This window comes from Roseibium porphyridii (assembly GCF_026191725.2).
Taxonomy (GTDB): Bacteria; Pseudomonadota; Alphaproteobacteria; order Rhizobiales; family Stappiaceae; genus Roseibium; species Roseibium porphyridii.
Genome location: NZ_CP120863.1, coordinates 5,048,065 through 5,105,735, shown reverse-complemented (window position 1 = coordinate 5,105,735; position 57,671 = coordinate 5,048,065). Strand labels below are relative to the sequence as shown.

The following is a 57,671-nucleotide window of genomic DNA, read 5'->3' as shown; positions in this document are numbered from 1 at the left end:
TCGGCAAGATCAATGTCGCCAAATGCCCGGTTGAGCGCAGCCAGAACGCGCGGACGGGCCGCTCTAAGATGCGTCGATAACCAGGCGCTCGGCATTCTGGAAGTCTGCCCCTTCGAAATAGGCTACAGGTCGGATCTCGACGCGGCCGTTGTCAAAAGGCAGTTCTTTCACGGCCTCGATTGCGTCTTCCAGGTTGGCCGTGTCAATCAGATAGAAACCCATGAACTGCTCTTTGGTTTCTGCAAATGGCCCGTCGGTGACGACAAAGTCGCTGCTGTCCCTATTGACCGTGACAGCCGTTCCAGTCGACATCAGCTTGGTCGCCGCAGCAAAGGTCCGGTCGGACTTGGTGCGTTCGTGAAACGCCCCATGCTTCTTCAGGATTTCCTGATGCTCTTCCGGTGAAAGCGCGTCGTAGAAATCTTCACTGCCGTAAATCAAAACGGAAAAGAGCATTGCTGAGTTCCTCCGGTTCCCTAGGTTCGATCAAGGGACGTTTGTGCCTCAGCTTATCCGACAGGATGGGTCAAGAAAATCTCCGGAACGGTGATTTGTTGCAGGGCTTGTTTCATCCTGTCTATCAACACGGCACGAGCAATGGTCGTCTCGAAATGTCGATGAGAAGTTTTTCCTATCCCAGCCACCCGTCACGCTTCAGGATCTGATGTGTGTCATCAAGGGTTTTTGAGGCGGTCTCGATCAGGAAGTCGGCTTCTTCGTGGCTAAGCACGAGTGGCGGCGAGATGATCATGCTGTCACGGACAGCGCGCATGACCATGCCGTTCTGGAACGAGGCATCGCGGCAAATGGTGCCAACGGTTCCAACATCCTTGAACGGTTTGTGAGGGGCGTCTTTGTTTGGAACAAGCTCCAGAGCTCCCATGAGCCCGGTCATGCGGGCTTCACCGACAAGAGGGTGTTCACCCAGTTTTCGCCAGCGTTCCTGCAGATAGGGGCCGATGTCGTCTCTAACTCTTTCAACGAGGCCTTCGCGTTCAATGATTTCAAGATTGGCCAGCGCAGCAGCTGCGCAAACGGGATGCCCGGAATAGGTATAACCGTGGTTGAAGTCTTCACCCGCGTTCATCAGCCCTTCCGCAACGCGATCAGACACCAGGACGCCACCCATTGGCAGATAGCCCGAGGTCAGGCCTTTGGCGATTGGCATCAAGTCGGGTTCCATGCCGTAATAAGATGATCCGAACCAATCACCGAGACGACCGAAACCGCAGATGACTTCGTCGGACACAAAGAGAATGTCTCGTTCGGCGAGTATACGGCGGATTTCAGGCCAATAGGTCTCAGGTGGAATGATGACGCCACCGGCCCCCTGGATCGGCTCGGCAATAAAGGCGGCCACCTTGTCTTCGCCGATTTCGTCAATCGTCTGCTCAAGCTTGCGGGCGGCGGCAATGCCGAAATCGTCCGGGCTCATGTCGTGGCCTTCGCCAAACCAATAAGGCTGGTCTATATGATGAACACCCTGAACCGGCAGGTCACCCTGCTTGTGCATCGCCTTCATGCCACCGAGGCTGGTGCCGGCGAGTGTTGACCCATGATAGCCGTTCCAGCGGCCGATGATCACCTTCTTGTCCGGCTTTCCCTTCATGTCCCAATAGGTTCGCACCATGCGAAAAACCGTGTCGTTCGCTTCAGACCCGGAGGAACAATAAAACACCGTGTTGATATGCTCTGGCGCGAGCTTGGCCAGTTTTTCAGACAGGGCAATCGCCGGCGGGTGGGTGGTCTTGAAAAACGTGTTGTAATAGGCAAGTTCGTTCATCTGCTTGAAGACCGCATCGGCGATTTCTCGCCGTCCATGGCCAACTTGCACGCACCAGAGACCGGCCATTCCGTCAAGGATCTTCTTGCCGTCAGAATCCGTCAGCCACACGCCATCGGCATGCGTGATGATGCGGCTGCCTTCTTCGTTGAGGCTCTTCATATCCGAAAAGGGATGCCAGTGATGGGCAGCATCAAGCTCCTGCAGAACCTTGGTCGGATAGATGTTGGAATGGGCCGTCATGGCGTGAACTCCAATGGAATGAAATTGGCGGGATCGAGGAGGTCAAACATTGAGCAGGAGATATTCCCGCTCCCATGCACTGATCACTGACATGAAGGTTTCGAATTCCTCATATTTGATCGCCCTGTATGTCGCGACGAACTGCTCGCCAAAGACCTCGACCATCTCCTCGGACTTTTCAAACTTGGCCACGGCCTCCGGCAAGCCGCGCGGCAGCGACCTTGCTCGCTCGGAGCAATCGTCCGATTTGGGGGCGTCAGGCTTAAGCTCGTTGATGATGCCGAGATAGCCACAGGCAAGACTGGCGGCTATGGAAAGATAAGGGTTCGCATCGGAGCCGGGGATCCTGTTTTCAAGCCGCCTTGCATCAGCGCTGGAATAGGGAACCCGCAGCCCGACTGTGCGGTTGTCGTAGCCCCAATAGACGTTGACCGGAGAGGTCGAGGTCTTGGAGAACCGCCGGTAGGAATTGACGAAGGGCGCCATTATACAGGCGACCTTGGGCAGATATTTCTGGTGACCTGCAATGAAAGACAGGAAAGCCGGTGTCTCTTCACCATTGTCCCCGGCAAAGATGTTCTGGCCTGTCTGGCTGTCGAGCACGGATTGGTGAATATGCATGGCCGATCCGGGCTGGTTCGACATGGGCTTGGACATGAAGGTGGCGTACATGTCATGCCGCAGCGCCGCTTCACGGATCGTGCGTTTGAAAAGGAACACCTGGTCGGCCAGCACGAGCGGATGGCCGTGGCGCAGGTTGATCTCCATCTGCGCTGCGCCTTCTTCGTGGATCAGAGTGTCGATCTCAAGGCCCTGTTTTTCGGACAGGTCGTAAATGTCGTCGATCAGATCGTCGAATTCATTCAGGGCGGAAATGGAATAGGACTGCCGCCCCACCTCAGGACGGCCGGAGCGCCCGCGTGGCGGCTCAAGAGGGTAGTCCGGATCAGTGTTCGGGCGAACCAGGTAGAATTCGATCTCCGGCGCGATGACAGGGTTCCAGCCTTTGTCCTGATAAAGCTTGAGGATGCGTTTCAAGACGTTGCGTGGCGCGGTTTCAACGGGCGCACCGTCTCGGGTATAGGCATCGTGGATCAGTTGAGCGGTCGGGTCGGCCTCCCAAGGAACCGTGGTCAGTGTGCTGTAGTCGGGACGAAAATAGAGATCGCCATCGGTCGGGTTATGTTGAAACCTGTCGTCGTCTTCCGGGTAGTCGCCGGAAATGGTTTGCGCGAAGATTGAGGCAGGCATGGTCATGACCGAACCGGAGAAGAACTTCTCGGTCGGCATCATCTTGCCACGTGCCACACCGGCAATATCGGGAACCACACATTCGATATCCTGGATATTGCGGGCATGCAGCCAGTCGCGCGCTGCGTCGACATCCGGGACACCCCGAAGACTGTCGACGGGATTGGCGGATTGGCTGCCTGGATTGTCTGCGCTCACGTGAAGCTCCAATGGTCTAATGCGGTTTCGCGGCAGACTGGGCGGGGTGACCTGGTTGACCGGCCCGGAGCCGACCGCCGAATTCACGTTTGGAAAGGTCATCGCCTGCGCGAACGTTTAATTTGTGATCACAAAATGGCATGGCCTGACGGAAGGATCAACAGGCTCATGCGTCCGTAAGAATTTCCTTGCCCAGCAACCCCATGCCGTCGCTGATGTCGGCCGTCACTGCCGACCGCAGGGCAGGCCCGTTTTTCTGTTCGATTGCACGAATGGCCTCCTTGTGTCGATCTTCCAGGTTCGCCGTGCCGACGCGCCCATAGACCGTACGCATGAATGGCGCGAATTGCAGCCAAAGGCTGTCGATCAACGGCAAGAGCACCTTTGACAGCGACGCTCTATAGATCCGGAAATGAAAGGCATGGTTAAGCCTCATGTAGGCTTCGGCATCGCCGCCGATCAGATGGCGGTCAATCTCGTCATCGATTGAGATCAACGCCTTAACGTCCAGCGTCCTGAGATGAGGCAACGCAAGCTCCGCAAGTTCCGGTTCAAGCAACAAACGCGCTTTTAGAAGTTCGTCGAAACGATCTGGCGTCATGTCGGGCACCTGCACACGGCCATTGGGTTTGACTTCCAGCGCATTTTCCGCTGCCAGCCTTTGCAGGACTTCGCGCACAGGCATCGGGCTGACGTCAAGCTCTGTGGCGAGCCCGCGAATCGTTACCGCCTTCCCAGGAATGAAGCGGCCGGTCAAAAGACCGTTGCGCACCGAGTGATCGACCTGTTCACGCGTAGCGCCCCGTTTGCTTGGAACGGGACTTCCGTCCCTTTTCTCAATGCCTGATGGCCATGCAGTTTGCCGGACGGACAAGGATGGTCTCCAATCAGCCAAATGAAATCGCTGCTCGATCTGCCTTGACAGGGTTTTCCGAAAGTGATCACATTTTTGAAAAGGACGCAAACAAAAGCTGTCGGTATGGTCATGACGTGGAGTGACCTCGCGGTGACAAGGCAAGGGGCGTAACAGAGCACTCAATGAACGAGCTTCCCCATCAGATCCTGGAACACCCTGCGGAGCATGGATGGAAGGCCGGATTTGAAGCCTTCCTGGCTGCCCACCCGGATCTGGATACGCTTGAAGTCATCCTTCCCGATACCAACGGGGTCCTGCGTGGCAAGTGGCTGCCGGGCTCAGCCCTGCCGAAAGTATTCGAAGGCGGCGTTGCCTTCCCCTATTCACTGTTTGGTCTTGATGTCTGGGGCCGGGAAGTTGAAGCAACCGGCATGCATCTGGAAACGGGCGACAAGGATGGCGTCTGTTGGCCCATCCCCGAAACCCTCAAGCTGGTTCCCTGGGCGGACCGCAAAACAGCACAGGTTCTGCTGTCGATGTATGACCGCGACGGCGAGCCGTTTCTCGCAGACCCGCGTCATGTACTGGAGAACATGGTCGCACGCCTGAAATCCGAGTACGGCGTTTCGGCAACCTGTGCCTTTGAACTGGAGTTCTATCTTTTCCAGGAGAGTGACGGCGATTGGACCGAACAGCCCAAACCGTTGTTTTCAACGCACCTTGGTCCAGCTCGCCAGAACATGTATGCCTTGTCCGATCTTGAAGCGCTGCTGCCGGTTGTCGACGATTTGCGCAAGGCCTGTGAAGCGCAAGGCATACCGGCTGATGCCGCGGTTTCTGAAGCAGCGCCCGGGCAGTTTGAATTGAACCTGCACCATCGCCGCGACCCCCTACTTGCTGCCGATGATGTTGTACTCCTGCGCCGCCTTGTGGCCGGTGTTGCCAGAAAACACGAACTCAAAGCTTCATTTATGGCCAAGCCGTTTGTGGAATGGCCAGGCAACGGAATGCATGTGCACGTCTCCATGGAGGATGAGAATGGCAACCTGTTCGCCGACCCGGAAACGGGTGGCGAGCGACTTGGATATGCCATCAACGGGCTGCTGAAAACCATGCCTGAGGCACTGTTACTGTTTATCTCGACCTTCAACGGCTTCCGGCGCATGCAACCGGGATCGTACGCACCGGCGTCGATCTGCTGGGGCTATGACAATCGCTCGGTTGCCTTGCGTGTTCCAGCTTCCAGTCCTGAAGCCGCGCGCGTTGAGCACCGGATCGCTGGAGCTGACGCCAATCCGTATCTTGTACTGACGGGCATTCTTGCCGGGATGATGGAAGGGCTGACCTTGCAAAAGGATCCGCCGGCACCTGTCACCGGCAATGCCTATGAAAAGCGGAAGAAACGGCTGACACCGTGGATGGATGAAGCCATCGATGCGTTTGAAGCGTCCAAGCTTATGAAAAAAGCTGTCGGCAAGGAAATGCACAAGGTGCTGACGGAGATCAAAAGAGAGGAATTGAACGAATTCGGGCGAGAGATCTCGTCGCTGGAGCGCCAGACCTATTTGTGAGTTGACGCTGCACAAAATCGGCGCTGGACAAAATCCGGTGCCATCGCCAATCTGCAGGACAGACAAGATGCAAAAAGCGCGAATGTCCGTTTTTAATCAGGGACTAGGCCCCAACCGGGCCAACACAAACTCTGAGGGGAGTTTTCAGATGACGTTAAGAACCATGTTGACCGGTGTTGCTGTTCTCAGCCTGATGAGCGGCGCTGCACTGGCGCAGGACCGGACTGTGAATGTCTACAACTGGTCGGACTATATCGATGAGTCGGTCCTTGAGGATTTCACCAAGGAAACCGGTATCAAGGTCGTTTATGATGTCTTTGACAGCAACGAGGTGCTGGAAACCAAATTGCTGGCAGGCGGAACAGGATATGATGTGGTGGTTCCGACAGGGACTTTCCTGGCGCGCCAGATCCAGGCAGGTGTCTTTTCCGAACTTGAAAAGGACAAACTGCCCAACCTTTCCAACATGTGGAAAGATATTGAAGACCGCGTTGAGAAATACGACCCGGGCAATGCCTACTCCATCAACTACATGTGGGGCTCAACTGGCATTGGTTATAATGTCGACAAGGTAAAGGCGGCCCTGGGTGAGGACGCGCCAGTGGACAGCTGGGACCTTGTCTTCAAGCCGGAAAACATCGAAAAGCTGAAGGAATGCGGTGTCCACATGCTGGATGCTCCCGCGGAGATGATCCCGGCTGCACTCAACTATCTGGGCCTTGATCCGGACAGCAAGGATCCGTCGGAAATTGAGAAGGCAGGCGAACTTCTGAAATCGGTCCGCCCGTCTATTCAGAAGTTCCATTCGTCGGAGTACATCAATGCGCTTGCCAATGGCGATATCTGCGTGGCGATCGGCTGGTCGGGCGATGTGCTGCAGGCCCGTGACCGTGCAGCGGAAGTCGACAATGGCGTGACCATTGAATACGCCATTCCGAAAGAAGGCGCACAGATGTGGTTCGATCAGATGGCTATCCCTGCGGATGCGCCCAACAAGGCTGAAGCACACGAGTTTTTGGACTTCATCATGCGTCCGGATGTCATGGCCAAGGCGTCCAATGTTGTCTATTACGCCAACGGCAACAAGGCGTCTCAGGAATTTTTGAACGAAGACGTTATCGGCGATGCGGCGATTTACCCAGACGAAGCAACGGTTCAGAACCTCTTCACCACGACGCCTTATCCGCCGAAGGTGCAGAGGATTGTGACGCGCACCTGGACTGGCGTCAAAAGCGGCCAGTAACTGAAAAGACCGCCGGTTCTGGAAAGACCCGGCGGTTTTTGGTTTGGTGTGCTGAGGGGCCTCACGTTTTCCGGAAGAACCGGAAGCAAGGGTTCGCACGTTGCATGGATCGGCCTCGTGCGTTCGTGAGGACGCGTTAGGAAGCCGGTCAATCATCCGGTGGGGGATATTGTGGCAAAAAAATCAGTAGGGCCGGTGCGCAGGGAGTTCATGCCCTGGGAAAACCCCGATCATCCTCCCTTCATCGAATTTCGCAATGTTACCAAGAAGTTCGGTGACTTCACGGCTGTGAAGAACCTCTCTCTGAAGATCTACGAGAAAGAGTTTTTCGCGCTGCTGGGAGGTTCCGGCTGTGGCAAGACCACCTTGATGCGCATGCTTGCCGGATTTGAAACGCCAACCTCCGGTCAGATTTTTCTCGACGGACAGGACCTTGCAGGCATTCCACCTTATCGCCGTCCATCCAACATGATGTTCCAGTCCTATGCGCTTTTCCCGCATATGAGCGTGGAAAAGAACATCGCCTTCGGTTTGAAACAGGACAAGATGCCTGCCTCGGAAGTGGAGGCCCGGGTGTCGGAAATGCTGAAGCTGACCAAGCTGGAGCAATTTGCCAAGCGCAAGCCACATCAGCTTTCCGGCGGCCAGCGCCAAAGGGTGGCGCTGGCGAGATCCTTGGCAAAACGGCCAAAGGTCCTGCTGCTCGACGAGCCACTCGGTGCGCTTGACCGCAAGCTGCGTGAAGAAACGCAGTTCGAACTAATGAACCTGCAGGAAGAACTGAAAATGACCTTCCTGATCGTTACGCACGATCAGGAAGAAGCCATGACCGTTGCTGACCGGATTGCGGTGATGGACAAGGGCGAATTGATTCAGGTCGCAACGCCTGCAGAAATCTATGAAGCACCCAATTGCAAATTCGTTGCCGACTTCATCGGTGATGTGAACCTGATCGAGGCGAAGGTGACGGAGAAGACCGACACGCTCACCCGCATGACATCGGTTGTCGACAGTTTTGCCATCGAATGCGATCAGGCGACGGATGCCGGTGTTGGTGAAACCGTCTGGTATGCCATTCGACCGGAAAAGGTCCGTATCGCCGAAGGCAATGCCGAACCCGGCGGTGTCAATCAGATCGGAGGCGTGGTTTGGGACATCGCGTATCTGGGGGACGTCTCTATCATTCATGCCAAGGTGGGTGAAGACGATCACGATACGCTTCGATCAACCTTCGCAAATGTCTCACGCATCGTGGAAAAACCGATCACCTGGGATGACAACGTGGTGCTGACGTTCGACAGGGACGCCGGTGTGATACTGAGAGGATAGGGGGATGGCGGAAGAACACGTCGCACCCCCGGTCAGGCGGGGTCTGGGAGGCTGGCTACTGATTGCCATGCCCTACATATGGCTGCTGATCTTTTTCCTTGCGCCGTTCCTGATTGTCTTCAAGATTTCCTTGTCGCAAGTGGCGATTGCCATTCCGCCTTACGTTCCGACTTTCGACCTTTCGGAAGGCTGGCAGGCCTTTACAGACGGACTGGGCGAGCTGTCCCTGGAAAACTATGTCTGGCTCACCGAGGATGCGCTTTACTGGAAGTCCTATCTTTCCTCCGTCACCATTGCCGCGGTCTCGACCTTCCTGACGCTGTTGATTGGTTACCCGATTGCCTATGGCATGGCACGCGCACCGCAATCCTTGCGCCCGACGCTGCTAATGCTTGTCATTCTGCCGTTCTGGACAAGTTTTCTGATCCGTGTCTATGCCTGGATCGGCATCCTGAAGAACGAAGGTTTGCTCAATCAGTTGCTGCTGTCACTCGGTCTGATCAATGAACCGCTGGTGATCCTCAACACCAACATCGCAGTTTATATCGGCATTGTGTATTCCTACCTGCCGTTCCTGGTGCTGCCGCTTTATGCCAGCCTTGAACGTCTGGACGGCAGTCTTCTGGAAGCGGCTGAGGATCTTGGCTGTCCGCCGTGGAAGGCATTCTGGAAGATAACAGTGCCGCTTTCACTGCCTGGCATCATCGCAGGCTGCTTCCTGGTGTTCATTCCAGCCGTGGGCGAGTTTGTTATCCCGGATCTTCTGGGGGGCTCCAACACGCTGATGATCGGAAAGACGCTCTGGGTTGAATTTTTCAACAATCGGGATTGGCCTGTTTCCTCTGCTGTTGCCGTTATCTTGTTGCTGATCCTGGTGATCCCGATCGTTCTCTTCCAAAACCAGCAGCAAAAAATGTCGGAGAAAGAAGGATGACGCGCGGTCCGACCTGGTTCAACGTCACGTCTTTGGTCGTCGGGTTTTCCTTCCTTTACCTGCCGATTGTGCTTCTGGTGATCTATTCCTTCAATGACAGTCGATTGGTGACAGTCTGGGGCGGATTCTCAACGAGGTGGTACGCTTCTTTGTTGGAAAACGACCAGCTGCTTGATGCGGCCTGGGTGACACTGCGTGTTGCTTTCACGTCGGCCTGTATCGCAACGGTATTGGGCACTCTGGCTGCGCTGGTGCTTGTCCGGTCAGGCCGCTTTGTCGGGCGCTCGCTCTTTTCCGGGATGATTTTCGCACCTCTGGTGATGCCTGAAGTTATTCTGGGGCTTTCCCTGTTGCTGCTGTTTGTTTCGATGGATCAGGCGCGCGGTTTCTGGACCGTGATGCTGGCGCATACGACCTTTGCCATGTGTTATGTCGCGGTGGTCGTTCAGTCGCGCCTGGTGGGTTTTGACAAGTCCATGGAAGAAGCGGCCGAAGACCTCGGGTGTCCACCTGTCAAAACCTTCTTCCTGATTACACTGCCGATCATCCTGCCAGGTGTTATCGCCGGCTGGATGCTGGCCTTCACCTTGTCATTGGATGATCTCGTCATCGCAAGCTTCACCACGGGACCCGGCGCAACCACATTGCCGATGAAGATCTATTCCCAGGTTCGCCTGGGCGTGACGCCTGAGATCAATGCTGTCTGTACGTTGCTTGTCGGTCTGGTCACCATCGGCGTGATTGCAGCGTCAATCGTTACCAAGCGCCAGCAGGTGCAGCGGGAACGTGACGAACGTGCTGCGTTTGGAGCAGATAGCTGATCTTTGTTGTTCAGGCCCTGGGGGGCTTGAACAGATAGATCACCAACCAGACCGGCACCACAATGAATGCTCCGAGGATCATGTTCGGGACGGCCCAATCCCAGAATTCCAGCAGGTAGATCCAGAGCTGCATCGGACTGAGGCCAACAGAGCCCAAAATGTCCACGGCCGTAATGTTGACAAAAGACAGTCCCGCCCCGACGAGCAGGGAAATGACAGCGATTTTGAAGACTGTCGACAGGAACTGATACACAGCTATCGTTTTCTTTCAGAGTAAGTTTTGCTGGCGCTGTGCAGGAAACCACCCCAGCCCCTTGCATCGGCACTTCAGAATTCTTTGCTTTAACAATTTACATACCATAAACAACTTGGCAGAAAATCGGGAAGACACGCCGCAAACCGCTCGATTGAAGGCTTGGTAAACGCGCCAAATCGATTAAGTGACAGTGCATTCATGTTTTTCGCTGCAATGCGGCAAAGACATCTTGACCACGGAGAACCAAGCAGCGAATGTGCCGCTCACGCACCATGCGGTCTTTATTGGGAGTGAAAGATGAACAAAATTTATCCGGACGCAAAGGCGGCGCTTGAAGGCCTGACCTTTGACGGCATGACTGTGATGGCCGGTGGGTTCGGCCTGTGCGGCATTCCGGAAAACTTGATTGTGGCGCTACGGGACTCCGGCGCAAAAGACATCACCGCTATTTCCAACAATGCCGGCGTCGACGATTTCGGTCTGGGGCTGTTGCTGCAGACCCGCCAGATCAAGAAGATGGTGTCGTCTTATGTCGGTGAAAACGCGACATTCGAAAAACAGTACCTGAATGGCGAGCTGGAACTGGAATTCAACCCGCAGGGCACGCTGGCCGAACGCATTCGCGCTGGCGGTGCCGGTATTCCGGGTTTCTATACCAAGACCGGTGTCGGCACGCTGATTGCTGAAGGCAAGGAACTGAAGGATTTCAACGGCGAAACCTATGTATTGGAAACAGGGCTTGTCTCCGATGTATCGCTTGTGAAGGCATGGAAAGCCGACAAGGAGGGCAACCTCGTCTACCGCAAGACCGCGCGGAACTTCAATCCAATGATGGCAACTGCCGGCAAGATGTGTGTGGTCGAAGTGGAAGAACTGGTTGAAGTGGGCGAACTGGACCCGGACAACATCCACACTGCTGGCATCTTTGTTGACCGCATCATTGTGGGCAATCATGAAAAACGTATCGAAAAGCGCACGACGCGCGCAGCCTAAAGGAGACACATCATGGCTTGGACACGTGATGATATGGCACAGCGCGCTGCGCAAGAGCTTGAAGACGGTTTCTATGTAAACCTCGGTATCGGCATACCGACACTGGTTTCGAACTACATTCCCGAAGGTGTTCATGTGACCCTTCAGTCGGAAAACGGCATGCTCGGCATGGGCCCGTTCCCGACGGAAGATGAAGTTGACGCCGACCTGATCAATGCAGGCAAGCAGACCATTACCGAACTGCCGCAGACGAGTTATTTTTCCTCAGCCGACAGCTTCGGCATGATCCGGGGTGGTCACATTGATCTGTCGATCCTCGGTGCGATGGAAGTGGCTGAAACCGGTGATCTCGCCAACTGGATGATCCCGGGTAAGATGGTGAAGGGCATGGGCGGTGCCATGGATCTGGTTGCCGGTGTCAAACGGGTTGTCGTGATCATGGACCATACGTCAAAAGCGGGTGACCCAAAGCTCTTGAAAGAGTGTTCGCTGCCCCTGACAGGAGTTCACTGCGTCGACAGGATTATCACCAATCTCGGCGTTTTCGATGTCGTAGAAGGTGGTTTGAAAGTTGTCGAGCTTGCACCTGACGTGACACTCGACGAGGTCAAGGAGAAAACCTTGGCGACACTGGTTTAGTCGCTGTAAATCCGGTTTTTCAAAACATCGTCTGAATGAAAAGCGCCCGCAAATCGCGGGCGCTTTTTTGTGCATTGCGACGGAGACAACCCGGCCTCGTGAAAGCGCACACGAAACTTAGGGCAACAGAGCCTGCGAAGTTGAACAAGCGGTCGCGTTTTTTCAGTTACAGCGCACCCGCATCGTGGTCATTGGGCCGCGGTGCTTTCCTGTCGTTCGGCAAGCGGGCGGATCGCCGGAAAATCCTGATCGGTTAAAGTTTCTTTTGTCAGGAGCAGGTTGGCACCTTCATCAAGTTCCGTCCGGTGTGAAGTGAGCAGTTCCTTGGCGCGGGCAAAAGCCGTTTCGACACGGGTTTTGATTGCCAGGTCGATCTCGCGCTGTGTCTCGTTCGAAACTTCAACGACATCTCCGGCTGGCTGACCAAGGAAATTCTGCCGTTGAGCGGAATAGACACGGTTGCCGAGATCGCCCTCCATGCCGTAGCGCATGACCATGTCCCGGGCGATTTCCGTTACTTTCTGCAGGTCGTCCGAAGCACCGGTCGATATTTCGCCAAAGACGATTTCTTCTGCGGCCCGACCGCCCATCAGGACGGCCATCCGGTGTTCTAGGTCCTGGCTCGACAGAAGAAACCGGTCCTCGGTTGGCCGTTGCATCGTGTATCCCAACGCACCGACGCCACGGGGTATGATCGAGATTTTATGAACCGGATCGCACCCTTCAAGATTGGCTGCCACCAGCGCGTGACCCATCTCGTGAAAGGCGACCGTATTGCGCTCCTTGTCGGAAAGAATGCGGCTGCGTTTCTCAAGGCCCGCAACCACACGTTCCACGGCTTCATTGAAATCCTGAAGGGTAACAGCATCTGCCTTGCGCCGCGTTGCCAGAAGGGCGGCCTCGTTGACGAGAGTGGCGAGATCCGCTCCTGAAAAACCTGCGGTGAGCTGAGCAATCTGATCGAGATCGGTGTCCTCGGCCAGGATGATTTTCTTCACATGGACGTCCAGGATTGCCCGGCGACCAGGCTTGTCCGGGCGGTCGACCAGAACCTGTCTGTCGAAACGACCTGCACGCAAAAGGGCGGGATCCAGAATCTCGGGCCGGTTGGTCGCAGCCAGCAGAATGATGCCGCTGGAAGGATCAAAGCCATCAAGTTCCGTCAGGAGCTGATTGAGCGTCTGTTCCTTCTCATCGTTTGTACCCATCGCGCCGCTGGAGCGCGCACGGCCAAGGGCGTCCAGTTCATCGATAAAGATGATGGCAGGGGCGGCCTTGCGAGCTTGCTCAAACAGGTCGCGCACGCGGGCTGCCCCGACGCCGACGAACATTTCGACAAATTCCGAGCCGGAAATGGAAAAGAAAGGCACGCCGGCTTCGCCTGCGACTGCTCTTGCAAGCAGGGTCTTACCGGTGCCGGGAGGGCCGACCAACAAAATGCCCTTTGGTACATGAGCGCCCAAGCGACCATAGTCTTTCGGGTCTTTTAGAAAGTCGACAACTTCCTTCAGCTCCTGTTTGGCTTCGTCGACACCGGCCACGTTGGTGAAGCGGACATTGACGTCTGTTTCCACATAAACCTTGGCCTTGGACTTGCCGACGGTCATCATGCCGCCGATACCCTGTTTTTCCGCAAAGCGCCGGATGAAGAACATCCAGAGCCCGAAGAGCAGCAACACGGGCAGGACCCACGAAAGGATGTCTTTCAAAAACGTGCTTTGGACAACACCCTCGAATTTGACGTCGTATTTTGTCAGCTCTTCAGCGAGTGGAATGTCGACGCGGGTGGTGACAAAATACTGCCTCCCATCCTTCAGCGGTTCCTTGAACTTGCCCTGGATCGTGTTTTCCTTAACGGAAATCTCTTCGATTTTCTTGTCTTTGAGATACTGCTCGAACTGGCTGTAGGGAATAGGTTCGACATTCTTGTATGTCGTCCACCAGCTCTGAAACAGGAGCACCAGCATCATCGCCGCAAAGGCGTACCAAAGATTGATCTGGTGTTTCTTTTCCATGGAAGAACGTCCTGAGAATGCGCAGAAAGAATGGTGCCATTGGGACGACAAGACCACGTGCTGTCAAGGTTGCATCATCGACGAACCCGAAGGCTGTTGTCAGGTCGCGGGACCGACCTGGCGAGTGGACAGTTTTGTCCGGAACGATGATGCGCTGGAGCGAGCGAGGTAAATGACAGGGATCAGCCCGACAAGCACGATCGCCAGCGATGGCAAGGCCGCTTCTTCAAACGCTTCTCTTGACGCTGCTTCGAACACGGTTGTCGCAAGTGTTTCGAAATTGAAGGGCCGCAGAAGGATGGTGGCTGGAAGTTCCTTCATGCAATCAACGAAACTGAGGAGTGCCGCGGATAGCAGCACCGGCTTCAGGATCGGAAGGTGTACTTGTGTCAGAGTTTGGCCGCTGTTTCTTCCAAGCGTTCTGGATGCCATGTCCAGATGAGGCGTAATTCTGCCGAAGCCACCCTCTACCTGTCCATAGGAGACGGCCAGAAACCGGACAACATAGGCATAGACGAGACCTGTACCGCTTCCGAGCAGCAACAGACCAGTGTTGATGTTGAACCAGCTTTCCATTCTCGCATCGAGGAAATTGTCGAAATTGGCGAGTGGAATGAGAATGCCGATTGCCAGCACCGTTCCGGGGATCGCGTATCCGATTGAGGCAAGACGAACGGCAGTCTTCAAAGGACCCTTTGAGTTGAGGCGCAGGGCATAGGCAAGAGACACGGAGATAACGACAGTGAGCAGCGCCGCAACAGCTGCGAGGCTGAAACTGTTCCAGACCGTTTGAAGAAAGCCATCGGAGAAGAGGTCGTCGAGGCGTCGGCTTGCACGGTCGGCTAGAAGAAGACCCGGGACGATGAAGCCGACGATGATCGGTGTCAGGCAAAGCAAAAGCGCAAGTGCTGCCTGCCAGGCATTGAGGTTGAAACGGGTAGGAGGCCGTTGCTTGGAACCACCACCACTGTCAAAACGCTGCTTGCGGCGGCCGAACCGTTCCAGCCACAACAGCAGGAACACCATCAGGAGCATCGCCAATGCCAGTTGAGCCGCACCGCCCAGGCTCGATCTGTTGAGCCAGGTGTCGTAAACCGAAAAGGTCAACGTTTTGACGCCGAAGAATGTCACCGCGCCAATGTCGTTCAGGCACTCCATAAGCGCCAGGGAGACGCCAATGGCGATGGCCGGACGCGCCAGCGGCAGCGCAATGCGGAAAAACAATCCATAAGGTGAAGCACCCAGGGTACGCGAAACATCCAATGTGGACGCTGACTGGATCAGAAAGCTCGCGCGGGTGGTGAGATAGACATAGGGGTAGAGCACAGCGCCCATAACGAAAATCGCGCCACCTAGGGATCGGATTTCAGGAAACCAGTAATCTCTGGACGTTTTGAAACCGAAAACATCGCGGATCAGGCTTTGAACTGGCCCTGTATAGTCGAGGATTTCCACATAGGCGAAGGCGACAATATAGGTGGGAACGGCAAGTGGTACCAGAAGCGCCCAATCTAGGATCCTGCGCCCCGGAAAATTGCACATCGTGACGAGCCACGCAGTCAGGACGCCGGTAACGCCGGTGGTCAAGCCGACACCGAGCATCAAGAGCAATGTGGTTTGCGTTGCCCCTGGCAGAACAGTGCGCAAAAGGTGAACCCAGACCTCTGTTGCCGGCGTGAAGGCGATGACAACAATGGCACCAAGCGGCAACAGCACCAGAGACGCAATCAATAGTGCGGCGACTTGCCAGAAACGGTCTACAAACGTGAGGGAGGGCGTGCGCAGCAAAGCGGGTCTTCTAGTTGATAATGCTTCGCAAAAGCTCTAGCGGCAAAATGACAAAAATGCAAAAAACGCCGCTGGAAAGCGGCGCTTGATGTTGATGCCAATATGTCGGAATCAGGACGCTGGACCGTCGTCAAATCCGACCTTGTCGACAAGCTCACTGGCGGTCTTGCGGTTTTTGGCCACATCGTCGAGCGAGAGCGCATCGGGCTTCAGTTCACCCCAGCTCTTGACCCGCTCGGAAACCTCGACACCCGGGGTCACCGGATATTCGAAATTGGACTCGGCATAGATCTTCTGCGCGTTTTCCGACGTCAGGAACTCGATCAGCTTAACAGCGTTGTCCTTGTTTGGCGCATGTTTGGCCAGAACGACGCCGGCAAGGTTTACATGGCTACCGCGATCGTCGGTGTTCGGGAAAAGAATGCGGACGCTTTCCGCCCATTCCTTTTGCTCCGGCTCTTTGTCATTGGTCTCCATTTTGCCCATGTAGTAGGTGTTGCCAATGGAGATGTCGCATTCGCCAGCAAAGATGGCTTTCACCTGCGCGCGGTCGTTGCCGGCTGGCTTGCGAGCAAGGTTGTCGCGAACACCTGCCAACCACTCTTCGGTTTTTTCTTCGCCGTGGTGTGCGACCATCGATGCGATCAAGCCGATTGTGTAGACATGCTGACCGGAACGGGTGCAGAGTTTACCCTTCCATTTCGGATCAGACAGCTCTTCGTATGTGATGCTGTCCTGGTTGACGCGATCCTTGGACGCGTAAATGATCCGCGCACGGTTGGTCAAACCAATCCAGTGACCTTCCGGATCACGGTATTGGGCTGGAATGTTCTCATTCACAACATCGGAAGCAACTGGCTGAGTGACACCAAGCTGTTTAGCGCCGTCCAGGCGACCGATATCAACGGTCAGAAGAACGTCTGCCGGTGAGTTGGCACCTTCGGCGGCCATACGCTCGCCAAGGCCTTTGGAAGCAAAGACCACATTGGTTTTGACACCGGTTTCAGCCGTAAATGCATCCAGCAGCGGTTGGATCAGGAACGGTTGACGGTAAGAATAGATATTCACTTCACCATCGGCAAAGGCCGGAGCTGCGGCAAAGGTTGCTGTGGTCATTGCGAACGCACCTGTAAGGGCGCGAAGAGTGGAGCGCATGAAACTCTCCCAGTTTCTGGTTGGTTGTTCCGTTTCGACAAGTCCTGCTCATCGAGTGCCCGGAATATGTCGCGATACCGTACTCAAGTCAATAAGTTCAGTAAAATCAATAGTTTAGAATGATTCAAAACTAACTGGAGTTTTTGTCTCCACTATTTGACCAAAAACGAGAACAAAAACAGGAGTTTAAAACTCGACTTTTATTGTAACTGAGTGGTGTCCGTGGCATGTGAGAGTGTTCACGAAAACGTGAGCATGGTGTGCGGCAATTCGTTTCAGCAGCGGTAGAGAGCGACCGAAGGCTTGTCTTGCCATGTTTCCAGCAACGTCAGAATGTGTGTTGGCCCTGCACAGGCCAAGTACTCGGCTGCTTTCGCGACAACCGGCAAGTGCGTCGTCGCTACGGCGCGCACAAGCTTCGGAGCACAACTACCTGGTTCTCAAACTCAGGCACAATTTGCAGCTCAAGTCCTGTCGCAGACGCTATTCCGACAGGACCCGTTGCGTCGGGAAAATGATTTCCACCAATGTACCCTGGTCAGGTGTGGAATCGATATGGAAGCTTGCACGGTTGGCCTCGACCAGCGCCTTGGTCAGAGGAAGACCCAGTCCTGTGCCGCCACCGCGGCTGGCTGTGTGCAGTTGCCGGAAGGGTTCAAGCGCCGCAGCAAGCTGCTTTGCCGTCATGCCCGTACCGGTGTCGCGTACACGCAAGGCAACTTCACCATTGCTTTCTAGCGCCGTCGACAAAATGACCTGTCCGCTGGACTTGTTGTACTTGATGGCATTCGACAGCAAGTTGAGAACGATCTGCCGCAGGGAGCGCGGATCGGCAACGACCTCTGGAACCGAGTCCGGTAGGCTTGCCCTTATGATAACCTTCTCCCGGTTGGCCTGTGGCTGCATCAGCGCCACGCACTCATTGACCACATCGTTTGTCGAAACGGCCGTGAACTTCAAATCCAGCTTGCCCGCCTCGATCTTGGAAAGATCCAGCAGATCGTTGATCAGGCTCATGATGTGAGAACCGGATGTTCGAATGTCCTTCAGGTAGTCCTTGTAGCGGTCGTTTCCGATAGCGCCGAAACGCTCTTCCATCATCACTTCGGAAAACCCGATGATCGCGTTCAGGGGCGTCCGTATTTCATGGCTGATCTTTGCCAGAAAGTCGGACTTGGCAGAGCTTGCGTCTTCGGCCTGTCGCTTGGCCTGCGTCAGCTCTTCTTCAGCCGTTTTCCATTGGGTTATGTCGCGGAGTACCGCACAATACTTTGCTTCATCCTGACCGTTCGTGATGCGGCCCATGGTCATGAAGAGCGGGATCAGACCTCCGCTGGGCACTTTGCCAAGCACTTCACGGCCGTCATTGAGAATGCTGGCAACACCGTTTCGCGACAGCCCGTCCAGATAGTCCGCGGCCGCCCGATGGCTTTCCGGTGCCAGAAACTCGGTAAAGGGAGCACCAATCATGTCTGCGCGGTTTGCGCTGAAAAGCGCCTCAGCTGAACCATTGACCTTGAGGATAGTCCCGTGCTGATCAAGCACAAGCACGCCGTCGGTTGCCGTTTCCAGGATGGTATCCATCTCGGCAATCTGGTTCCGGGCCGTGTCGAGTTCGCCGCGCACTTCGGCAAAGAAGTTGGGTGATGTCGGTGCCGCGGCAGGCAGTGTTGCCTTCATTGGACGTTCGGTAATCGAGATCATCAGACCATAGCTTCCGTTCCAGGGAACAGAATGCATGTGAGCATCGACATTCAGAACGCCGCCATCGGCAAGACGAAGCTTCATTGCCTCATCGACTTCGCCGTCCATGCCCTCCGCATCCGGCAGTTCTTCGGTGTCGTCAATGAAAAGCGCTTCCAGACCGCCGGCTTCCGACAGAGCTGCAGTCGTCTTGTAGCCGATCATGGTCAGAAGAGCCTTGTTGGCATAAAGCACCTCGCGCTCATGCACGATAGAAATGCCGATTGGCAATCGGTCCAGGAGACTGGGATCGATTGGTCCGGCTTCAGGCAGGTCGGGCGGCAGCTCTTCTTCAGGCTCTTCAACGGGATCCGGCTCGTCAAAGTCTCCGAGGTCGCCTTCAAGCCGCGCACCGAGTGCTTCCGCGATCTTGCGGAATGCCTGGCGTTCAGGACGCGAAAGACCAGATGTGTCAACCGGCACCACGCGAGGTTTCACGGTTGCGAGCGGAATGACTTCACCGGTTTTTTCCGGCTTCGGCTCCGGTTCGTCATCGCCGTCGGCCTCAGCTGCCTTGTCTTCCTGCTCGAACGCCGCCGTTTCTTCAAAGAAATCCTGCTCGTCGGTGTCGCTTTGCTCAGCGTCGTCTTCGGCAGCGATTTCCAACGCATCGGTGTCGTCGCTCAGCGCGTCTCCGTTATCGTTGTCTTGCTCCCGGCTCGTCTCTTGCTGCTCGCCGGGCGTCTTGGCGTCCGCGTCGCCATCGTCAAAAAGGTCGGCCGTTGATTTTTCGTTGGCTTTGTAGGTTTTTGCCAACGATTTTACAGCGCTTTCGATTTCGGCCGGTTTGAGGGCCGCAGGTCCGGAAATGCCAACCGGCTCTTCGTCCAGAACTTCGGTGCCAGCCTCGCTCCGGCTTTCTTCGTTTTCTATCTTTTGTTCCGGAGATGCTTCGTCATTGGTCTGAGCGTCCAACTCGGCGGTGTCACCGTCATCTTCATCAATGGCATCGGTTGCGGTTGAGAGACTGTCCTCAGCTGATTGATCATCAGGCACTTCCGCCTCTGCGTTGTCGTCATCGTCGTCGAGAGGGGCATCAAAGTCGGTTGTGTCACTGATGTCGTCTTCAGTGTCGGAAGAGGACGCAGCGCCTTCCAAATTTGCGTCCTCAACCAAACCGGCGTCAGTCGCGTCCGCCTCAGTTCCTTGCGCGTCGCCCTCATCCAATGCCGCGGCCACCTGCTGCAACTCCTCAGTCAGGGAGAGCGGGGTGTCGGTCATTTCATCTGAATTGTCAGGCTCCGGTGGAGTTGTCGGCTCTTCAGCCGTTTCCTTGTGAGACTTGCCGGTAAATTTTGCCAGCGAACCAACAAGCGCAGCCGCGCTCGCACCAAGAAAAGTTTTGCCGGCAAAGGTATCGGGCTGCGCCGGTTTCAAATCCTGCAGGTCGTCAGGTTCAGATTTCGACGCCGTGTCCTCTGCAGCAGTACCTTCTTCCACGGTATCCAGATCTTCGCTGTCCTGTCCGCGAGTATCTGGGTTCTCGTCAACTTGTGGATCTGTGTGAGCTTCCAGTTCCACTTCTTCACTTGAAGGTGGAAAGTCGCCGGTTTCTTCCGGAATGTCTCCACCGACAATTTCAGTGCTGTCGTCAGAAACCTCTGCATATGTGTCCGCAATGGTTTCTTCATTTGATGCAGAGATCGCATCTTGACTGCTGTCTGCCGCGTCCTCGACGAATTCATCCGTGTCGGCGACGTCGGCAGCTGTCTCATCTTCGAAGTCGCTTGCATCGCCTGCAAGTAAGGCTCCGGCTGCGGCAACAACCAAACCGTTCTGGTCTTGAACCGCGTCGGCTGACCGGCAAACACCAAACCCGCGATAACCCTCAAACTTCCGATTTCTGTCAAAAGCGGGCAGGGCGGCCATGTCAACGGGAACGCGCAATGCCGCTCCGGTCACAGGCCAGTCGACGGTTTTCCCGCTCCAGGTGTCGCGTCGGTCGAGGGCTCTCGAAATCTGACCACGTGGGTCAAGATCGAATGCGCCGGCGACTTCAGCCCACGTTTTGCCGACAATGTCTGTCGCGCCCGGACCCAAGACGTCGGCAAACTCATCGGAGAGGAATGTAAAGCGCTGCTCGATGTCCATCTTCCAGGCAAAGCGTACCGGTCGCCGGAGCGGCTGAAACACAAATTCCCCGGAGTCCTCAGAGCTGTCCTCAATGTCTTCATGCTCAGGTTCTGCGGTAGCCGCGATAGTATCGCTACCGGGGCCGTCATCTTCCGCGTGATCAGCCCCGCTCGCACTTTCGGTTGCCTCGGCTGGTGGCTCGCCAGGTTCGGCCATTGCGATAGCATCGTCAGCGGGTGTTTCCAGCTCGAAATCGGCGCTATCTGCGTTCGTGTCGACTTCTTCAGCGTCGGCCCTCACCCATGCAGATGCGTTGTTTTCAGCCTCTGTGTTGTGATTATCGTCAGTATCTGAATCCGGTAGCGTGTTTTCGCTTTCCTGGTCAGCTTGAGAAGGCTCTTCATCATCGATGGCCAAATCGTCATCGGTTTGCGGCGTTGACGCCGAACTCGCGGCAAGCGCAGCTGCGCCAGCTCCTGCAGCCAAGAGCGCTCCCCCAGAAACGGTCTCAAGTTCAGGCTCATCGACCTCTGATCCGTCATCGATCAGCGGCGTATCTCCGAGGACGATCAGTTTCTGACCGGTGTCCAGATCGAGAGCGGCACCTTCATGCAGTCCGTCATTCATCTTCAATGGTCCGAAAACCGCATTTTGGCCGTCCGGTAAGTCGGGGTTTTCCGGGGTGCCTTCCAGCGTGCCAATGCGGTGTTCGATCTGGTCACCGGACATTACGAATGCGGTTGTTGAACTTGACGCGATCATCTGGGCAAACGTGTCAACGGGATCCTTTGTCGTGATAAGGCCCTTGTCGCCACAAACGATCAGGGCTGCAGTCTCACCGGTGTCGAGCTCCAGCTTCTTGCACTGGCAGGTCAACAGCATGACCCTCAGCCCGCGGTAGAACCGAAGCCGGTCGATGCTGAACTTGTCCGTTGCACCGCTTTCAGCGATGCGCGCGATGTGAGGGCGTGCCGGTGAACGCTCAAGGGATGCAAGTCCTCTCAAGTCGCTGATTGAGTGCGCGGAGAAAAACGACGCACCTGCCGCGTTGGCCCAAAGAATGCGCGCGCCGTCCGACGACCAAAGCCAGGCAGCTTTTTTGTCGGCGACGAGCTGGACCAGATCATCCTTGGCTGTCAGTTCCAGGAATGATTGGGTCGTACCGTCCATGGCTCAGCTCCAAACTGGTCTGCAACACCGGGTGACAGGGCACGCGGCTGCCGGATTTGCCGCAAGTGGTAAACACTCCGTTAATACAAGCAATCGCCTACGCCGTCCATGTAAAGCAATGTTGTTAAAGGGCTTACATGAAGGCGTGGTTAACCCGAAATGCTGCTCGTTTGCCCGATTGCCATCGCCATGTTACGAACTTTTGGTAAGCAACGTCTTCAACGAGCCCGACCCGAATTTTCTTCCGTCGACCTGAGGAGTGCAAACATGAGCACAGACAAGACCGGTTTCGAAGTCCCCGAACAGATGCGCGATTTTGCCGAAAAGAGCGTTGATCAAGCTCGCAAGGCATTTGATGACTTCATGGGCGCTACCCAAAAAGCCGTCGTCAATGTGGAAGACAGTGCAAACGCGATGCAGGCAGGCGCTGCTGACGTGAACAAGAAGGCGCTGACCTACGCCGAGGAACATGTCACTGCGGCCTTCAAATTCGCACAGGATCTGGTCAAAGCCGACAATGTCGAAGACATGATGAAGTTGCAGCAGGATTATCTGCGCAATCAGATGGAAACACTTGGCGAGCAGACCCGCGAATTCTCCAACAGTGCCACCAAGGCCGTTCAGGACGCCACCAAGGCAGCACAGAAAAAATAGCAACGGCACTTAACTGACTGACTGGCGCGCTTTGGAGTGCCATGCGCGCCAGACCACAAGAATGGGCTTGTTGAGCCTGACATGATGCCTTCTCATGCCCGTGACCTGCATTTTGTCGTTCGATGACGGATTCCAATTTCGGAAACACGCACCACCTTGGCGCTGTTTTCTCCCAGTCAAAACTGGCGGAAGCTGTAAATTCGTCGAAAAACCTTGCGGAAATTCGTTGTGCAGTGCAAAAAAATGTTGCAATGCAACAAGACCTGCACTATGTAGTGTTTGCGGATGACGACAAGGTCCGCCGACAAATGGATCGGCGGAGAGAATTTGCACCAATGATCGCATCCGGACTCTAGGAGATGAGATCATGACTGAGACGACTACAGCTAAAGCTGCTCCGAAATCACGTGCCGCCAAGGCCAAAGCTGCACCGGCTGCCGGCGTTGCTTTCCCGGATTTCGAAGCTTTCGCAATGCCTAACATGGAAGTTCCGGCTGCGTTCCGTGAAGCCACTGAAAAGGGCATCGAAAACGCACGTGAAGCATATGCAAAAGTGAAAACTGCTGCAGAAGACGCAACTGACCTGATGGAAGACACATTCGAAACGTCTCGCCAGGGTGTTGTGGAATTCAATCACAAAGCCGTCGACGCTGCTAAAGCCAACGCTGATGCTGCTTTCACTTTCGTGAAAGACATCATGTCCGCGAAAACCGTTGCTGAGGCTATCGAGCTTCAGTCTTCTTTCGCACGCCAGCAGTTCGATGCAATGAGCGCGCAGACCAAGGAAATGCAGGATCTTGCCACCAAACTCGGCACTGACGTTTCTGCTCCGGTCAAGGAAGCTTTTGAAAAATCCTTCAAGGAATTGAAGGTCAACTAATCCAAGTTGATACTGCGGTCAGACCGCGGAGAACCGACATGTGCCCGGGGCTTTGCCTCGGGCATTTGCTTTTCAACAGGCAGGTTTTTTCATCAAAATTCGCGCTTGCCGGAGAAGAGAAACGGCGTTAGAAGACGCCTTGCAAATGGCGGTTCGGACGAGTATTGTCCGCCCCACTTTGACGACCTTATGCAGACGTAGCTCAGTTGGTTAGAGCGTCGGATTGTGGCTCCGAAGGTCGGTGGTTCGAATCCACTCGTCTGTACCATCTTCAATAAAACGCCTTACAAAATGCCGAGTCGATGCAAATAGCTTCGATTGCATGACCACCCTGAGTACAACTTGTTACAGTTTGCTCCAGCGTTGGCATAAGTGTGCGACGTGACGAGTTTATAACCAAATGGAATTGCTCTTCAAATCGCGAGTAGTTTCATGTCAAAAAGCACCGCAATAATTGTGTCTATTGGCCTTCTGGCTCAATCGCTATCGTTTGCACCCTCCGGTTTTGCCGCCTCGGGTGAAAGCGCAGCACTGCGAGACATCAGTAAAATTCAAGTTGATGAACGGCGACTAACAGAGGCTGTCGCGTCAAGAACGTTGACTTGGCTGACGGGAAACTCGGCGAACAACGACTATATATCGGTCGGCCGATTGGCCAATTTTTTCGGGTTCGTCGGGCTAAGGGTTGCGAGTCGGCACAGTCTCAAGCGAAGCCGGATCGCCCAAGAAACATTGTCCGTATTGAACGAGCGGCAGCGCGCTGCAATGGTGTCGCTGGTACACGACCAGATGGACGCGTTGAAAGAAGCGCAACAAGCGCGCCATGAGATGAACCGTGCCTTGGAGGGACTGCTCGCATTTGAACCGGTTACCAAGGAGCGCTTCATTGAACTCGGGCGCGATTACGGGTCACACGAAGCAGAACTTGGACGTGTGCTTGCGCAAACGTTTGGAGACATTGCCCAAACACTTTCGACCGACCAGAAGCAGGCACTGACAGCCATTCGCGTGGCACACGTATCAGGAGAAGCTCAGCAGGGCAGCGGCGCAGGCAGCCTGAGATTGAAGAAACTTTCAAAGGCGGACAAAAAGGAGCTGGTGAATGTTTCAGCCAGATTCTTGAGTTGGACGACTGGATCCCAGGAATTCAACGATTTTGAAGTCGTCGGCAAACCAAGTCAGCATTTTGGTTTTGTGGCATTGCGAATAGATTCCAACCATGGCGTGAAGCGAGGGGCCGTTGCCAAGCAGGTGATGGAAATGCTCACCCCCTCCCAGATCGATCGGCTGCGGGACGCTGCCCAGCATAATGCTCGTGAATTTCCTGAATTCCTGACCGTAAGAGCTCAGCTTATGCGAGTTCTTGAAACTTCCTTGTCCGGTCAACGTATCGACACGGCCCGTGTTGCGCACCTTGGGGCTGAAATTGGGGAGATCGAGGCGAGTATGACCTGGTCTCAAGCCATGGCGATGTTGGATGTCAGAAACGGTCTGTCGGAGACCCAGTCCGCAGAGTTGCTGGCAATGAGGGCGAAATATACCGCTCAAACCGACGCCGTTAGCATTGAAGATCCGGTCGAGAGGGGAAGGCAGCTTTTTGCGCAATGTGCACTTTGCCACAAATCCAGCAATCAACAGTCAGTCGGCCCTTCTCTCGATGATGTTGTTGGCAAGCCGATCGCGAGTGACCCCGCCTTCGATCGCTATTCACCAGCACTGCTCAAATACGCCAAGGCCGAGGGCACATGGAGCGAGGAGCAACTGGATGAATTTCTCCGGTCTCCAAAAAACCTGGTTCCAGGAACAGTCATGGGTTTTGACGGCTACAAAATGACCGAAGACCGGGCGGCATTGATCGCTTATTTGAAATCGCGAAAATGAGTTTTTTCGAGAACCTGGTTTTTTGTCGGGTGCTCGAAGAAAATGAAAATTTCTCTCCTGAGCGCACAAGGCATCCGCCTGCCTTTAAGCGGCAAGGTCTGTCATCTCTCTTCGTTTCGTGAGAGCGCACTTTCAAGAATGTTCTGATCCTTGAGCGGATAGCCAGAGCTGTCGGTGTTTGCGCCTTTTCATTGCCAAACACAAAGGACCAAGGCAATGTCTTGAGCGAATGAGGAGATCACCTTCGGCGTAAGCAGGTTGTGCAGTCTTGGCACCGAAAAGCCTTTGTCGCCTTTGGATGTTTGGCGAGAAATGACCCAGTGCTGACACCAGAGAAAATCCAACTCGTCCAGAACAGTTTTGTGCTTGTCGCCCCGATTGCCGACGAGGCCGCTGAAATCTTTTACAATCATCTGTTCGAGATCGCTCCGGAACTTCGTTCAATGTTTCCGCAAGACATGTCCGGACAAAAAGAAAAGCTGATGCAAACTCTTAGCGTCGCCGTGAACAACCTGCATCGATTGGAAGCGGTCCTGCCAACGCTAAAGGATCTGGGACAAAAACACGTCTCCTATGGTGTCAAAGACAAGCACTACGACACTGTCGGAGAGGCCTTGCTTCATACGCTCAAGATAGGTTTGGGAGACGCCTTCACTCCGGAGCTGAAAGAAGCCTGGACCGATACCTTTGCAGCTGTCGCGGCCACATGAAAGACGCCGCGGCAAATGTGTCTGATGCAGACTAAGCGAACGGCCACCTGTGGGGCGCAACGCGCCGTATTTTGTGAAACAATCAAGGATAGCCACAGCTAGCTGTCCCGACTTGGGCAATTGCTGTTGCCTGACGTTCGGGACTCAGGCGTGATATTGCCCTTACTGCGTCAGGAACGGCTGCATGAGCCGGTGCGCACAAACTGGCAATGGGAAACAGTCAATGTATTACGATAGGCCCAGCCTCGGGCAGCGCCTGGCCCGTCTGCCCGGGCAGCTTCTACTCGCATTGATCAACGCAACGGCACTTCTGGTTATCGTCGCCTGCGTGCTGGCAATCGTCGTGTTGAACCGTGTGGACAACGCCGGATCTAAAATAGCTGGAAATCTGACCGACGCAGCGCTCGCCCGACTTCAGGTGTCACCGGAAGAGTTCAAAACGAAACTGGTCGCTTTGGACAGCAAGATCGAACAGATCTCCAATCAACTTGCCAATCCGGATGAACAGGATCATTGGGAGGTTGCACAGCAACTCAAGGAACTTAATCGCAACCTCGCAGATGTGAAAACTGCCGCGCAAGGTCTCAGCGAAGCTGGACCGCAAGTGACGAATGCCATTTTCAAGCAGGCCGGAACAACTCTGACCGATGCTCTTTTCGCACTAAGAGGGTGTGCAAACGATCCTGAGCAGGTGACGCCTGGCAGCTGACATTGGATTGGAGTTCGCTGAAAGGAACTTCAGTCGAATATGTCTCTAGCTATGAATGACATCAGACCATTCGGGGTGTTTTTGCGATTGCGCCTTCACATAAGGGCAGAGCGGTATGATCTTCACCTGCTTCCTGCGCGCATCCTCGATCAAACGCTCGACAAGTGCCATTCCAACACCAAAGCCTCTCATAGTGTCTGGGACGGCCGTGTGATCGGCGATAATGAGGCTCTCATTGACAATCGAAAATGTAAGTTCGGCGGGCTCATCAATGCTATCGACCTTTGCCGCATATCGCCCCTTGGTGCCGTCTGTCGACAGCGTGATGATAGGTGATTGTGTCTCTGACATCTGGCAATCCTGGATTTGGCAAGCTTTAGAAGTGCTACGACAAACGGAAAACAGCGGACCAGTTTGAGCAGGTGTCAGCCAGGTCCTGCTTTTTCAAAGCGATGGGAAAGGAGTGACGCGGCTCGGCGGCCGCGCCCTCCAGGGTTAGGTTGACAGATCGAACAGCAAGAACTCGGTGTTTTGCGAGGCGGCGAGCGACACTTCACCTGCTTCCAGCAGACCGAGCCCGTCGCCGGCCGAAAGTTTCTGCCCACCAACGCTAAGCGCACCCTTGATGACCTGCAGCCAGACCTTTCGTCCCGGCCGGATGTCAAATGCAACGCTCTTGTCTGCTGTCAGCAGCGAGGCATAAAGGTCCACATCCTGGTGGATCACCACCGAGCCCGAGCGGCCGTTCCGGGACCCAATCAGCCGAAGATTGTCCCGCCTTTCGGCATCGGGGAAGGTCTTCTGCTCATAGCCGGGCGTCAGGCCGTCTTTCTCGGGAACAATCCAGATCTGAAGGAAATGGACCGGTTCCTTGTCAGAGTGGTTGTATTCACTGTGGCGCACTCCGGTCCCGGCGCTCATACGCTGAAGGTCTCCCTGCCGTATGACCGAGCCGGTTCCAAGCGAATCCTTGTGCTCCAAAGCGCCGGATACGACGTAGGAGATTATCTCCATATTCTCGTGCGGGTGTGCCGGAAAGCCTGCACTCGGAGCAACCTTGTCTTCGTTGATCACCCGCAACGAGCCAAAACCAATGTGTTTCGGGTCGTAGTAGGAGCCAAAGGAGAATGTGTGCTTGCTTTTCAGCCAGCCGAAATCGGCGTTTCCGCGTTCGGCGGATGGTCGAAGTAGTTGGTTCATATCTCGATCCTTTCCCAGTTCCTGGCACCGGGTTGCTTTGCTGGTGCGTCGTTGGGCTAAAGATCGTTGTTAGTTAATATTTTACAATCATGCCAAAAATTGACAATTAGTCATCAATTAATGAACAATACCTATTGAACTGCTTTGGGTAGATCGGCACGCAATCGATTGCGCTCGGCAATTTCCTTTGAGCGGGTGCCATCCACGATAAGTTCGTGGCCTCTCGGGTCGAAGGCCACCTTGAACGTAAAAGCTGCCGGACATGGCCCATTGTCACCCAGCAACTCATGGTGTTCGACCGCTTCGGTCCAATCCGGCTGATGGTTTTCCGGCACCCACCATAAGGCATAAGCCGGATAGTCTTCGGCGTCCTTCACGAACAAATGGCCTAGACGAAGGATTTCCGCATGGGGGCCGCGATAGACAGCAGCAAGCGCACTTTCCAGATCCTGCCAAAGGGAGATGGTGGATGGAGCCCAACCATCTCCGTTGTCGACCCAGTATTTGGGAAACACCTGCTCACCCCAACTCTGCGTCCCCGGTTCGTCTTCGTATCCCGAGCGGGCAATGAAACCCTCCGCGCGTTCCATTGCAGCCCAGACAGCTGGTTCGTTGGCAAAAAAGGCATCATTGGAAGGGTCGTCCGCCCGCGTGCGAAACTGGGCGAATGTATAGAGCGCGAGCCAGTGGCCGAACATGTCTCCTCCTCGTCCGGTCAATTCCCTTGGAACACTGTCCGCATTCGTGTTCGACTTCAAGGCCGAGCGTTGCTCATAAGCCGGATTGAACGGTTATTTGGCTGGAAAAATCACTCAGCCTGGTCTAATCGCAGGTGTCACGCCCGGCGCGGGAACCCAGACACCCGCGACATGAACAACAAGGACGCCGGTTTGGAAGATCTCAGCCTATTATCAATTGGCCTGTTGGCTCTTGCACTCCTGGCCACAGGCGTGGTTGCCGGCATCATTGCCGGGCTCCTTGGGGTTGGCGGCGGGATCGTGATTGTTCCTGTTCTTTATTACATGTTCACGGCCCTCGAAATCGATCCTTCCGTGCTGATGCATGTTGCAGTCGGTACGTCTTTGGCAACCATCCTGGCAACCGGCACATCCTCGGCGCGCGCGCATTTCAAGCGTGGCAGTGTCGACATGGACCTCCTGAAACGGTGGTGGTGGGCCATTGCAATCGGTGTGTTCGCCGGAGCCTCGCTTGCGGGCAACATTTCCGGTGGAGCGCTGACACTCGTCTTTGGCATCGTCGCCCTGGCGGTATCAGCCAACATGATGTTTCGAAAGGACGGTTCCCATCTGGCCGACAAACTCCCCGGTTCGCCCCTCAAGGAGGTGCTCGGTTTCCTGATCGGTGGAATATCAGTCATGATGGGCATTGGCGGCGGCACGCTTGGAGTGCCAACCCTGACGCTGTTCAATTATCCGATCCGAAAAGCCGTAGGAACGGCAGCTGCAATTGGCTTGATCATCGCCGTGCCTGGAACATTGCTATCGATCTGGTTTGGATGGGGTGTTGAGGGACGTCCTCCGTTTTCCCTTGGCTATGTCAACTTGGTGGGCTTCCTGTTGATCATTCCGGCATCCACACTTGCCGCCCCGCTTGGTGCGAAAATCGCCCATGCGATCGATCCCTCCAAGCTGAAGCTGGTATTTGCGCTCTTTCTAGGGTTCACCGGACTTCGGATGATCTATGGAGTTCTGGTTTAAATCGGCGAGCAGATTTCGTGATGGTTGGATCAAAAGGATTCATTGGTCCTCAGTTCGATTATGGGCAATAGTCTCCCATCCTCGGGCGGCACGGTCCGCCTCTCAGTTCTTGGACAGCAATGCTGGAAAAAAATGTAACCCTCAGTCTCAAAGGCTGCATTCAGGGCGCTTTGCTCTGCATTCCGGTGTTCCCCGGCATTATCGCATTGAGCGCCGTTTTCGGCACGGTTGCGGCCCAAAAGGGACTGACCTTTCTGGAAACACTGATGATCAATTCGCTCGTCTTTGCGGGTGCCAGCCAGTTCGTTGCAATGGAGGTCTACAACGAGCCACTGACCTGGGGATTGCTGATTGCAATGGTCGGCGTTACCGGGGCCGTCAACATGCGCATGCTGTTGATCGGGGCAAGCCTCAGGCCCTGGCTCGGGCAGGTGCCGGGTTATCAGACTTACCCCGCTCTGTTCTTCCTGACGGATCTGAACTGGCTGCTGGCCATTTCCGAATATGAGAAGGGAACGCGCGACTGGGGTGTGTATCTCGGGAGCGGTCTGACTGTCTGGGCTGTCTGGTCTCTCTCGGTAATTCCAGGCTATTTCGCCGGAAGCCTGATCACGGACCCCAAGGCATTCGGTCTCGACGTCATCCTGCCCGCCTTCTTTGCCGCGTTGCTTGTGCCGCTCTGGAAGGGAAAGCGCCAGACGGTCAGCTGGCTCATTGCAGGCGGCGTCGCCTGGCTGACATGGATTGCTGTTGGCGGTTACTGGAGCATCTTCACCGGGGCGGTCGCAGGCGCTATTGCGGGAGCTTACCTGGATGAGTGAGGCAATCGCAGCAAGTGGCATTCTGCCATCGGACTGGATGTTCGTTTTTGCCGTGATCGGGATGGTGGCAGTCACCTATTCCCTTCGCGCCGGCGGGTATTGGCTTATGGGCCGTTTGTCGATCACACCGCGAGTTCGGCGCGGTCTGGAAGCGCTTCCAGGCGCAATTATCGTGTCGACGATCTTTCCGATCGTGCTGAAGGGCGGGATCGCCGTCGGCCTCTGTCTTGTTGTGGCCATCGCCGCACAAGTGAAGCTCAAAAAGGAATATGCAGCCGTTTTCTGCGCAGCTTTGGTCGCAGCTGGTCTGAGAGCTGTTGGCGTCTAGGTTGTCCTGAGAATTGCCTCAGCGCGCTCCGCAGTCTCCTGACGGCTGCCTCCGGCATTCACCTTCTTCCAATCCAATTGGCCCAGTTCATATCCCAGCTGGCTCTCGATCACATCTGTCGTCGCATCGGATGCATCATCCAGTCGCCTGGTGACACGTTCTTTCAATGTCGCTTCCGGTGCAATCAACCAAAGGCCCTGAAATTTCGCCTCCACGCGATCAGCAATGCCTTCAATGCGTCGGCGCTCGTTTTCAGAGGCAAAGACCGCGTCAAATATGGCCGAATGACCGGCGGCCAGCACGCACTGAATAGTGTCGTCCAGAACGTGATAGACCTTGTTAGAGGCGTCTCGTGTGTAGGCCTCCGGCGGGGCTTTCTCGGTTTCTGGAATGTTCAGGATTTTCTTTCGCATGACGTCCGTCCTAAGAACACGTGCCCCAGGCGCGCGGCCAATGGTTGGCGCAAGAGCATAAGCCAAAGTGGTTTTGCCAGTGCCCGAGAGGCCACCCACAGCCACAAGGCGGGTCATGGCCGGTGACAGAAACTCCAGCGAATACCGGAAATATTTCCTGGCTTGTTCTTGCTGGCTTTGCCGCAGGTTTGGATCCGACTGCGCAAGTGCGGCACTGGCTGCGATTTTCGAACGAATGGCCGCGCGCATCATCATGAAGAAGGGCAAGGCGGCGAGACCTTCGGGATGATCGTCCAATCGGCTCTTGTCGAGATATCTGTTGAAGACGCGATTGGCTGCAATGGGTTGCCCGCGCTCCCAGAGGTCCATCAGCAGAAATGCAAGGTCGTAAAGAATGTCGCCGGTTGCGATGGCGTCGGAGAATTCTACCGCATCGAACAGCACCGGCTTCTGATCGATCAGGACGATATTGCGCAAGTGCGCATCGCCGTGACACCGGCGGATGAGGCCCTGGTCGCCGCGGTGAAGGATCAGGTCCCGCAGCGAGGAGAGGACCGTTCGAGAGGTCTCCGTCAGATGACGAACATCCTCTGCAGGAAACAGATCAGGATGCTCATGGAAGGCAGCATCATTCTGTTCGACATAGCTGGCAAGTCCCTCAAAAAAGCCGTCACCGTCACGAACCGGGGCTTCGTTATGTGCAGCAAGCATCATATCGGCAAGGTCTTCGCACAACGCGTCGCCGAATGCTGCCTTGTCCGCTTGCACGTCCAGCTCGTTCCGGCGTTCAAAACGGTTCATCTGAACCGCCCAGTCGATGGGAGTACCATCGCCGCCGAACGAAAGTGTGCCATCCGCGCATTCCGTGATGGCAAGCGCCTGCAAATAGACTTGTGGAGCATTTGGTTTGTTGAAAGTGATTTCAGCTTTGCAGGCCTCTTCTCTAAGGGCCAGTGTCGAATAATCCAGGAACGGAAATTTGACGTCGCGCTTCACCTTGTAGGCTTTGCTGCCGACAAGAAAAATGACGTTGGCATGAGTATCGATCCGCTTCACATCCGGACGCTCCGGATCGTCAGACTTCAAACCCATGAGAAACTCAAAGACTTTGTCCTGGGTTTGCGAATGGACCATGTCGTCTCCTTTATCTCGCCTGCCGATAGACCTTGCCCCAGGTCTGTACTGCTGCGTTTGATCCTTCTCAATGTGAGGTGACAGCGATGTGTCACAAATAATCTGGATTGTCAGTAATGGAGGCTCTCATGAGCGAATATCCTGCTTTGAAGAAGATCAGGCTTAACCTGGCCAGGACCAAAGAGTTTCCGCAAGGTTCCGCACGCCATGGCTACGAGTTCACTGCACCTTTGGATGATACTGGACATATCGACGCTGCCTTGTGGAAGAAAGAGCGCGATCATTGCCGTGTGCGTCGATTCTGGGGCGACGAACAAGAGGATATCGGACACCTGATTCACCGGCCTGGCGGATCATGGGCTTTTCATTATGACATTGATGGAGACGACGATGATGAGGCGGGCTACCGTTTCGGGGCTCATGCATTCAACCCTGGCGAATATGTCTCCATCAAGGACGAAGACGGTGAGCTTCACACGTTCCAGGTGGTAACGGTTCTCTCGATCTGAGATCTGCGACATATTCGTTAGACAGAGGCGCCGGTTTGCCGGCGCTTTTTTTGGTGCGTGGCGGAGAGCCTGCATGGCGGCAATAAGGGGAGCTTCACGAAAAGGTCAATCCAATTAGGAATGATCTCATTGCCAATTAATCTGATTTCAGCGTCTAACGGCTCGATCTTTGTTACGCTATAGAATGAACAGCGATTGCTTTGAACTGGGAGCCGAAAGACATGAGCCAGATGACCGGTGGAGAACTTTTGGTCGGCGCGTTGGAGCGACACGGGGCCGACCGGGTGTTCTGCGTCCCCGGTGAGAGCTATCTGGCAGTTCTCGATGCTCTTTTCGACGCATCGATACCGGTCACCGTTTGCCGTCAGGAGGGCGGTGCCGCCATGATGGCAGACGCGCATGCGAAGCTGACGGGCAAGCCTGGGATATGCATGGTGACCCGGGGACCGGGCGCGACGAATGCCTCAGCGGGTGTACACATTGCCGCGCAGGATTCCACGCCGATGATTCTGTTCATCGGTCAGATCGAACGCGGTATGCGCGAGCGCGAAGCTTTCCAGGAGGTCGACTACAGGCAGATGTTTGGCGGTATTGCCAAATGGGTTGCCGAGATTGACCATGCTGACCGGGTGCCAGAATTCATCTCGCGTGCCTATCACGTGGCGACATCGGGCCGTCCGGGGCCGGTCGTGCTTGCGCTTCCTGAAGACATGCTGGTTGAAACCGCCAACGTCACTCAGCCAGCGGCCTGGACCCAGACCGAGACCTACCCGGGTCTCACGCAGATGGCAGATCTTCAAAAACGTCTTTGGGCAGCCGAGCGGCCGATTGCCATTCTTGGCGGCAGTCGCTGGTCAGAAGACGCCGTCGCTGCCTTTACGCGCTTTGCGGAGCGCTTTGCTCTTCCGGTCGCCTGTTCCTTCCGCCGACAGATGCTGTTCGACAATCTTCACGACAATTACGCGGGGGACGTCGGGATCGGTATCAATCCGAAACTGTTGGCGCGCATCAAGGGCTCCGATCTCATACTGCTTGTCGGCGGCCGGCTTTCCGAAATGCCGAGCCAATCCTATTCGTTGCTTAATATCCCGTCTCCGGCGCAACAGCTGGTTCACATACATCCCGATGCCGAAGAGCTTGGGCGAGTTTACGTTCCTTCGCTTGCAATCCACGCAAGCCCAACCGCCTTTGCCAAGGCGCTGGAGGCAGTGCAGCCTCCCAATGAGTTGAGAAATTCCGGCCAGAGCGAAACCGCGCATCAGGACTATCTCGATTGGTCAGGGGCACGACCGAAAACGCCGGGTGAACTTCAGATGGCCGGGGTCATGGACTGGTTGGAAGCAAATCTTGCCGAAGACACCATTTGCACCAACGGTGCCGGCAACTATGCAACCTGGCTACACCGCTTCCATCGATTTCGTCGGTTTGGAACACAGGCTGCTCCAACTTCCGGTTCCATGGGATACGGCCTTCCGGCGGCGGTTGCCTCGAAGCTTGCCTATCCTGAGCGGGAAGTGATCTGTTTTGCGGGCGACGGATGTCTGCAGATGACCATGCAGGAGTTTGGCACGGCCTGTCAGGAGAGCGCCAACATCATTGTGCTCGTCATCGATAACGGCATGTATGGCACTATTCGCATGCACCAGGAACGCACCTATCCTGGCCGCCCTTCGGCGACAAACCTGGTCAATCCGGATTTTGCTGTCTTGGCCAGAAGCTACGGCGCTTTTGGTGAGACGGTAAAAACCACGGCAGAATTCGGTCCGGCCTTTGAGCGCGCACGAGCCTCTGGCAAACCGGCAATCTTGCACCTCAAACTGGATCCGGAAGCGATCACTCCTGCAGCCAGCCTCAGCCAGATTCGAACAGCTGCCTTGGACAAACACTAGTCAGCGCAAGCCTTTAAAGGCCGCGCAGTGCGTCAGGTCTGCTCCGGTTCGGTCTTCAGCTTTTTTTCATCCACGCTGAGTGAGACGACGACACCAACCGCCGCGACCACGAGGCCGAACCAAAAGGCTGTGTGCAGCCCTTCGGCAAAACTGTCGCGAACAGCGGCAGTGACGGTCACTGCATCTTTACTGCTTAATCTATCGATGATCGCAGCGACCGCTGGATCCTTCAGCGTTCCTGCCGCTAGCGTGTGTATGTCCTGAGATCCAAGCTTTATCGTTGCGGCCGCCAGGGCATTTTCAACCACTCTGGTTGCGGAGAGGAACATCATCGACGTTGCAAATGCGATACCGATAGCGCCCAACCCCAAATGGAACATGAAGGACAGTCCGCCGGCCAGGCCAGCTCCCTTTGCCCCAACCGCATTGACGGCTGCCGTTCCAGCTGGACCGAAGACCAGTCCGCCCCCCAATCCGACCAGAACCATGATTGGGACCAGGGCCAGGTAGCCCCAGGAGGTTTGCAGGAAGAGCATTCCGACGCAGCCTGCCATCAGGAAGGCGTGGCCGAGCGACATCAGTTTTCGGGGTCCAACGGAATTGTAGTAGTTCCCGACGGCAAGGTTCATTGACGCGACGACGACAGCCAGGGGCAACATGCCCATCGCGCTCCAGAAGATTGACCAGCCGAGAACCTTTTGCATGTATTGAGGCAGATAAAGCAGGCAAAGAAAAAGGACGATTGCAGGCAGGCCGTTCAAGGCAAGTGTGCGGACAAATTGGTGATTGCGCATCATGGACACCGGGATCATCGGATCCCGCACAGCCTTCTCGATAAAGGGAAACAGAACGAATAGGACACAGGCGATTGCAAACAGCGAAAGCGTGACCCAGTCGGTCCAACCGTTATCTGCACCAACGTCCAACCCGAAAAGCAGACAGAAAACGCCGCCCGCAAGGACAGCCATTCCTGCAAGGTCCACCGCCTCGTCGGTATTGTGTTCCTTTTCCCTTTCAATGAAACGCGCAATCAAGACCATGGCGATCAGCGCAAAAACCAAATTGAAAACGAAGAAACCGCGCCAATCGCCAAATTCGGCCAACGTGCCTGCGATGAAGGGCGCTAGAACGTTGCCGCCGGCAACCGTGCCCATCAGGATTCCCATCGCCTGAGCCCGTTCGTCTTCTTCGACTGACGTTGCCGCTAGCGCAAGAATGCAGGGCCAGACGAGCGCCGACCCTATTCCTTGTAGGGCTCTGGCGACGATTAGGGCCGTCACGTTGGGTGCCAGGATGCAGGCAAGCGAAGCAAACAGGAAAATGGCGAGTCCGATAAGCACAAATCTGCGATGACCGAGCATGTCACCCAGCCTGCCGCCTGCCACCAAACCCATTGAAAGCGTGAGTGCGTAGGCGTTGAGCACCCATTGAGTGGTGGTGATGTCGACCGAGTATTCCTGCTCGATTGGCGTCACAAGCAGCATAGCACCGGTAAAGTCGGTCCCGATCAGGAAAGAGGGGATAGAAACAGCTGCAAGAATTCGTTTCGCCTTTCCATCCATTTGCCTTCCCCCAACGCGTTTGACATCACGTTAGGTTAAAAGCGGAAAGAGCGAAATGCTGAAAAATGCCAAAGGCGTATGCGCTCTGAAAGATGGATCTAGTCTGGAACGTCGGCCACCGGCAGCGTCACCAGGGCTATGCCTGGATCGTCCGGTGACGTTCCAACGGTGAAGCCGAGGGCATGGCACATGGAGATCATCGAGGTGTTTTCCTTCAGAACCTCACCCTTGATAGTGGTGATACCGTCGACCTTGGCATAGCGGATGATCAGCTGCATCAGGGCCCATCCAAGACCGACACCCTTAAGGTCGGATCGCACCATGACGGCGTATTCTCCGGTTTGATGGTCCGGGTCGGCATGAAGGCGCACGACGCCGAGCAAACGGCCATCTTCCGGGTCTATCGCGGCAAAAGCGATCGCGCGGGCATAGTCAAGCTGTGTCAGTCTTGCCAGAAACCTGTGAGAGAAATCGCGCACCGGTGCAAAGAACCGCAGCCTCAGATCCTCAGGGGTAATGGCCTGGAAAAACGACTTGAACAAGTCTTCATCTTCTGGCCTGACAGGTCGTATGAAGACGTCCTGACCGTCCTTCAAGGAGATCGTCTGTTCCCATTCCTTTGGATAAGGGGTGATCGCCAGACGAGATTTACCGGTCCGGCCAGGGCGATTTTCGGGGTGACAAAGGGTCATGCGCGCGTCCAGGGCGATGAGGCCGGACGGCAATGCGACAATCGGATTGATATCCAGTTCCTGAATTTCCGGAATGTCGATTGTAATTTGCGAGAGTTTTACTAGTGCTTCGGCCAGAGCGGGGGTGTCGAGAGGAGGACGGGCAGGGCCGCCTTCGAGCAATCTTGCAATCCGTGTGCGTTTGATTTGAGCCTGAGCAAGGTGAAGATCGAGCGGTGGCAACTCCAGCGCAATGTCGACGCTTTCCTCTATCGAGGTTCCCCCATGCCCGAACACCAGGACAGGGCCGAATTCATGTGTTTCGGCAAGCCCCATATAAAGTTCGAGCCCGTGCCTGTCTTCCAGCATCGGATGAACGGAAACACCTGCAATTCTCGCGTCCGGGAAAGCGTTCCGCGTGTTGTTGATCAGTTCTTCAGCCGCTTGTCTTACCGCTTTCGGGCTTTCCAGTCCGAGCCTGACACCATCAATGTTGGATTTGAACGGCAGATCAGGCGAAATCAGTTTGGCCACGCAGTGTTTTGCTGTTTCGAAAAATGACCTGGAGAGTTCCCCGGCTTCGTCCGCGGTAGCCGCCATTTCCGTGGCCATGATTGGAAGGTCATAGCACTCGAGCACCTGACAGACTTCTTTTGGTGTAAGCCAGGTGCGATCTGTTTTCAGGGCAGCTTCAACAATACCACGGGCTTTGCTGGTATCCGGGGTGAAGCTACTGGGCAGGCTTGGGGGAGCTGCCATCAGAAATTCCCGGGCCTGTGCGTCATGTGCCAGATGCATCAGACTGCGGGCGGCTTCGGCCGGGCTGGCATAATTCGGGATTTTTGCATCGGAAAGATGCGCTCGCAGTGCACCGTCACCGCCGATCAGACCTGCCACCAAAGCCTTGCGTCGACCGGTTCGTTTTCGGTCCAGGGTTGCGGCATCGGTTATGGCCTTGGCAATTTCCGGCAGCGACTGGAATGCACTTGCGGATTGCAGCACAAGCGCACCGTCGACCTGGGTGTCTTTCAGCACGGTGGCAATCGCGCGCGTGATGTCGTCTGGCGTCATGTTCTCGCGCAGCACCAGAGTTCCATTCGCCGCCGGGGTTTTCTCAAGGTCGTCATACGTGCGGCTTAAGCCTTCGAGACTTTCCCGGGTCTCCGTTCCAAGCTCAGCAAATCTAGCGCCAAGATCCATCAACCTGTCGACGGCCAGACTGGCGAGGCTGCGGCCATTTGCAAGAACAGCCAGTCGGTCACAGCGCGGCACCCGAATTTGTGAAAGTGTCTCCAGGGCCTCGAACATTTCATCGAGATCATGCACGCGCAGCAGGCCGGTTCTGCGAAACGCCGTCTCATAGACAAGGTCTGTTCGGGCAAGACGTCCGGCATGGGTGCGACCGGTTCCGCCGGTGTCATGGCTCTTGCCCGATCTGAGCACGATCACCGGTTTGCTGCGGGCAGCCGCCCGTGCGGCAGATATGAATTTCCGTGGAACCGCTATGCCTTCCAGGTGCAACACGATCGACCGCGTTCGATAGTCCTGTGCAAAATAGTCGATCAGGTCGCCGACATCGACGTCGACACGCTGGCCAAGCGAGACAATGGATGAAAAGCCGGTGTTGTGATTTTTGGCCCAGGAAAGCGTTGCATTCAGCACAGCCCCGGAGCGGGAGAAAAATGCGACATCACCCTTGTTGGGCGTTTCAGCGCTCAAAAGCGCATTCAGTTTGCTCGCCGGAACGGCAATGCCCAGGCTTCCGGGGCCGATAATGCGCAAATTGGTTTTTCTGGCGGCTTCCCTGCATTCCTGAATGAGCGCTTCGGGCCAGCTTTCATAGCCTGGAGAAGGTATTAGGACCGCTCGAGTGCCGCCGTCGGCGAGCTTCGCAATCGTCGCGGGCAAAGACTCGGCCTTTGCGAGATAGATCACCAGATCCGGCATGCGCTCCAGGTCGTCAAGCAGTGCAACGCGCTGGCCTCCGAAGGCAACGTCTTGCTCGATACCGACCAGCGTGACCCTGTGAGCGGCCTCGATATCATGCAGACATGCGATCAGCTTTTCGGTAAGCACGCCTGGATGCCGACAAGGCCCGAGAACGGCGATTGATGTCGGAGCGAAAAAGCCTTCAAGATTTCGAATGGTCACCTGCGCGGTCCCTTCATCGACCGTAAGACGATGCAATGCGCAACAATCAACAGACTTCGATTAAACACTTAAGACAAAAATACCCGCGGGCCAGTTTTGATAGGCTCCGCGGGTATCTTGCATCATTTGTGGCTCCTAGTGTGCCATCAGGACCGGTACCGTCATGGATTCCAGAATTTCCCTGGTGGCGCCGCCAAACAGGAATTCGCGCATCCGGCTGTGTCCATACCCGCCCATGACGACAAGGTCGTTGCCGCTTTCCGAGACATGATTGAGCACCGTGTCCGCAATGCCGGTTTGAGGATTTGTAATCACCTTGATGGTGACCTTCATGTTATGGCGCGCCAGATAATTGGCAACATCAGCACCCGGCTGTCCGTTCGCCGCGGTAGATGATTTCTCGATGACCAGGAGCGTGATTTCATCGGCTTTTTCCAGGACAGGAAGGGCTGAATGGATGGCTCTGGTTGCAGTGGAACTGCCGTCCCACCCGACAAGCACGTTTTTCGGCTGAAAGCTGGTGCTGCCGATATAGGGCACGAGCAGAACCGGCACGCCGCTCTCAAAAAGCACGGTTTCGATAAGGAGCTCGCGCATCGGTTCAGGTTTGTCTGGATTGGCCTGTCCGATCACCACCATGTCGGTTGGTCGGCAATGCACAAGGACATTTTCCAGAGGTCCGCCGGTCAGAATTTCCGAAACCCGGCTTTCGTTGTTGACGCCGGCAAGACGGGCCAGCTCGTCAAATTCTTTCTTGGCCTCGTTGGCCGCGGCAATGGCTTGATCGTGCGCGGCCTGAAGATAGTCGACCGGCATTGGGGCTGCAGCGAAGGCCGGTACAACCGGCTCGAAGGAAACCGCAAGTCCGGTGACATGGGCATCGTGATTTCGGCCAAATTCGAGGGCGTATTTGGCAGCAGGCTGATCACCTGCCAGATCCAGTATCGTCAATATGTCTTTGATAGGCATCTTATCCCTCCTAAGGGCACGGTTCCGCTGGTCGAACCTGTCTGACTGATGTTGTAAAGGACAGCCTGAACGTGCGTCCTTGACGCGTATCAAACTTTTACGTCAGCTGAAACGCCCTGTTGGCGCAGACCGAAAAAATCCGTAAAAATAGGAGCATGTCAAAACGCTTGTTCTATCTGGCCCTGCCGCCACTTCTGCTCGTTGCGATCGCATTCGTTCTGGTTCAACTGGTTCAGGAACTGGATGAAGCGAGTGTGGACCGTAAGGCCGCCGAGCGTTTGACGCTCTATCGACAGACAATCTTGGGTGAGTACCAGAAATACCGGTATCTTCCCTATATGATTGCGCGCGACCCGCGGGCGACATCGGCACTTGGTCTCGGTCAGCCCGTGGACAGTGCCAACCGCTTTCTTCAGGAGATGGCTGAAAATTCCGGCGCGGAACTTCTCTACGTGATGAATGGCGACGGAACCACCCTTGCAGCCAGCAACTGGCAAGAGCCCTTGTCCCTTGTAGGTCGGAACTATGGGTTCCGGCCATATTTCAAATCGGCGATCCAGGGTGAAGAGGGACGGTTTTTCGCGATCGGAGCAACATCGGACGAGCCAGGTCTCTTTCTGGCACGACCAACACCGGTGGCCGGCTCTCCAATTGGAGTGGCTGTGGTCAAGGTGGACATGGGGCCGCTGGAAGATGCGTGGGCGGAAGGTGGTGAAACGGTTTTCGCGTCAGACGCCAATGGTGTGATTTTCCTGTCCAGTCACGCGGATTGGCGTTACCGCACGATCGAACCGCTGACCAAGGACGTGCGCGAAACAATTGACCTGACACGTCAATATGCAAGCAGAAGCCTGGAACCTGTCAGTGATCAGGCTGTGAGGGCACGTGAGCTTGTCACGATAGACGGCAAGGCCTTCCGGCACAATGCAGCCGATGTGGGTCTACTTGGCTGGACACTTCATTTTCTGGTGCCTGTTGAAGAAACCCGCAAAAGCATCCTTCCGATCTGGGCATCGGCCATCACCCTATGCCTGGTCTACGCGGTCATTGTCCTTGTGCTCAGAGGGCGAAGGTTGCGCAAGACGTCTGTCTTGTTGCGTCAGGAATCCGCGGACCTGAAAGAACTCAACACACGGCTTGTCGGCGAAATACAGGAACGAGGACGCATTGAGCGAGAGCTGCTTGAGGCACAAAGAGGGCTTGCCCGTTCAAACAGGCTTGCTGCTGTCGGCGAAATGTCGGCAGCCGTTGTGCACGAACTGAGCCAGCCGCTTGCAGCGCTGCGCATGTTCGTCGCCGGAACGCGAAAGTTTCTGGAAAAGGGCGACACGCAGACAGCTGCCGAGAACCTGGTGGAGATCGATTCTCTGCAACTGCGAATGGCCAATCTGACACAGGAGCTGAAGCGGTTTTCGCGTCCCGGAGAAAGCCGGATCGAGCGGATCGATCTGAGAGAAAGCATAAGAACTGCGGAAAAAATCGCGCGCCCGCGTTTTGAGGAGACTGGGGTATCGCTTGTTTTGGATCTTCCCGAAACACCGCTGGAAGTGGAAACAGCGCCGCTGCGTATAGAACAGATCCTTGTCAATCTTCTGCGGAACGGAGCCGATGCAACAGCGTCCGAACAGGCCGGCCGGGTTGAGCTGAAAGCCGCACTCGCCGACGGAGATGTTCGGCTTCAGATCGCCGACAATGGACCGGGCGTTCCGGAAGATCTGAGAGAGCGCATATTCGATCCGTTCTTCTCCACCAAAACGAGTTCCGGTGGCATGGGGCTGGGACTTGCGATCTCCATGCGGTTGGCTGAGGATCTTGGCGGCAGCTTGTCAGTCCGGGCGAACACCCCTAAAGGGGCTGTCTTCGAACTTGAGCTGCCGGCGTTCTCGGCAGTCTCAGATAGCAGCAGAGCAAAAGCCGAGCCGGAATCTGAAGCCGCTGAATGACAGACAAAACCGACAATACGCCCGTCCTGGTGGTTGATGACGATCCGTCAATGCGCGCAGCCCTTCGTCAATGGATCTGCCTCGCAGGATTTGACACCACGGAAGTGGCAACAGCAGACCAGGCTATGGCGAAACTGTCGCCAGAGTTCGGGGGCTGTGTTGTTTCCGATGTCATGCTGGAAGGCGAAGACGGTGTTTCTCTTCTCAGGCGCATTGGCGAGCAGGACGCAGAACTGCCTGTGGTGCTGATCACCGGACATGGCGACGTTCCCATGGCCGTGGAGGCGATGCGTGCGGGTGCGTATGACTTCGTCGAAAAACCCTTCGATCCCGATCATATCGCCGAAGTTGTCCGCAGGGCCTGTGATAAACGATCTCTGGTATTGGAAAACCGGCAGCTGAAAGCGCAACTCGCCGAAAGTGTCGGCTTGGAAAGTCGCCTGATCGGCAACAGCCCCGCGATACAGACACTGCGTCAGCAGATCCTTCATTTCGCGCGCACGGATGCGGCTGTCTTGATCACGGGAGAGACAGGAACGGGCAAAGAAGTCATTGCCCAGGCGCTGCATGATTTCAGTCCGCGCAAGGACGGGCCTTTTATGGCAATCAATGCCGCGGCGCTGCCGGAGGCCATGGTTGAGGCTGAGCTTTTCGGCCACGAGGCCGGCGCCTTCACCGGGGCCGACAAGCGACGGATTGGCCGAATAGAATCCGCAGGTGGTGGAGTTCTGTTTCTCGACGAGATTGTTTCCATGCCGCTTGCATTGCAGCCCAAGCTGCTTCGCGTTTTGCAGGAAAAACAGGTGGACCGGATCGGCGGTACGCGTCCGGTGGAGGTTGATATACGACTGATCAGTGCCGCAAATCTGGACCCGAAGGAGGCCGTCGCCGAAGGCCGTCTCCGCGAGGATCTTCTGTTTCGTCTGAACACCATTGAACTGAAAGTGCCGCCACTGCGTGAACGTGGACGCGACAGCCTGCTGCTTTTTGACACCTTCCTGAACCGTTTCGCCCTTCAATACGGCCTTGATGTTCCGCTCACCTCTGCCCGTGACGAAGCTTTTTTGCAGACTTATTCCTGGCCCGGCAACGTGCGTGAGTTGCGCAATGCCGCAGAACGCTTCGTTCTAAATGCCGGGGTTGGTCCGCAGCCCCTGGAAGCGCTGGTAACAGGCCACCGCGAGGGAACCGTTCCTTCAGAGGAAGGTGGTCTGAAGGAACTGATGGACACCTATGAGCGCAGCCTGATTGAAAGTGCCCTGCGACGCCACGGCGGTCGGATTGCCGATGTCATGCAGGAACTCAACCTGCCGCGTCGAACATTGAACGAAAAGATGACGCGTCACGGGCTCACAAGGGATCAGGCGGGACCTGTCGAACCTGTCGTCAATTGATGATCGGCGGAAATCCGCCGATGCACGAGCGCTCTCGGCAAGATCTTGCCTAGGTGCGTTGCAGCAAGCCGCACAGCGTGCCACTAAAATAGCAAAAAACCTTGAATGAGCTGTTGTCAATCCAAGCTGGCACGGGTCATGCTTTACGACAAGCGACTTGGCACGGGTCTGTACCGCGAATTGGGTTCAGGCTGAGCAGCCAAGGAGTGAGCAGGGCCGCAAACGAACACGCGGCTCATTGATCTGGGAGGATTGCATGCTCTTTTCACTCAAGTCCGCAACTGCTGTGTCCGCAGTTGCGCTCTCTGTAATGTTCGCGACAGAAACTTTCGCCGCCGACGTCACCTGGAATGTCTCGCTGTGGGGCAAGCGCCGCGCGTTTACCGAGCACGTTGAGAAGCTGGCGCAGGAAGTTGCTGCCAAGACCGACGGCAAGTTTGAAATCGTTCTGCACTATGGTGGCGCGCTTTCCAAGTCTCGTGAAAATCTTGACGGTATCTCATTCGGTGCATTCGAGATGGCGCAGTTCTGTGCGTCCTATCATGCCGACAAAAACCCGACCCTGACGGTTCTTGAGCTGCCTTTCCTGGGTGTTTCCGATCTGGAAACGGAAGTGAAGGTGTCCAAGGCGCTCTATGATCATCCGGCCGTCCAAAAAGACCTCGGCCGCTGGAACGCCAAACTGCTGATGCCTTCCCCGATGCCGCAATATAACTTTGCCGGCAAGGGCGACGTCCCGGGCTCGATTTCTGACTTTGACGGCATGCGTGTTCGTGCACTCGGTGGCCTTGGAAAGCTGATGGAAGCTGTTGGCGCAGTCCCGACATCTGTCACAGCCTCTGAAACCTATCAGGCGATCGATTCAGGCACAGTGCAGGCAGCCGGCTTTGCTCCGCATGCGCACCTGTCCTTCAAGGTGGTTGAAGTTGCCGACTGGTGGACCAAGAACCTCAACCCCGGCACTGTTCATTGCCCGATCGTTGTCAACGTGGACGCTTACAACGCGCTTCCCGATGACTTCAAGGCAGCGCTCGATGCTTCAGTCGACCCGGCGCTTGCCCACTACCTCGATACCTATGCCAAGGTTTACGACAAGTGGTGGCCCGAACTGGAAAACCGCGGTGTCACTCAGGTTGAGTTCACCGACGAAGAACTGGCAGCCTTTTCTTCAAAGGCCGGCCCGATCCATGAAGCATGGGTTGCAGAGCAATCTGCGAACGGTCTTCCGGCGCAGGAACTGCTCGACATGGTCAAGAAGACCATTGCTGAATAAGCCGGCACGTTCGGTTTGACCCTTCTGCTTTCTGGCGCCGGGCACTTGTCCTGGCGCCAGAAAGCCCTGCTCGGGGCTGAAACTCATGATGACAATTGATCCCGGTGGACGTTCCGACCAGGAACGGCCGGTTACCTATATCCGTTTCGATGGCTGGCTTGCTCGCGTGGAAAACGCCTTCAACATGTTTGCCGCCTTTTCGATCCTGGCCTTGATGCTGTTGGCTGTCGCTCAAGTCGTCGGGAGAGTGTTCAACACACCGGTGCCCGGCTTTATCGACATCACAGAACAGGCGATGGCCATTTTCGCATTTGCCGGTGTTGCCTACTGTCAGCGCGTTGGCGGTCATATCCGAATGGAAATCGTGCTTGGCAATCTGAGTGGCCGCACGCTTTACATCTGTGAATTGATCGGTGTCATTCTGATCGCATTCACCGTTGCACTCCTCATCTGGGGGAGCTGGTATCACTTCGAACGTGCCTGGAACATCGGCGACAGTACGATGGATATCCGTCTGCCGACCTGGCCCTCCAAACTGGTGATACCGGTCGCTCTCAGCTTGCTGTTCCTGCGCCTTTTGATGCAGATTTACGGTTATGCCCGTCTGATCGCCGATCCACGCCGGACGCCAATTGCCGTTCCGGTCATCGAAGGAGTTGAAGAGCACGCCAAACACGAAATTGAAGAAGCTTTTGGTGAAGACACAAAAGAGGGAGGCTCCAAATGACGCCGTTTGACGTTGGCCTCCTTATGACCGGAGTGCTTCTGGTTCTCGTCATCCTCGGGGTGCGGGTCGCATTCGCGGCAGCCTTTACCGGGCTGGTCGGTTTGATCATCCACTTTTCCATGAAGATGGGTTTTGAACGCGGGTTTTTTGTCGCTCTGCAAATGGCCGGGACCATTCCGCATTCCAAGTCGGTAACTTACGCGCTGTCTGTTTTGCCGACCTTCATTCTCATCGGGTTTCTGGCCTTTTACGCAGGTTTCACCAAACAGCTCTTTGAGGCGGCCAAACGCTGGCTCGGATGGCTGCCAGGGGGCATGGCAGTTGGTACCGTGTTTTCAACTGCGGGATTTGCAGCCGTCTCGGGGGCTTCTGTTGCAACAGCTGCCGTCTTTGCACGCGTTGCCATTCCTGAGATGCTCAATGCGGGTTACTCCAAACGCCTTTCGGCTGCAGTGGTGGCCGCCGGTGGTACGCTTGCATCCCTGATCCCGCCATCAGCGATCCTGGTGATTTACGCGATTCTGGTGGAACAGTCCGTCGGCAAATTGCTGATCGCGGGCTTCCTGCCTGGCGTCTTTTCCGCGCTGATCTATGTCGGCATTATTGTGGCGGTATCCGCTTGGCGCGGCGATGCGCCTCCGGTTAAGGGCTATACCTGGATGGAGCGTATTGAGAGCGTTCCCGGCACGCTTCCGATCATCGCCGTTGTGGCAATCATCTTCTGCTCCTTCTTCTTCGGTTGGGCAACGCCGACGGAAGCAGGTGCTCTCGGTGCATTTGTCGTGTTGATGGTTGCATTTGCCAAGGGCATGAAGACCAAACAGCTTGGGCAAGCCCTCCACGAAACGGCAAAACTCACGGTCATGATCTTCACGCTGATCTGGGGTGTGCTGGTCTATGTGCGTTTTCTCGGCTTTGCCGGTCTGCCGGAAGCTTTCAAAGACTTCATTGTGGCGTTGGAGTTTTCGCCCTGGATCGTGATGATCTGCATACTGCTTGCCTATGCCGTGCTCGGCATGTTCATGGATGCAATCGGCATGCTGATCCTCACACTTCCAGTCGTCTACCCGGCCGTCATGGCTTTGAACGGCGGCGAGAGTGTCTCCGCAGCTGACAGCGCCTTTGGCATGTCGGGTGAAGCTTGTGCGATCTGGTTCGGAATTCTGGTGGTGAAGATGGCGGAGCTCTGTTTGATCACACCGCCAATTGGATTGAACTGCTTTGTCGTCTCAGGCGTCCGGCCGGACATTCCGGTTCAGGAAGTCTTCCGCGGCTGCATTCCGTTCTTCGTTGCTGACGTTCTGACCATCGCAGGTCTTCTCGCATTCCCGTCGATCATCACGATCCTGCCCACGCTGATGGGTTAGCGGCAACTGGACAGAAAAAGAAAGACGCCGCCGGAAAATCCGGCGGCGTTTTTGTGACAGTGCGAAGTGCGCACAGACGACAATTGCTCCTAGTCAAAAACGCGCGGCTGCGAATTGTGAGTGTCGAAGCGGTTGTTGCCAGGCGTGCCTGGAATGAACCCATTCACCACAAAAATATAGAGCCCATAGAAGATGTTTACGACGGGTACGAGCAGGAGCAGCAACCAGAAACCGGATACGTCTCTGTCATGATTTCGTCTGACCAGTATTGACCAGTAACTCACCGCCGTCACCAGGAGTAGCGAGCCACAGATCATGCCGGTATTGGAACCGTAGAGCGCAACGATGACGCTCCAATCGCGTGCGCTTTCGCTCATTTGATCGGCGCGCGACATCAGATCCATGAATGCAGGATAGGCGCTCCAGACCAGCGTTGAAATCAGCACCATGTCGATGAAGAAACGAATGAAGCCTATGGTCCAGTATTCCATGCGACCAAGACGGCCCTTGAAGCTGAAGAAGATGGAAAGGCCATGTGTCAACGCCTTGCCAACAGAGAAACTGTCGTTGTCTTCAAAGGCTGCGGGACCTTCAGGTGCGCTCTGGTAAGCATTCGCTGTCACGGCAGCAGGCTGCGGAGATGCCCACGATTGCCCGGTATTCGGCACAAGGCCTCGTCTTCCGAATTGCTTGCGTTGCATTGAAAAGGCAGCCCCTGTTGTCACTCTTTCAAATTGAACAGGGGCTACGTTACGACAGTCAGTTTAATTTTGACGTAAAAGATGTAGTTAAGTTTTTATGTATCTAATACTAGTTCAATTTCGTCTGATCGATATCAGGTTTCCCGGCAAGAATTGTGATCTGAATTCTAAAATAAGCTTCCTTGGTCAGCAGGCTTGCTTTTGGATGTTGCCGGTTTTTTCGTTTTGGCCTTGGGTTTGCTCGTTCCACTGTCACTCATGACCATTGCTTCGACCGCACCATCAGCCAGTTCGATTGAGAGTGCTGCTCCTTGAGCAAGCTCGGCCGCAGACCGGACTGGTTGCCCGCTTTCATCACGCACGACTGCATATCCTCGCGCCAGAACATCTTTGTAAGAGAGCGATTTCAGCAGCTTCTGCAAACCGTCGAGACGCGTTTTTTCTTCTCGAACCCGTGCAAGATAAGCCCGGTCAAGCCGTTCTGAAAAGCCGTTCAGCCGTTCGTTGCCGAGCGTGATCTGTTGAGCGAGCCGGGCAGGCGACAATCGTCCCGAGGCGCCGGAATAGGCCTGCCGTTTCTGACTGACGGCAACCTGAAGCGCACGCTGCTGCCGACCGCTGATCTGGGTAAGATCCTGTCTTGCCTTTGAAGTCTGCCGGGACAAAAGGAAGGGCGACAAACGGCCCGACAGATTTTCAAGATGTGTGCGATGGCTTTTGGTGCTGACGATCAACGCCCGCTCCAGGCTGTTCGCCAGCGTGTCGAATTTCTGGCGCGGCAAGGCCAGCAGGTCTTGAGGCGCCGGCAAAGCAGCGCTCGCGGCCCGAAGTTCCGTCCGGCGCGACGTGACAAAGCGGACAAGCCCAGAATTCAGTCGACGCGCCCTGTCATCCACCATCGCCATGAGCTCGGCCTTCACCGGAACAGCGATCTCCGCAGCACCGGTTGGCGTGGGTGCTCGTAGGTCTGCGGCCAGGTCGATCAGGGTCCAGTCGGTTTCATGGCCGACAGCAGATATCAGGGGTATCTGACTGTCCGCAGCTGCGCGCACCACTGCTTCTTCATTGAAGCCCCAAAGATCTTCAATACTGCCGCCACCGCGGGCGACGATCAGAAGATCCGGTCTGGGGATCGGGCCGTCCGCTGATAAAGCGTTGAAACCGCGAATGCCATTGGCGACCTCCGCGCCAGACGTTTCACCCTGAACGCGAACAGGCCAAACGACAACATGCAGCGGAAACCTGTCGCTGATGCGATGCAGAATATCCCGAATGACGGCGCCAGTCGGTGACGTGACCACGCCAATGACCTTTGGCAGCGGAGGCAGCGCTTTTTTTCGTTCTTCAGCAAAGAGCCCTTCAGCGGCAAGTTTCTTTTTCCGCTCTTCAAGCAGTGCCATCAAAGCACCAGCGCCAGCAGGCTCGAGCGCATCGATGACCATCTGGTACTTGGACTGACCGGGGAAGGTCGTGATCTTGCCTGTCGCGATGACTTCCAGACCTTGTTCGGGCTGGATCTTCAGTTTGGAGGCAACGCCGCGCCAAATCACGCCGGACAAAACGGCCCGGTCGTCCTTGAGGTCAAGGTAAATATGCCCAGACCCTGGCCGCGAGATACGTCCGAGCTCTCCCCGTACGCGCACATAACCGAACGCATCTTCCATTGTCCGTTTGATGGAGAACGAGATTTCGGAAACCGAAAATTCGGCAACGTTGGAGGACTGTTCGCTCACGATTGATTCCCTCTTGATAAAAGGAAATTGTCTGCTTGCAGGCAGGGGGTCAAGGGGAAGCACATTCGGACACTCCCGGAATGAGGCGATCATTTTGTCATCGAAACCGAAAACGGAATTTTCGCCAGATGCGTTTTTCCGATGGGCGAAGCGAAAAGGCACTTGCCGCACTTATCTGGTGACGAATCAAATAGAGTGAAATCTGCATTTGACCGCGCCTTGAAACCCTCACAATCGAACGCCTACGTAAGAACCATGGGAAAATATGATTTCAAAATGCAGCGGCTTTTTTTGCGGCATATTCTTGCAGATGGCGCGCGGATCGAAGCTGATCGAGGCCAGGCAAACTACCTGATGAATGTGTTGCGTCTGAAAGACGGCGACTATGTTCTTGTGTTCAACGGCAGCGATGGTGAGTGGCTGGCCAAGATCTCAAGCAACAGCAGACGGGACTGTGCGCTGCAGTTGATGGAGCGGACCCGGGACCAGACCGAGCGCAACGATCTGATGTACATGTTTGCGCCGCTCAAGCATGCCCGGTTGGACTATATGGTGCAAAAGGCCGTGGAAATGGGGGCAGGCAGTCTGAAACCGGTCATGACCCAGCACACGCAGGCGAGCCGCGTTAACCTGGAACGCATGGAAGCAAACGTCATTGAGGCCGCCGAGCAATGTGGTGTGCTTTCCATCCCGGAGGTGTTGGCACCGCAACCTCTCAAGGACGTGCTTGACGTCTGGAGCCAGGCACAGCCGGGGCGCAAGCTCCTATTTTGCGATGAAGGTGAGGGCACGGACAATCCTCTGATGACCCTTGCACAGCTCAAGGAAGCAGGCCCCAATCCGCTTGCGGTGCTGGTTGGTCCCGAAGGCGGTTTTTCTGATGAAGAAAGACAGGAATTGCGCGCCATGGAATTTGTCGTTCCAATTCCTCTCGGACCGCGTATTCTGCGGGCAGACACTGCGGCTGTCGCCGCATTGACGGTAATTCAGGCAACATTGGGAGATTGGAGATAACCTGATGTCCCAAGAAATCCTCCCGAACAAGCAATCTTCGACGGATACCCCAATTCAGGAGATTGCGGATACGGAGGATTTTGGCACGGCGACAGGTGCTGGTGCTGAGAGGACCCGCTTTCGCTTGCCGGTCGGGATTGCGCTCGGGCTTGTGTTTTCCCTGCTGCTGGTTCTGATCTGCGGAATTATCATTGCTTATATGTCTTCGGCTGATCGCCGGATCGCCGGGCGCTTGCTTGACGAGCAGGGACAGGCTGTCCTCAGAGGCAACGAAGCGGTCCTCAGCAAGTTCTTCAAGGAACAGGAGCTTCTGTTCCATTCCATTGCGGTTCAGGCCGAAGACACTGGGAAACAGCTTCGACAAGCAGATCTGCTTGCCTATTACAAGCTGCTGCCCAAGGGGGCTGCGCTTGAGCTCGGCCGCGCGGTCATGACGGAAGAACCTTCCGATCAATTGCCGCAAGTCAGTTGGTCGGATTTTCGCTACCGGAATGGTTTTGCCACCGCGGTCAAGCTGGCAGAGCTCGATCTTGGCAATGGTCAGACATTGATCGGCCTTTACCCGCAGCCCGTTTTCGCCGATGTCGCCGACACCATGGAATGGGAGGGCCGGCAACAGGTCTTTGTCCTGTCCGGCAAGGACAGGGCGATCGTTGTTGACGGCGTTCCGGAAAGCGAATTTGAGGCAAGTGCCGAACAGCCGCTGCCAAGGCTTGTGGATCTGAAGAGTTCGCCCTTGCACCGTGTCTGGGAGGACAATGAAAGAGCCCATGACATGGGCGGGTCCATTGAGGGCAGGGTCTTCCCGGGTGACCATCGTATGTTCACGGCCATCTATGTCGACATCGCAAACGGGCCTGCGAAAGGCTGGATCCTTGGAACGCTCTACCAGGCCGATGAATTTGGAGCTGCACTCGATCAAACTCAGATCGTCCTATATGCGGCACTGGTGGCTCTGGTTGTTGGCGCAATCCTGTCCTTCATTGTCGGGAGAATGCTCGGCAGGCCGCTTAGCAGGCTTGCCCTGTCCGCCGCCGAGTTGCGGCAACTCAAATTCGACGCAGCAGACAGGTTGCCACGTTCTCGGCTGGCCGAGTTGGATGACGTGAATCAGGCCTTTAACGGCTCGATCGGAGCCTTGAACGCTTTCGCCAAATATGTGCCCAAGCAGCTTGTTTCCCGGTTGATTGAAGAAGGAATGACCAGCACCCGCAACATCGAGATCAAGGAGATGACCATTGTCTTTACCGATCTCGCAGGCTTCACCGACTTGGCGTCTCACATGAGCGCCGAAGAAACGGCGGGGTATCTGAACGGCTACTTTGAAACCGTGTCTCAGGCGATTGCCGAAAGGCAGGGTACGATCGACAAGTTTCTGGGTGACGGCGTGATGGCCTTCTGGGGTGCACCTTCCGAACAGCCGGATCACGCAGCCATGGCAATTGCGGCGGTCAAAACGCTCGCCGACAGAATTGAGCAGGCCACGGGGCGCACAATGCGGGTGCGGATCGGCGTTCACACCGGCAAAGTCGTCGTCGGTGATATCGGCTCTTCCGCCCGGATGAACTACACAGTGATCGGTGATGCAGTGAATGTTGCTGCTCGGCTCCAGGAGTACGGCAAGGAAGTTGATCCGGACGCAAAGGTGATAGCGCTCGCAAGCGGTGACACGATGGTCAACCTTCCTGAAGGAACAACCGCGACCAGCCTTGGAACTGTTCAATTGAGAGGCCGCACAGCACCTTTATCGGTCTTCAGGATCGCGTGAGATCTACGCGGTGTCGTTTCCCTGCTTGCATTCTTCTTTCAGGACTCCTAAATCACCGAAGCTCAATTGCGCCCGGTTCAGGGCACAGCGGATCATTGCGGTTTGGGGGCAAACACACGGGCCGCACAGGAAATTAGGACAAGTTCATGGCCCGCGACACGGTCGACTCCACTCCAATTGAATCTGTGGCTGAGCTGGCCGCAACCCTGGAAGAGGGCTGTAAGCCTGAAGACCAGTTCCGCATCGGTACCGAGCACGAAAAGTTCCTTTTCTGCGAAAAGCAACTGTCACCGATCCCGTATGAGGGTGACAACGGCATCGAGGCAGTTCTGACCGGCATGGAAAAACTGTTGGGCTGGGACCGGATTGAGGATGATGGCAAAATCATCGGTCTGGCGGATGACCGCGGTGGCGGCGCTATTTCGATTGAACCCGGTGGCCAGTTCGAATTGTCAGGCGCTCCGCTGGACAGCCTGCACCAGACCTGTCGCGAAGCCAATCAGCATCTTGCCAATGTCCGCAAGGTGGCTGAGCCTTTGGGGGTCGGGTTCCTCGGCATTGGCATGACGCCGACATGGGCTCGCGCCGATGTCCCGCGCATGCCCAAGTCCCGTTACGACATCATGACCAACTACATGCCGAAGGTCGGCTCTCTTGGTCTCGACATGATGTACCGTACGGCAACCATTCAGGTGAATCTGGATTTTGCGTCCGAAGCCGACATGGTCAAGAAAATGCGGGTCGGTCTGGCTCTGCAGCCAATTGCAACATCGATTTTTGCCAACTCTCCCTTCACCGAAGGCAAGCCGAACGGCTTCAAATCGTTCAGGGCCCAGATCTGGACCGATACGGACGGTGATCGCACCGGAGATATGCCGTTTGCTTTCGAAGATGGCTTCGGGTTTGAGCGCTACGTCGAATGGGCGATCGACGTGCCGATGTACTTCGTCAAAAGAGGTGCAACCTATTATGACGTAACCGGCACGACTTTCCGCCAGTTCATGAACGGTGCGCTGGAAGGCAAGGTGCCGGATGCTACACCGAGCCTCGGAGACTGGAACAACCATCTTTCGACACTGTTCCCAGATGTGCGGTTGAAGAAATACATTGAAATGCGGGGCGCTGACGGCGGTCCTTGGCGGCGTATCTGTGCGCTTCCTGCCCTGTGGGTCGGTCTTCTCTACGACGACGGTGTACTCGATCAGGCGTATGAACTGATAAAGGACTGGACGGCGGAAGAGCGTGCAAACCTGCGCAGTTCCGTTCCCAAAACAGCTCTGCAGACCCCGTTCCGGAACGGAACGATATTGGACGTTGCACGCGATGTTCTGGCGTTGTCTCAGGAGGGCCTGAAACGTCGGAACAGGTTGAGCGACGGTGATCTTGACGAGCGTGTACACCTTGCTCCGATCGAAGAGGGATTGGCGTCTGGCATGTGCCCCGCCGATGTGCTGCTTCAACGCTATAACGGGTCCTGGGGTGGTGACGTTACGCAGGTTTTCCGGGACTACGCCTACTAGGCTCCGGATCTGAACTTGATTTTGAACACGTGGGGATAGAACGGGCCCGCGATGCCCTCTGATTGACCTTGTGCCCGCAAAAGGTCACTCTGTTTCCGGTAGGTCTTGTTTCTCAAGGCCTTGAGGCGCGATGACCGGAGCAAAGCGATGACTGGTAGCGACAGGGCAGCCCCACCGTTCGACGTTTTTTCCTTGAGTGAGGACGTGAGAAACCGCTTCGGCTGGTCCAATGACGACCTGAGCAGCGTCATGGAACAACTGATGCCCGCCGCGCTGAATGGATTTCGGTACTTTGGCAGTGCTGTTCCAGGCTTCTCCGATTTTCTAAGTCAGACCGCGCCCGGTGCCACGGGATTTGAGAATCCGTTTTCAAACTACGCCAGCCTGTTTCAGGCACCCTCCGATGCGGCCCTGACGCCTTTTTTTGGTCCTGAGACCGTACAAAAGGCTCTGGCCGCTCAAGTATCCTCAATCACGGGTTTGCAGCAGGATGCCATCAAGGAAATGATGCCGGTGGCAGCCACGCTGGCCATGGGCCAGATCGCCCGTCCATTTGTTCACGGCGAAGCGCGAAACCTTCTTGATGCGTACTTGCGTGGCTTTGCTCGTGGCCGGCCGAAGCCTGCTCCGTCTCCCGTTGACTACCTCCAGGGCTACGCAGACGCCATGCAGTCCTTCTGGGGAGCTTTTTTGCAGCCGGCACACATTGTTCAGGACAGCGAAGTGGAACAGCCTGAAGACACTCAGGAAGAGGAACTGCCGCCGGAAGATGACGACGTGGAAAAGGACACGTCTGAATTCGACGAAATGGTATCTGACTGGATGTCCGCAGGTCGGGATTTTCAATCCAATCAGTTCAAGGCGTTTGACAGTTTTTTTGAAAAGGCATCCAAGGATTTCGGCGACCGTTAGCCGTATCGGAACATCCGGTATGCTTATCGTTCCGGCCATGACCGCCTGAAAGCGAAAAAAGGCCCGCCATGGGAAGGCGGGCCAGTTGCGTCAGCAAGGCTTGCCGACAGGGGCTGCTAAATCAAGTTCATAAGGCCGAAGCTATGCGGCCAGCGGGTCGCGTGCTGCTGCCGATCCATCCACGACCTTGAGGCTGGGCACTGTGTGCTGCGCGTTCGCCGCCTTCATGGTCAGGGTCCGGTCGAGTTCGGCGGAGCCGTTCAATAGAGATGTCGGGTCAGAATAGAACGGTCGGGCCAAACCCCGTCGAACATCGCTCCGGGTCAAGCCGATGTCCTTCAGTTGTTCGTCGGACCAGTCTTTCAGTTCCGCAAACTGGCGCCTGTGCTTGGATACACGCCATGCACGGGCAACCATCTGCCCGAAGAGAGCGAAAAGCGGGTGGTTAGCTGTGTGAGTCATGGCAAAATTCTCCTGTGAGCGGCCGGAGGAATTTCCAGCAGCTTGTTCCGCGCCGTCGTTGGCTGTCCGTGTGTTAGGAACAATTCGAAGATGGGTGATTTGCTGGCATTAATCCAACGAATGTTTGTGATCAAAATCATCATTTGTTGTGATGATAGAAAAATGCCTTGGAATTCCACGTGCAAATTTGAAGCGTCCCAAAAGCATTTTTCATTTGAATGAATGTCATGTAAAACATGAGCGTTGTTTATAAATGAGGCGCTTATGCTCGACCTGGATCAGCTTCGAACTTTTGTGGCCATTGCCGAAAGCGGAAGCTTCACACGGGCCGCGGAGAACGTGCACAAGACCCAGTCCGCTGTCTCGATGCAGATGCGCCGGCTTGAGGAACGTATTGGCAAGCCACTCTTTGTCCGGGTTGGCCGGCAGTCCCGCCTGACTGAGCATGGAGAACGTCTGCTTCACTATGCGCGCCGCCTGGTGCAGCTGAACGACGAGACCCTTGCTGCCTTTGACGATACTGAGCTTGCCGGACTGGTAAGGCTTGGGACACCCGACGATTATGCCGATCGCTTTCTGCCTGAAATTCTGGCGCGATTTTCAAGATCCAACCCAAAGGCAGAAGTCAGCGTCGTGTGTGCGCCGACGCCTAATCTTGCCGACATGATTGCGGAAGGCGAACTGGACGTGGCCATTATCACGCACGTTCAGAAGAAGGGGCGCAAACACGTCGAACTGGTGCGGCGGGAGCCGCTTCTCTGGGTGGCTTCAGCGCGCCATGCCGTCGAAAATGAATCTCCACTGCCGCTTGCCCTGGGGCGCGCGACCTGCGACTGGCGTAAGGCGGCGATCAATGCGCTCGGCGATCAGATGCGCGAGCACCGGCTGCTCTATTCAAGCTGGAACTCTACTGCAGTTGGCGCTGCAGTCCTGGCCGGTCTGGCGATTTCCGTCCTGCCGGAATCCGCGCTGAGATCCGGGATGCGGGTCCTCACTGAAGCTGACGGGTTTCCGCGTCTTCCGGATTGCGAGATCGGGATCATGCGGTCCTGGCACAACAGTTCCCGGGTGACAGATGCCCTGGTTGAGCACATCGTTTCGTCGCTGGACAATCTGTCTGTGCCGCAGGCCGCCGAGTAACAGCGGGCGAATTAGATTAATTCTAAAGTTTCAAGCGTTTACCATAAAATTTCTGGATTTTTGCATTCAAGTTTCCGATTGAAACGAAAGAATGTGTGATGTAACTTCGGCTAATCAATTCGTAACTCATATCGTTCGGCACATTCGCAGGATTTCGCATGAATCACGCGCTAGATATCGATCAGCTGCGAACTTTTCTGGCTATTGCTGAGCTGGGAAGTTTCACCAAGGCCGGGGAAGCTGTTCACAAGACCCAATCAGCTGTCTCCATGCAAATGCGCCGTCTGGAAGAGCGTGTCGGACAACCGATCTTCATCAAGGACGGCCGCCAATCGCGCTTGACCGAGGATGGCCAGCGCCTGGTGGAATTTGCCCGTCGCATGATCCTTCTCAACGATGAAACACTGTCCGCGTTCAATGGCCATAAGGAAGTCGGTCATGTGAAGTTGGGCGTTCCGGACGACTATGCCGACAGGTTGCTGCCCCAAGTGCTGGCGGCCTTCAATCGGCTTAACCCGTCAATCGAGGTGCAGGTTGAGTGTTCCGGCAGCTCGAAATTGACCGAAGCGATCCGGGAAGGCGCGCTCGACGTTGCCATTACCACATCAAGTGACACGATGGATCTGCGCGGCGAAATCATTCGGCGCGAACCGCTTTATTGGGTAACGTCCACACAGCATTCGGCGCACACCCAGGAAGTAATCCGTCTCGCGCTCGGCCCGGCAACCTGTGGATGGCGGCGCCTATCCATGGATGCGCTCGACCGTGCCGGACGCAGTTACCGCGTCTCTTACACAAGCTCAAGCGCCGCAGCCCTGGTCGGTGCGGTTCAGGCCGGCCTGGCGGTAACAGTGTTTCCTGAAAGTGCAATTCGGGACGGTATGCGCATCCTGGAGGAAAGGGACGGGTTTCCATCCCTGCCATATTGCGACATTGCCCTGTTGCGCTCTGACAGCGCGCGCGAAGCCATGCACGACACGCTTTGCAATCATTTGATCGCAGCAATCGGCAATGTCGGGAATGGAACCAGCCAGGTGGCTGCGGAATAAGCCTGAAAATATACACTTTCGGTGGGTGCGCGGTGATCTTTACCGTGCGCGCAGCATCATGAGATTTCCCGCGAGCACAAAGATCAGGCCCGTCGCGGCAAGAACGGTCCACTGATAGTCCTCAAAGATCGTCGAGAGCGTCAGCGCCACCACCGGGAACATGACGGTGGCATAGCCAGCGCGTGCCGAACCGATGCGTCCAAGCAATGTCAGATAGGACGCAAACGCTATCACCGAGGCGACAAGGGCAAGATAAACAAGTGTGCCGAGATAGGTGAAAGACCATTCAATGGCAAAGCTTTGGCCGCGCAGAAAAGATGCGATGCCAAGGAATATCATACCGTAGACCATGCCCCAGGCAGTTGCAGGTGTTACGCCGATCCCTTGGCGCTGTGTGTCTGCGGAAAG

Annotated in this window: 49 protein-coding genes and 1 tRNA gene (2 of these 50 only partly in view); 29 read left to right on the top strand and 21 right to left on the bottom strand. The window is 55.6% G+C overall.

Going from position 1 to position 57,671, the window contains the following annotated elements:
- The 5 genes from K1718_RS23465 to K1718_RS23445 form a co-directional block, all read right to left on the bottom strand.
- Positions 1–95: the 5' end (the start) of an RNA polymerase sigma factor gene (locus K1718_RS23465; protein WP_265680654.1), read on the bottom strand. It extends 1,153 nt beyond the left edge of the window; the window shows 95 of its 1,248 coding nt (coding positions 1–95); its start codon is at positions 93–95; its stop codon lies beyond the left edge, outside the window.
- Positions 64–456, bottom strand: coding sequence for a YciI family protein (locus tag K1718_RS23460; RefSeq protein ID WP_152503235.1), 393 nt, complete (start codon positions 454–456; stop codon positions 64–66). The genes K1718_RS23465 and K1718_RS23460 overlap by 32 nt, the downstream gene beginning before the upstream one ends.
- 175 nt (positions 457–631) lie before the next feature.
- Positions 632–2,026: an aspartate aminotransferase family protein gene (locus K1718_RS23455; protein ID WP_265680655.1), complete on the bottom strand. Its 1,395-nt coding sequence runs from the start codon at positions 2,024–2,026 to the stop codon at positions 632–634.
- 42 nt (positions 2,027–2,068) lie between these two features.
- The gene (locus K1718_RS23450) at positions 2,069–3,475 is read right to left on the bottom strand and encodes a glutamine synthetase family protein (protein WP_247649278.1); all 1,407 of its coding nucleotides are present in this window, start codon (positions 3,473–3,475) and stop codon (positions 2,069–2,071) included.
- A 166-nt stretch (positions 3,476–3,641) separates the two neighbouring features.
- Positions 3,642–4,349, bottom strand: coding sequence for a GntR family transcriptional regulator (locus tag K1718_RS23445; RefSeq protein WP_335343009.1), 708 nt, complete (start codon positions 4,347–4,349; stop codon positions 3,642–3,644).
- Positions 4,350–4,513: 164 nt separating this feature from the next.
- Here K1718_RS23445 and K1718_RS23440 point away from each other — a divergent pair, with 164 nt between their 5' ends.
- The 5 genes from K1718_RS23440 to K1718_RS23420 all read left to right on the top strand — a co-directional run bounded on the left by K1718_RS23440 (position 4,514) and on the right by K1718_RS23420 (position 10,229).
- Complete coding sequence (locus tag K1718_RS23440; protein ID WP_152503232.1) at positions 4,514–5,902, top strand: glutamine synthetase family protein; 1,389 nt, start codon at positions 4,514–4,516, stop codon at positions 5,900–5,902.
- Between the two features lie 148 nt (positions 5,903–6,050).
- A complete protein-coding gene (locus K1718_RS23435; RefSeq protein WP_265680656.1) occupies positions 6,051–7,145 on the top strand; it encodes a polyamine ABC transporter substrate-binding protein in 1,095 nt (364 codons plus the stop codon).
- 210 nt (positions 7,146–7,355) lie between these two features.
- The gene (locus K1718_RS23430; RefSeq protein ID WP_152504440.1) at positions 7,356–8,474 is read left to right on the top strand and encodes an ABC transporter ATP-binding protein; all 1,119 of its coding nucleotides are present in this window, start codon (positions 7,356–7,358) and stop codon (positions 8,472–8,474) included.
- Between the two features lie 4 nt (positions 8,475–8,478).
- Complete coding sequence (locus K1718_RS23425; protein WP_152503230.1) at positions 8,479–9,408, top strand: ABC transporter permease subunit; 930 nt, start codon at positions 8,479–8,481, stop codon at positions 9,406–9,408.
- Positions 9,405–10,229, top strand: a complete 825-nt coding sequence (locus K1718_RS23420) for an ABC transporter permease (RefSeq protein WP_265680657.1) — start codon at positions 9,405–9,407, stop codon at positions 10,227–10,229. Before K1718_RS23425 ends, K1718_RS23420 begins: the two co-directional genes overlap by 4 nt.
- 10 nt (positions 10,230–10,239) lie before the next feature.
- Here K1718_RS23420 and K1718_RS23415 read toward each other — a convergent pair whose 3' ends face one another.
- Positions 10,240–10,482: a DUF6460 domain-containing protein gene (locus tag K1718_RS23415; RefSeq protein ID WP_152503228.1), complete on the bottom strand. Its 243-nt coding sequence runs from the start codon at positions 10,480–10,482 to the stop codon at positions 10,240–10,242.
- Between the two features lie 300 nt (positions 10,483–10,782).
- Here K1718_RS23415 and K1718_RS23410 point away from each other — a divergent pair, with 300 nt between their 5' ends.
- Entirely contained in the window at positions 10,783–11,478 is a 696-nt protein-coding gene (locus K1718_RS23410) for a CoA transferase subunit A (protein WP_152503227.1), read from the top strand.
- A gap of 12 nt (positions 11,479–11,490) precedes the next feature.
- A complete protein-coding gene (locus K1718_RS23405) occupies positions 11,491–12,117 on the top strand; it encodes a CoA transferase subunit B (protein WP_152503226.1) in 627 nt (208 codons plus the stop codon).
- Positions 12,118–12,305: 188 nt separating this feature from the next.
- On the opposite strand, the gene ftsH is transcribed toward K1718_RS23405, so the two are convergent.
- The 4 genes from ftsH to K1718_RS23385 all read right to left on the bottom strand — a co-directional run bounded on the left by ftsH (position 12,306) and on the right by K1718_RS23385 (position 22,061).
- Positions 12,306–14,132 carry an ATP-dependent zinc metalloprotease FtsH gene (gene ftsH / locus K1718_RS23400; protein WP_265680658.1) on the bottom strand — a complete coding sequence of 609 codons (1,827 nt, stop codon included), beginning with the start codon at positions 14,130–14,132 and terminating at the stop codon, positions 12,306–12,308.
- Positions 14,133–14,231: 99 nt separating this feature from the next.
- Positions 14,232–15,920, bottom strand: coding sequence for an ABC transporter permease (locus tag K1718_RS23395; protein WP_265680659.1), 1,689 nt, complete (start codon positions 15,918–15,920; stop codon positions 14,232–14,234).
- Positions 15,921–16,031: 111 nt separating this feature from the next.
- Complete coding sequence (locus K1718_RS23390) at positions 16,032–17,075, bottom strand: Fe(3+) ABC transporter substrate-binding protein (protein ID WP_265680660.1); 1,044 nt, start codon at positions 17,073–17,075, stop codon at positions 16,032–16,034.
- Positions 17,076–17,558: 483 nt separating this feature from the next.
- Positions 17,559–22,061 carry an ATP-binding protein gene (locus K1718_RS23385; protein WP_265680661.1) on the bottom strand — a complete coding sequence of 1,501 codons (4,503 nt, stop codon included), beginning with the start codon at positions 22,059–22,061 and terminating at the stop codon, positions 17,559–17,561.
- Between the two features lie 267 nt (positions 22,062–22,328).
- On the opposite strand from K1718_RS23385, the gene K1718_RS23380 reads away from it, so the two are divergent.
- From K1718_RS23380 to K1718_RS23355, 6 genes are all read left to right on the top strand, one after another.
- Positions 22,329–22,715: a phasin family protein gene (locus K1718_RS23380; protein ID WP_152503221.1), complete on the top strand. Its 387-nt coding sequence runs from the start codon at positions 22,329–22,331 to the stop codon at positions 22,713–22,715.
- A gap of 367 nt (positions 22,716–23,082) precedes the next feature.
- Positions 23,083–23,595 (top strand): phasin, encoded by a 513-nt coding sequence (locus K1718_RS23375; protein ID WP_152503220.1) that lies wholly within the window; start codon positions 23,083–23,085, stop codon positions 23,593–23,595.
- Positions 23,596–23,786: 191 nt separating this feature from the next.
- Positions 23,787–23,863: transfer RNA gene (locus tag K1718_RS23370), tRNA-His, on the top strand.
- 164 nt (positions 23,864–24,027) lie between these two features.
- Positions 24,028–25,476: a c-type cytochrome gene (locus K1718_RS23365; RefSeq protein ID WP_265680662.1), complete on the top strand. Its 1,449-nt coding sequence runs from the start codon at positions 24,028–24,030 to the stop codon at positions 25,474–25,476.
- A gap of 320 nt (positions 25,477–25,796) precedes the next feature.
- Positions 25,797–26,186 carry a globin family protein gene (locus K1718_RS23360; protein WP_335343008.1) on the top strand — a complete coding sequence of 130 codons (390 nt, stop codon included), beginning with the start codon at positions 25,797–25,799 and terminating at the stop codon, positions 26,184–26,186.
- Between the two features lie 223 nt (positions 26,187–26,409).
- Complete coding sequence (locus K1718_RS23355; protein ID WP_265680663.1) at positions 26,410–26,895, top strand: hypothetical protein; 486 nt, start codon at positions 26,410–26,412, stop codon at positions 26,893–26,895.
- A 45-nt stretch (positions 26,896–26,940) separates the two neighbouring features.
- Here K1718_RS23355 and K1718_RS23350 read toward each other — a convergent pair whose 3' ends face one another.
- The 3 genes from K1718_RS23350 to K1718_RS23340 all read right to left on the bottom strand — a co-directional run bounded on the left by K1718_RS23350 (position 26,941) and on the right by K1718_RS23340 (position 28,793).
- Positions 26,941–27,246: a GNAT family N-acetyltransferase gene (locus tag K1718_RS23350; RefSeq protein ID WP_265680664.1), complete on the bottom strand. Its 306-nt coding sequence runs from the start codon at positions 27,244–27,246 to the stop codon at positions 26,941–26,943.
- Between the two features lie 144 nt (positions 27,247–27,390).
- A complete protein-coding gene (locus K1718_RS23345) occupies positions 27,391–28,095 on the bottom strand; it encodes a pirin family protein (protein WP_265680665.1) in 705 nt (234 codons plus the stop codon).
- A gap of 131 nt (positions 28,096–28,226) precedes the next feature.
- On the bottom strand, positions 28,227–28,793 hold the full coding sequence (locus K1718_RS23340) for a DUF3291 domain-containing protein (protein ID WP_265680666.1): 567 nt from the start codon (positions 28,791–28,793) through the stop codon (positions 28,227–28,229).
- A 171-nt stretch (positions 28,794–28,964) separates the two neighbouring features.
- On the opposite strand from K1718_RS23340, the gene K1718_RS23335 reads away from it, so the two are divergent.
- From K1718_RS23335 to K1718_RS23325, 3 genes are all read left to right on the top strand, one after another.
- Positions 28,965–29,813 carry a sulfite exporter TauE/SafE family protein gene (locus tag K1718_RS23335; RefSeq protein ID WP_418068071.1) on the top strand — a complete coding sequence of 283 codons (849 nt, stop codon included), beginning with the start codon at positions 28,965–28,967 and terminating at the stop codon, positions 29,811–29,813.
- A 119-nt stretch (positions 29,814–29,932) separates the two neighbouring features.
- Positions 29,933–30,634, top strand: a complete 702-nt coding sequence (locus K1718_RS23330) for an AzlC family ABC transporter permease (RefSeq protein ID WP_152503214.1) — start codon at positions 29,933–29,935, stop codon at positions 30,632–30,634.
- Positions 30,627–30,962, top strand: coding sequence for an AzlD family protein (locus K1718_RS23325; protein WP_265680667.1), 336 nt, complete (start codon positions 30,627–30,629; stop codon positions 30,960–30,962). The genes K1718_RS23330 and K1718_RS23325 overlap by 8 nt, the downstream gene beginning before the upstream one ends.
- Here K1718_RS23325 and K1718_RS23320 read toward each other — a convergent pair.
- On the bottom strand, positions 30,959–32,509 hold the full coding sequence (locus K1718_RS23320; RefSeq protein ID WP_265680668.1) for a bifunctional aminoglycoside phosphotransferase/ATP-binding protein: 1,551 nt from the start codon (positions 32,507–32,509) through the stop codon (positions 30,959–30,961). The genes K1718_RS23325 and K1718_RS23320 overlap by 4 nt on opposite strands.
- Positions 32,510–32,637: 128 nt before the next feature.
- Here K1718_RS23320 and K1718_RS23315 point away from each other — a divergent pair, with 128 nt between their 5' ends.
- Complete coding sequence (locus tag K1718_RS23315) at positions 32,638–33,018, top strand: hypothetical protein (RefSeq protein WP_152503212.1); 381 nt, start codon at positions 32,638–32,640, stop codon at positions 33,016–33,018.
- Between the two features lie 221 nt (positions 33,019–33,239).
- On the top strand, positions 33,240–34,907 hold the full coding sequence (locus tag K1718_RS23310; protein ID WP_265680669.1) for a thiamine pyrophosphate-binding protein: 1,668 nt from the start codon (positions 33,240–33,242) through the stop codon (positions 34,905–34,907).
- A gap of 32 nt (positions 34,908–34,939) precedes the next feature.
- Here K1718_RS23310 and K1718_RS23305 read toward each other — a convergent pair whose 3' ends face one another.
- The 3 genes from K1718_RS23305 to K1718_RS23295 all read right to left on the bottom strand — a co-directional run bounded on the left by K1718_RS23305 (position 34,940) and on the right by K1718_RS23295 (position 40,260).
- Complete coding sequence (locus K1718_RS23305) at positions 34,940–36,469, bottom strand: MFS transporter (RefSeq protein WP_265680670.1); 1,530 nt, start codon at positions 36,467–36,469, stop codon at positions 34,940–34,942.
- A gap of 98 nt (positions 36,470–36,567) precedes the next feature.
- Entirely contained in the window at positions 36,568–39,291 is a 2,724-nt protein-coding gene (locus K1718_RS23300; RefSeq protein ID WP_265680671.1) for a bifunctional acetate--CoA ligase family protein/GNAT family N-acetyltransferase, read from the bottom strand.
- Between the two features lie 135 nt (positions 39,292–39,426).
- On the bottom strand, positions 39,427–40,260 hold the full coding sequence (locus K1718_RS23295; RefSeq protein WP_265680672.1) for a universal stress protein: 834 nt from the start codon (positions 40,258–40,260) through the stop codon (positions 39,427–39,429).
- Positions 40,261–40,415: 155 nt separating this feature from the next.
- Here K1718_RS23295 and K1718_RS23290 point away from each other — a divergent pair, with 155 nt between their 5' ends.
- The 5 genes from K1718_RS23290 (at position 40,416) to K1718_RS23270 (ending at position 46,964) form a co-directional block, all read left to right on the top strand.
- Entirely contained in the window at positions 40,416–42,203 is a 1,788-nt protein-coding gene (locus tag K1718_RS23290) for a sensor histidine kinase (protein WP_265680673.1), read from the top strand.
- Positions 42,200–43,597 (top strand): sigma-54-dependent transcriptional regulator, encoded by a 1,398-nt coding sequence (locus K1718_RS23285; RefSeq protein ID WP_265680674.1) that lies wholly within the window; start codon positions 42,200–42,202, stop codon positions 43,595–43,597. Before K1718_RS23290 ends, K1718_RS23285 begins: the two co-directional genes overlap by 4 nt.
- 256 nt (positions 43,598–43,853) lie before the next feature.
- A complete protein-coding gene (locus tag K1718_RS23280; protein ID WP_152503205.1) occupies positions 43,854–44,870 on the top strand; it encodes a C4-dicarboxylate TRAP transporter substrate-binding protein in 1,017 nt (338 codons plus the stop codon).
- A gap of 85 nt (positions 44,871–44,955) precedes the next feature.
- Positions 44,956–45,597, top strand: coding sequence for a TRAP transporter small permease subunit (locus K1718_RS23275; protein ID WP_152503204.1), 642 nt, complete (start codon positions 44,956–44,958; stop codon positions 45,595–45,597).
- Positions 45,594–46,964: a TRAP transporter large permease gene (locus K1718_RS23270; protein ID WP_152503203.1), complete on the top strand. Its 1,371-nt coding sequence runs from the start codon at positions 45,594–45,596 to the stop codon at positions 46,962–46,964. Before K1718_RS23275 ends, K1718_RS23270 begins: the two co-directional genes overlap by 4 nt.
- An 89-nt stretch (positions 46,965–47,053) precedes the next feature.
- On the opposite strand, the gene K1718_RS23265 is transcribed toward K1718_RS23270, so the two are convergent.
- Positions 47,054–47,665 carry a DUF805 domain-containing protein gene (locus tag K1718_RS23265; RefSeq protein ID WP_265680675.1) on the bottom strand — a complete coding sequence of 204 codons (612 nt, stop codon included), beginning with the start codon at positions 47,663–47,665 and terminating at the stop codon, positions 47,054–47,056.
- A 167-nt stretch (positions 47,666–47,832) separates the two neighbouring features.
- On the bottom strand, positions 47,833–49,398 hold the full coding sequence (gene xseA, locus K1718_RS23260; protein ID WP_265680676.1) for an exodeoxyribonuclease VII large subunit: 1,566 nt from the start codon (positions 49,396–49,398) through the stop codon (positions 47,833–47,835).
- Positions 49,399–49,653: 255 nt separating this feature from the next.
- On the opposite strand from xseA, the gene K1718_RS23255 reads away from it, so the two are divergent.
- From K1718_RS23255 to K1718_RS23240, 4 genes are all read left to right on the top strand, one after another.
- Complete coding sequence (locus K1718_RS23255) at positions 49,654–50,412, top strand: 16S rRNA (uracil(1498)-N(3))-methyltransferase (protein ID WP_152504436.1); 759 nt, start codon at positions 49,654–49,656, stop codon at positions 50,410–50,412.
- 4 nt (positions 50,413–50,416) lie between these two features.
- A complete protein-coding gene (locus tag K1718_RS23250; RefSeq protein WP_265680678.1) occupies positions 50,417–52,180 on the top strand; it encodes an adenylate/guanylate cyclase domain-containing protein in 1,764 nt (587 codons plus the stop codon).
- A gap of 146 nt (positions 52,181–52,326) precedes the next feature.
- On the top strand, positions 52,327–53,700 hold the full coding sequence (locus K1718_RS23245; RefSeq protein ID WP_152503199.1) for a glutamate--cysteine ligase: 1,374 nt from the start codon (positions 52,327–52,329) through the stop codon (positions 53,698–53,700).
- Positions 53,701–53,847: 147 nt separating this feature from the next.
- Entirely contained in the window at positions 53,848–54,612 is a 765-nt protein-coding gene (locus K1718_RS23240) for a DUF937 domain-containing protein (protein WP_265680679.1), read from the top strand.
- 141 nt (positions 54,613–54,753) lie between these two features.
- Here K1718_RS23240 and K1718_RS23235 read toward each other — a convergent pair whose 3' ends face one another.
- Complete coding sequence (locus K1718_RS23235; protein ID WP_152503197.1) at positions 54,754–55,074, bottom strand: DUF1127 domain-containing protein; 321 nt, start codon at positions 55,072–55,074, stop codon at positions 54,754–54,756.
- 264 nt (positions 55,075–55,338) lie between these two features.
- Here K1718_RS23235 and K1718_RS23230 point away from each other — a divergent pair, with 264 nt between their 5' ends.
- Together K1718_RS23230 and K1718_RS23225 are read left to right on the top strand one after the other, a co-directional pair.
- Entirely contained in the window at positions 55,339–56,214 is an 876-nt protein-coding gene (locus K1718_RS23230) for a LysR substrate-binding domain-containing protein (protein WP_265680680.1), read from the top strand.
- A 158-nt stretch (positions 56,215–56,372) separates the two neighbouring features.
- Entirely contained in the window at positions 56,373–57,263 is an 891-nt protein-coding gene (locus K1718_RS23225) for a LysR substrate-binding domain-containing protein (RefSeq protein ID WP_152503195.1), read from the top strand.
- A 39-nt stretch (positions 57,264–57,302) separates the two neighbouring features.
- Here the strand turns inward: K1718_RS23225 and K1718_RS23220 are convergent, their stop codons facing one another.
- Positions 57,303–57,671, bottom strand: the 3' portion of a protein-coding gene (locus K1718_RS23220; RefSeq protein WP_265680681.1) for a DMT family transporter. Its footprint extends 549 nt past the window's final position; the window shows 369 of its 918 coding nt (coding positions 550–918); the start codon falls outside the window, past its right edge; its stop codon occupies positions 57,303–57,305.

Excerpts from the sequence above, each read along its gene's own strand:
- K1718_RS23460 (WP_152503235.1), bottom strand. The coding sequence starts at position 456 with ATGCTCTTTTCCGTTTTGATTTACGGCAGTGAAGATTTCTACGACGCG.
- K1718_RS23455 (WP_265680655.1), bottom strand. The coding sequence starts at position 2,026 with ATGACGGCCCATTCCAACATCTATCCGACCAAGGTTCTGCAGGAGCTT.
- K1718_RS23440 (WP_152503232.1), top strand. The coding sequence starts at position 4,514 with ATGAACGAGCTTCCCCATCAGATCCTGGAACACCCTGCGGAGCATGGA.
- K1718_RS23435 (WP_265680656.1), top strand. The coding sequence starts at position 6,051 with ATGACGTTAAGAACCATGTTGACCGGTGTTGCTGTTCTCAGCCTGATG.
- K1718_RS23430 (WP_152504440.1), top strand. The coding sequence starts at position 7,356 with ATGCCCTGGGAAAACCCCGATCATCCTCCCTTCATCGAATTTCGCAAT.
- K1718_RS23425 (WP_152503230.1), top strand. The coding sequence starts at position 8,479 with ATGGCGGAAGAACACGTCGCACCCCCGGTCAGGCGGGGTCTGGGAGGC.
- K1718_RS23420 (WP_265680657.1), top strand. The coding sequence starts at position 9,405 with ATGACGCGCGGTCCGACCTGGTTCAACGTCACGTCTTTGGTCGTCGGG.
- K1718_RS23410 (WP_152503227.1), top strand. The coding sequence starts at position 10,783 with ATGAACAAAATTTATCCGGACGCAAAGGCGGCGCTTGAAGGCCTGACC.
- K1718_RS23405 (WP_152503226.1), top strand. The coding sequence starts at position 11,491 with ATGGCTTGGACACGTGATGATATGGCACAGCGCGCTGCGCAAGAGCTT.
- ftsH (WP_265680658.1), bottom strand. The coding sequence starts at position 14,132 with ATGGAAAAGAAACACCAGATCAATCTTTGGTACGCCTTTGCGGCGATG.
- K1718_RS23390 (WP_265680660.1), bottom strand. The coding sequence starts at position 17,075 with ATGCGCTCCACTCTTCGCGCCCTTACAGGTGCGTTCGCAATGACCACA.
- K1718_RS23385 (WP_265680661.1), bottom strand. The coding sequence starts at position 22,061 with ATGGACGGTACGACCCAATCATTCCTGGAACTGACAGCCAAGGATGAT.
- K1718_RS23380 (WP_152503221.1), top strand. The coding sequence starts at position 22,329 with ATGAGCACAGACAAGACCGGTTTCGAAGTCCCCGAACAGATGCGCGAT.
- K1718_RS23375 (WP_152503220.1), top strand. The coding sequence starts at position 23,083 with ATGACTGAGACGACTACAGCTAAAGCTGCTCCGAAATCACGTGCCGCC.
- K1718_RS23365 (WP_265680662.1), top strand. The coding sequence starts at position 24,028 with ATGTCAAAAAGCACCGCAATAATTGTGTCTATTGGCCTTCTGGCTCAA.
- K1718_RS23355 (WP_265680663.1), top strand. The coding sequence starts at position 26,410 with ATGTATTACGATAGGCCCAGCCTCGGGCAGCGCCTGGCCCGTCTGCCC.
- K1718_RS23350 (WP_265680664.1), bottom strand. The coding sequence starts at position 27,246 with ATGTCAGAGACACAATCACCTATCATCACGCTGTCGACAGACGGCACC.
- K1718_RS23345 (WP_265680665.1), bottom strand. The coding sequence starts at position 28,095 with ATGAACCAACTACTTCGACCATCCGCCGAACGCGGAAACGCCGATTTC.
- K1718_RS23340 (WP_265680666.1), bottom strand. The coding sequence starts at position 28,793 with ATGTTCGGCCACTGGCTCGCGCTCTATACATTCGCCCAGTTTCGCACG.
- K1718_RS23335 (WP_418068071.1), top strand. The coding sequence starts at position 28,965 with ATGAACAACAAGGACGCCGGTTTGGAAGATCTCAGCCTATTATCAATT.
- K1718_RS23330 (WP_152503214.1), top strand. The coding sequence starts at position 29,933 with ATGCTGGAAAAAAATGTAACCCTCAGTCTCAAAGGCTGCATTCAGGGC.
- K1718_RS23325 (WP_265680667.1), top strand. The coding sequence starts at position 30,627 with ATGAGTGAGGCAATCGCAGCAAGTGGCATTCTGCCATCGGACTGGATG.
- K1718_RS23320 (WP_265680668.1), bottom strand. The coding sequence starts at position 32,509 with ATGGTCCATTCGCAAACCCAGGACAAAGTCTTTGAGTTTCTCATGGGT.
- K1718_RS23315 (WP_152503212.1), top strand. The coding sequence starts at position 32,638 with ATGAGCGAATATCCTGCTTTGAAGAAGATCAGGCTTAACCTGGCCAGG.
- K1718_RS23310 (WP_265680669.1), top strand. The coding sequence starts at position 33,240 with ATGAGCCAGATGACCGGTGGAGAACTTTTGGTCGGCGCGTTGGAGCGA.
- K1718_RS23305 (WP_265680670.1), bottom strand. The coding sequence starts at position 36,469 with ATGGATGGAAAGGCGAAACGAATTCTTGCAGCTGTTTCTATCCCCTCT.
- K1718_RS23295 (WP_265680672.1), bottom strand. The coding sequence starts at position 40,260 with ATGCCTATCAAAGACATATTGACGATACTGGATCTGGCAGGTGATCAG.
- K1718_RS23290 (WP_265680673.1), top strand. The coding sequence starts at position 40,416 with ATGTCAAAACGCTTGTTCTATCTGGCCCTGCCGCCACTTCTGCTCGTT.
- K1718_RS23285 (WP_265680674.1), top strand. The coding sequence starts at position 42,200 with ATGACAGACAAAACCGACAATACGCCCGTCCTGGTGGTTGATGACGAT.
- K1718_RS23280 (WP_152503205.1), top strand. The coding sequence starts at position 43,854 with ATGCTCTTTTCACTCAAGTCCGCAACTGCTGTGTCCGCAGTTGCGCTC.
- K1718_RS23275 (WP_152503204.1), top strand. The coding sequence starts at position 44,956 with ATGATGACAATTGATCCCGGTGGACGTTCCGACCAGGAACGGCCGGTT.
- K1718_RS23270 (WP_152503203.1), top strand. The coding sequence starts at position 45,594 with ATGACGCCGTTTGACGTTGGCCTCCTTATGACCGGAGTGCTTCTGGTT.
- K1718_RS23265 (WP_265680675.1), bottom strand. The coding sequence starts at position 47,665 with ATGCAACGCAAGCAATTCGGAAGACGAGGCCTTGTGCCGAATACCGGG.
- K1718_RS23255 (WP_152504436.1), top strand. The coding sequence starts at position 49,654 with ATGGGAAAATATGATTTCAAAATGCAGCGGCTTTTTTTGCGGCATATT.
- K1718_RS23250 (WP_265680678.1), top strand. The coding sequence starts at position 50,417 with ATGTCCCAAGAAATCCTCCCGAACAAGCAATCTTCGACGGATACCCCA.
- K1718_RS23245 (WP_152503199.1), top strand. The coding sequence starts at position 52,327 with ATGGCCCGCGACACGGTCGACTCCACTCCAATTGAATCTGTGGCTGAG.
- K1718_RS23240 (WP_265680679.1), top strand. The coding sequence starts at position 53,848 with ATGACTGGTAGCGACAGGGCAGCCCCACCGTTCGACGTTTTTTCCTTG.
- K1718_RS23235 (WP_152503197.1), bottom strand. The coding sequence starts at position 55,074 with ATGACTCACACAGCTAACCACCCGCTTTTCGCTCTCTTCGGGCAGATG.
- K1718_RS23230 (WP_265680680.1), top strand. The coding sequence starts at position 55,339 with ATGCTCGACCTGGATCAGCTTCGAACTTTTGTGGCCATTGCCGAAAGC.
- K1718_RS23225 (WP_152503195.1), top strand. The coding sequence starts at position 56,373 with ATGAATCACGCGCTAGATATCGATCAGCTGCGAACTTTTCTGGCTATT.